General features: G+C 44.6%; 65 protein-coding genes and 2 pseudogenes (2 of these 67 cut by a window edge). 48 read left to right on the forward strand and 19 right to left on the reverse strand.

Annotation, left to right across the window (positions count from 1 at the left end; all coding sequences use genetic code 11):
• From NSU16_RS06535 to NSU16_RS06545, 3 genes are all read left to right on the forward strand, one after another.
• Window positions 1-494: the 3' portion of a DMT family transporter gene (locus NSU16_RS06535; protein ID WP_268505385.1), read on the forward strand. The gene continues 478 nt to the left of window position 1, outside the view; only the last 494 of its 972 coding nucleotides appear in the window; its start codon lies off the left edge, out of view; its stop codon occupies window positions 492-494.
• 17 nt (window positions 495-511) lie between these two features.
• Window positions 512-655: a YrzO family protein gene (locus NSU16_RS06540; RefSeq protein WP_268505387.1), complete on the forward strand. Its 144-nt coding sequence runs from the start codon at window positions 512-514 to the stop codon at window positions 653-655.
• Window positions 656-781: 126 nt separating this feature from the next.
• Window positions 782-1549 carry a MerR family transcriptional regulator gene (locus tag NSU16_RS06545; RefSeq protein ID WP_268505389.1) on the forward strand — a complete coding sequence of 256 codons (768 nt, stop codon included), beginning with the start codon at window positions 782-784 and terminating at the stop codon, window positions 1547-1549.
• Window positions 1550-1782: 233 nt separating this feature from the next.
• Here the strand turns inward: NSU16_RS06545 and NSU16_RS06550 are convergent, their stop codons facing one another.
• From NSU16_RS06550 to NSU16_RS06565, 4 genes are all read right to left on the reverse strand, one after another.
• On the reverse strand, window positions 1783-1977 hold the full coding sequence (locus NSU16_RS06550) for a DUF4177 domain-containing protein (RefSeq protein ID WP_229147881.1): 195 nt from the start codon (window positions 1975-1977) through the stop codon (window positions 1783-1785).
• A 325-nt stretch (window positions 1978-2302) separates the two neighbouring features.
• Window positions 2303-2611 carry a YjdJ family protein gene (locus NSU16_RS06555; protein ID WP_010333844.1) on the reverse strand — a complete coding sequence of 103 codons (309 nt, stop codon included), beginning with the start codon at window positions 2609-2611 and terminating at the stop codon, window positions 2303-2305.
• A gap of 493 nt (window positions 2612-3104) precedes the next feature.
• Window positions 3105-4094 carry a heme o synthase gene (cyoE, locus tag NSU16_RS06560; RefSeq protein WP_339192659.1) on the reverse strand — a complete coding sequence of 330 codons (990 nt, stop codon included), beginning with the start codon at window positions 4092-4094 and terminating at the stop codon, window positions 3105-3107.
• 124 nt (window positions 4095-4218) lie between these two features.
• On the reverse strand, window positions 4219-4443 hold the full coding sequence (locus tag NSU16_RS06565) for a spore coat protein (RefSeq protein WP_168747466.1): 225 nt from the start codon (window positions 4441-4443) through the stop codon (window positions 4219-4221).
• Between the two features lie 273 nt (window positions 4444-4716).
• Here NSU16_RS06565 and NSU16_RS06570 point away from each other — a divergent pair, with 273 nt between their 5' ends.
• A complete protein-coding gene (locus NSU16_RS06570) occupies window positions 4717-6117 on the forward strand; it encodes a polysaccharide deacetylase family protein (protein WP_168747467.1) in 1401 nt (466 codons plus the stop codon).
• A 50-nt stretch (window positions 6118-6167) separates the two neighbouring features.
• Here the strand turns inward: NSU16_RS06570 and NSU16_RS06575 are convergent, their stop codons facing one another.
• Complete coding sequence (locus tag NSU16_RS06575) at window positions 6168-6641, reverse strand: YjfA family protein (protein ID WP_168747468.1); 474 nt, start codon at window positions 6639-6641, stop codon at window positions 6168-6170.
• Between the two features lie 127 nt (window positions 6642-6768).
• Complete coding sequence (locus tag NSU16_RS06580) at window positions 6769-6936, reverse strand: YjfB family protein (protein ID WP_010333849.1); 168 nt, start codon at window positions 6934-6936, stop codon at window positions 6769-6771.
• A gap of 125 nt (window positions 6937-7061) precedes the next feature.
• On the opposite strand from NSU16_RS06580, the gene NSU16_RS06585 reads away from it, so the two are divergent.
• Window positions 7062-7961 carry a DUF2268 domain-containing protein gene (locus tag NSU16_RS06585; RefSeq protein ID WP_339192349.1) on the forward strand — a complete coding sequence of 300 codons (900 nt, stop codon included), beginning with the start codon at window positions 7062-7064 and terminating at the stop codon, window positions 7959-7961.
• Between the two features lie 14 nt (window positions 7962-7975).
• Here the strand turns inward: NSU16_RS06585 and NSU16_RS06590 are convergent, their stop codons facing one another.
• Together NSU16_RS06590 and NSU16_RS06595 are read right to left on the reverse strand one after the other, a co-directional pair.
• Window positions 7976-8368, reverse strand: coding sequence for a DUF2809 domain-containing protein (locus tag NSU16_RS06590; RefSeq protein ID WP_339192351.1), 393 nt, complete (start codon window positions 8366-8368; stop codon window positions 7976-7978).
• A gap of 100 nt (window positions 8369-8468) precedes the next feature.
• The gene (locus NSU16_RS06595; RefSeq protein WP_339192353.1) at window positions 8469-9035 is read right to left on the reverse strand and encodes a YjgB family protein; all 567 of its coding nucleotides are present in this window, start codon (window positions 9033-9035) and stop codon (window positions 8469-8471) included.
• Window positions 9036-9181: 146 nt separating this feature from the next.
• On the opposite strand from NSU16_RS06595, the gene fdhF reads away from it, so the two are divergent.
• From fdhF to NSU16_RS06615, 4 genes are all read left to right on the forward strand, one after another.
• On the forward strand, window positions 9182-12139 hold the full coding sequence (gene fdhF, locus NSU16_RS06600) for a formate dehydrogenase subunit alpha (RefSeq protein WP_339192355.1): 2958 nt from the start codon (window positions 9182-9184) through the stop codon (window positions 12137-12139).
• Window positions 12132-12692 carry a DUF1641 domain-containing protein gene (locus NSU16_RS06605; RefSeq protein ID WP_059292983.1) on the forward strand — a complete coding sequence of 187 codons (561 nt, stop codon included), beginning with the start codon at window positions 12132-12134 and terminating at the stop codon, window positions 12690-12692. Before fdhF ends, NSU16_RS06605 begins: the two co-directional genes overlap by 8 nt.
• A gap of 197 nt (window positions 12693-12889) precedes the next feature.
• A complete protein-coding gene (locus NSU16_RS06610) occupies window positions 12890-13531 on the forward strand; it encodes a DUF4352 domain-containing protein (RefSeq protein WP_326191945.1) in 642 nt (213 codons plus the stop codon).
• A gap of 76 nt (window positions 13532-13607) precedes the next feature.
• Window positions 13608-14234, forward strand: coding sequence for an NUDIX hydrolase (locus NSU16_RS06615; RefSeq protein ID WP_339192660.1), 627 nt, complete (start codon window positions 13608-13610; stop codon window positions 14232-14234).
• 30 nt (window positions 14235-14264) lie between these two features.
• On the opposite strand, the gene NSU16_RS06620 is transcribed toward NSU16_RS06615, so the two are convergent.
• Entirely contained in the window at window positions 14265-14543 is a 279-nt protein-coding gene (locus NSU16_RS06620; protein WP_010333857.1) for a hypothetical protein, read from the reverse strand.
• A 389-nt stretch (window positions 14544-14932) separates the two neighbouring features.
• Here NSU16_RS06620 and NSU16_RS06625 point away from each other — a divergent pair, with 389 nt between their 5' ends.
• Both NSU16_RS06625 and NSU16_RS06630 read left to right on the forward strand, forming a co-directional pair.
• Window positions 14933-16123, forward strand: coding sequence for a cytochrome P450 (locus NSU16_RS06625; RefSeq protein WP_339192358.1), 1191 nt, complete (start codon window positions 14933-14935; stop codon window positions 16121-16123).
• A gap of 22 nt (window positions 16124-16145) precedes the next feature.
• Entirely contained in the window at window positions 16146-17324 is a 1179-nt protein-coding gene (locus NSU16_RS06630) for a macrolide family glycosyltransferase (protein ID WP_339192360.1), read from the forward strand.
• Between the two features lie 37 nt (window positions 17325-17361).
• Here NSU16_RS06630 and NSU16_RS06635 read toward each other — a convergent pair whose 3' ends face one another.
• Window positions 17362-17547, reverse strand: a complete 186-nt coding sequence (locus NSU16_RS06635) for a hypothetical protein (RefSeq protein ID WP_326191942.1) — start codon at window positions 17545-17547, stop codon at window positions 17362-17364.
• 181 nt (window positions 17548-17728) lie between these two features.
• Between NSU16_RS06635 and NSU16_RS06640 the strand changes: the two genes are divergently transcribed.
• Window positions 17729-18541 carry a uroporphyrinogen-III synthase gene (locus tag NSU16_RS06640; RefSeq protein ID WP_268448546.1) on the forward strand — a complete coding sequence of 271 codons (813 nt, stop codon included), beginning with the start codon at window positions 17729-17731 and terminating at the stop codon, window positions 18539-18541.
• A 42-nt stretch (window positions 18542-18583) separates the two neighbouring features.
• On the opposite strand, the gene fetB is transcribed toward NSU16_RS06640, so the two are convergent.
• The 3 genes from fetB to NSU16_RS06655 form a co-directional block, all read right to left on the reverse strand.
• Window positions 18584-19336 carry an iron export ABC transporter permease subunit FetB gene (gene fetB, locus NSU16_RS06645; protein ID WP_339192362.1) on the reverse strand — a complete coding sequence of 251 codons (753 nt, stop codon included), beginning with the start codon at window positions 19334-19336 and terminating at the stop codon, window positions 18584-18586.
• Window positions 19336-20088, reverse strand: coding sequence for an ATP-binding cassette domain-containing protein (locus NSU16_RS06650; RefSeq protein ID WP_339192364.1), 753 nt, complete (start codon window positions 20086-20088; stop codon window positions 19336-19338). Before NSU16_RS06650 ends, fetB begins: the two co-directional genes overlap by 1 nt.
• A 122-nt stretch (window positions 20089-20210) precedes the next feature.
• On the reverse strand, window positions 20211-21182 hold the full coding sequence (locus tag NSU16_RS06655; protein ID WP_339192366.1) for a multidrug resistance efflux transporter family protein: 972 nt from the start codon (window positions 21180-21182) through the stop codon (window positions 20211-20213).
• 131 nt (window positions 21183-21313) lie between these two features.
• Between NSU16_RS06655 and NSU16_RS06660 the strand changes: the two genes are divergently transcribed.
• The 13 genes from NSU16_RS06660 (at window position 21314) to NSU16_RS06720 (ending at window position 36393) form a co-directional block, all read left to right on the forward strand.
• On the forward strand, window positions 21314-21841 hold the full coding sequence (locus tag NSU16_RS06660; protein ID WP_339192661.1) for a cupin domain-containing protein: 528 nt from the start codon (window positions 21314-21316) through the stop codon (window positions 21839-21841).
• Between the two features lie 356 nt (window positions 21842-22197).
• Complete coding sequence (locus NSU16_RS06665; protein WP_010333866.1) at window positions 22198-22614, forward strand: DUF1641 domain-containing protein; 417 nt, start codon at window positions 22198-22200, stop codon at window positions 22612-22614.
• Between the two features lie 39 nt (window positions 22615-22653).
• Window positions 22654-23832: an NAD(P)/FAD-dependent oxidoreductase gene (locus tag NSU16_RS06670; RefSeq protein ID WP_010333868.1), complete on the forward strand. Its 1179-nt coding sequence runs from the start codon at window positions 22654-22656 to the stop codon at window positions 23830-23832.
• 197 nt (window positions 23833-24029) lie between these two features.
• Entirely contained in the window at window positions 24030-25451 is a 1422-nt protein-coding gene (uxaC, locus tag NSU16_RS06675; protein WP_339192368.1) for a glucuronate isomerase, read from the forward strand.
• A 78-nt stretch (window positions 25452-25529) separates the two neighbouring features.
• Window positions 25530-26909 (forward strand): MFS transporter, encoded by a 1380-nt coding sequence (locus NSU16_RS06680; RefSeq protein ID WP_029441212.1) that lies wholly within the window; start codon window positions 25530-25532, stop codon window positions 26907-26909.
• Between the two features lie 99 nt (window positions 26910-27008).
• Entirely contained in the window at window positions 27009-28022 is a 1014-nt protein-coding gene (gene allD, locus NSU16_RS06685; RefSeq protein ID WP_339192370.1) for an ureidoglycolate dehydrogenase, read from the forward strand.
• A gap of 4 nt (window positions 28023-28026) precedes the next feature.
• Window positions 28027-29046: a zinc-binding alcohol dehydrogenase family protein gene (locus NSU16_RS06690; RefSeq protein ID WP_268448564.1), complete on the forward strand. Its 1020-nt coding sequence runs from the start codon at window positions 28027-28029 to the stop codon at window positions 29044-29046.
• A 23-nt stretch (window positions 29047-29069) separates the two neighbouring features.
• Window positions 29070-30149 (forward strand): mannonate dehydratase, encoded by a 1080-nt coding sequence (gene uxuA / locus NSU16_RS06695; RefSeq protein WP_339192374.1) that lies wholly within the window; start codon window positions 29070-29072, stop codon window positions 30147-30149.
• Window positions 30146-30982 carry an SDR family oxidoreductase gene (locus NSU16_RS06700; protein WP_339192376.1) on the forward strand — a complete coding sequence of 279 codons (837 nt, stop codon included), beginning with the start codon at window positions 30146-30148 and terminating at the stop codon, window positions 30980-30982. Before uxuA ends, NSU16_RS06700 begins: the two co-directional genes overlap by 4 nt.
• Window positions 30983-31027: 45 nt before the next feature.
• Window positions 31028-32296, forward strand: a complete 1269-nt coding sequence (locus NSU16_RS06705; RefSeq protein WP_010333874.1) for an MFS transporter — start codon at window positions 31028-31030, stop codon at window positions 32294-32296.
• Window positions 32297-32383: 87 nt separating this feature from the next.
• The gene (locus NSU16_RS06710) at window positions 32384-33385 is read left to right on the forward strand and encodes a LacI family DNA-binding transcriptional regulator (RefSeq protein WP_339192377.1); all 1002 of its coding nucleotides are present in this window, start codon (window positions 32384-32386) and stop codon (window positions 33383-33385) included.
• Between the two features lie 78 nt (window positions 33386-33463).
• On the forward strand, window positions 33464-34903 hold the full coding sequence (locus NSU16_RS06715; protein ID WP_168747488.1) for a tagaturonate reductase: 1440 nt from the start codon (window positions 33464-33466) through the stop codon (window positions 34901-34903).
• A complete protein-coding gene (locus NSU16_RS06720) occupies window positions 34900-36393 on the forward strand; it encodes an altronate dehydratase family protein (RefSeq protein WP_339192378.1) in 1494 nt (497 codons plus the stop codon). Before NSU16_RS06715 ends, NSU16_RS06720 begins: the two co-directional genes overlap by 4 nt.
• 37 nt (window positions 36394-36430) lie before the next feature.
• On the opposite strand, the gene NSU16_RS06725 is transcribed toward NSU16_RS06720, so the two are convergent.
• Window positions 36431-37195 carry a sulfite exporter TauE/SafE family protein gene (locus NSU16_RS06725; protein ID WP_044156273.1) on the reverse strand — a complete coding sequence of 255 codons (765 nt, stop codon included), beginning with the start codon at window positions 37193-37195 and terminating at the stop codon, window positions 36431-36433.
• Window positions 37196-37535: 340 nt separating this feature from the next.
• Window positions 37536-38000 carry a DinB family protein gene (locus NSU16_RS06730; protein ID WP_339192380.1) on the reverse strand — a complete coding sequence of 155 codons (465 nt, stop codon included), beginning with the start codon at window positions 37998-38000 and terminating at the stop codon, window positions 37536-37538.
• A 201-nt stretch (window positions 38001-38201) separates the two neighbouring features.
• Between NSU16_RS06730 and rapA the strand changes: the two genes are divergently transcribed.
• Together rapA and phrA are read left to right on the forward strand one after the other, a co-directional pair.
• Entirely contained in the window at window positions 38202-39338 is a 1137-nt protein-coding gene (gene rapA, locus NSU16_RS06735) for a response regulator aspartate phosphatase RapA (RefSeq protein WP_168747490.1), read from the forward strand.
• The gene (gene phrA, locus NSU16_RS06740) at window positions 39328-39462 is read left to right on the forward strand and encodes a phosphatase RapA inhibitor PhrA (RefSeq protein ID WP_010333880.1); all 135 of its coding nucleotides are present in this window, start codon (window positions 39328-39330) and stop codon (window positions 39460-39462) included. Before rapA ends, phrA begins: the two co-directional genes overlap by 11 nt.
• Before the next feature lie 41 nt (window positions 39463-39503).
• Here the strand turns inward: phrA and NSU16_RS06745 are convergent.
• Window positions 39504-39716: pseudogene (locus NSU16_RS06745) on the reverse strand (hypothetical protein).
• Between the two features lie 55 nt (window positions 39717-39771).
• On the opposite strand from NSU16_RS06745, the gene NSU16_RS06750 reads away from it, so the two are divergent.
• A complete protein-coding gene (locus NSU16_RS06750; RefSeq protein ID WP_339192383.1) occupies window positions 39772-40716 on the forward strand; it encodes an N-acetylmuramoyl-L-alanine amidase in 945 nt (314 codons plus the stop codon).
• Between the two features lie 263 nt (window positions 40717-40979).
• Here the strand turns inward: NSU16_RS06750 and NSU16_RS06755 are convergent, their stop codons facing one another.
• Window positions 40980-41207, reverse strand: coding sequence for a hypothetical protein (locus NSU16_RS06755; RefSeq protein WP_026014694.1), 228 nt, complete (start codon window positions 41205-41207; stop codon window positions 40980-40982).
• A gap of 501 nt (window positions 41208-41708) precedes the next feature.
• Here NSU16_RS06755 and NSU16_RS06760 point away from each other — a divergent pair.
• On the forward strand, window positions 41709-42320 hold the full coding sequence (locus tag NSU16_RS06760) for a poly-gamma-glutamate hydrolase family protein (protein ID WP_339192385.1): 612 nt from the start codon (window positions 41709-41711) through the stop codon (window positions 42318-42320).
• 67 nt (window positions 42321-42387) lie between these two features.
• Window positions 42388-43224 (forward strand): manganese catalase family protein, encoded by an 837-nt coding sequence (locus NSU16_RS06765; protein ID WP_010333883.1) that lies wholly within the window; start codon window positions 42388-42390, stop codon window positions 43222-43224.
• 44 nt (window positions 43225-43268) lie between these two features.
• Here the strand turns inward: NSU16_RS06765 and NSU16_RS06770 are convergent, their stop codons facing one another.
• Both NSU16_RS06770 and xre read right to left on the reverse strand, forming a co-directional pair.
• On the reverse strand, window positions 43269-43865 hold the full coding sequence (locus tag NSU16_RS06770; RefSeq protein WP_010333884.1) for an ImmA/IrrE family metallo-endopeptidase: 597 nt from the start codon (window positions 43863-43865) through the stop codon (window positions 43269-43271).
• A 162-nt stretch (window positions 43866-44027) separates the two neighbouring features.
• A complete protein-coding gene (gene xre, locus NSU16_RS06775; protein WP_268446454.1) occupies window positions 44028-44369 on the reverse strand; it encodes an HTH-type transcriptional regulator Xre in 342 nt (113 codons plus the stop codon).
• A 178-nt stretch (window positions 44370-44547) separates the two neighbouring features.
• On the opposite strand from xre, the gene NSU16_RS06780 reads away from it, so the two are divergent.
• The 18 genes and pseudogenes from NSU16_RS06780 to NSU16_RS06865 form a co-directional block, all read left to right on the forward strand.
• Window positions 44548-44727 (forward strand): hypothetical protein, encoded by a 180-nt coding sequence (locus NSU16_RS06780; RefSeq protein WP_229147937.1) that lies wholly within the window; start codon window positions 44548-44550, stop codon window positions 44725-44727.
• A complete protein-coding gene (locus tag NSU16_RS06785) occupies window positions 44714-45550 on the forward strand; it encodes a phage portal protein (RefSeq protein ID WP_339192387.1) in 837 nt (278 codons plus the stop codon). The genes NSU16_RS06780 and NSU16_RS06785 overlap by 14 nt, the downstream gene beginning before the upstream one ends.
• Entirely contained in the window at window positions 45450-46250 is an 801-nt protein-coding gene (locus NSU16_RS06790) for an ATP-binding protein (protein ID WP_168747495.1), read from the forward strand. The genes NSU16_RS06785 and NSU16_RS06790 overlap by 101 nt, the downstream gene beginning before the upstream one ends.
• Window positions 46250-46417 carry a hypothetical protein gene (locus NSU16_RS06795; RefSeq protein WP_168747496.1) on the forward strand — a complete coding sequence of 56 codons (168 nt, stop codon included), beginning with the start codon at window positions 46250-46252 and terminating at the stop codon, window positions 46415-46417. The genes NSU16_RS06790 and NSU16_RS06795 overlap by 1 nt, the downstream gene beginning before the upstream one ends.
• Before the next feature lie 84 nt (window positions 46418-46501).
• Window positions 46502-46861 (forward strand): phage portal protein, encoded by a 360-nt coding sequence (locus NSU16_RS06800; protein WP_339192389.1) that lies wholly within the window; start codon window positions 46502-46504, stop codon window positions 46859-46861.
• A complete protein-coding gene (locus NSU16_RS06805; RefSeq protein ID WP_168747498.1) occupies window positions 46848-47054 on the forward strand; it encodes an XtrA/YqaO family protein in 207 nt (68 codons plus the stop codon). Before NSU16_RS06800 ends, NSU16_RS06805 begins: the two co-directional genes overlap by 14 nt.
• 117 nt (window positions 47055-47171) lie before the next feature.
• Window positions 47172-47681, forward strand: a complete 510-nt coding sequence (locus NSU16_RS06810) for a sigma-70 family RNA polymerase sigma factor (protein ID WP_229147944.1) — start codon at window positions 47172-47174, stop codon at window positions 47679-47681.
• A 116-nt stretch (window positions 47682-47797) separates the two neighbouring features.
• On the forward strand, window positions 47798-48589 hold the full coding sequence (locus tag NSU16_RS06815; protein ID WP_339192392.1) for a terminase small subunit: 792 nt from the start codon (window positions 47798-47800) through the stop codon (window positions 48587-48589).
• Window positions 48586-49887 carry a PBSX family phage terminase large subunit gene (locus NSU16_RS06820; protein ID WP_339192394.1) on the forward strand — a complete coding sequence of 434 codons (1302 nt, stop codon included), beginning with the start codon at window positions 48586-48588 and terminating at the stop codon, window positions 49885-49887. Before NSU16_RS06815 ends, NSU16_RS06820 begins: the two co-directional genes overlap by 4 nt.
• Window positions 49888-51378, forward strand: a complete 1491-nt coding sequence (locus tag NSU16_RS06825; RefSeq protein ID WP_229147951.1) for a phage portal protein — start codon at window positions 49888-49890, stop codon at window positions 51376-51378. It begins immediately after the preceding gene.
• A 19-nt stretch (window positions 51379-51397) separates the two neighbouring features.
• On the forward strand, window positions 51398-52225 hold the full coding sequence (locus tag NSU16_RS06830) for an XkdF-like putative serine protease domain-containing protein (protein ID WP_010333898.1): 828 nt from the start codon (window positions 51398-51400) through the stop codon (window positions 52223-52225).
• Window positions 52226-52246: 21 nt separating this feature from the next.
• A pseudogene (locus tag NSU16_RS06835) lies at window positions 52247-53185 on the forward strand (phage major capsid protein); the annotation flags it as partial.
• A gap of 23 nt (window positions 53186-53208) precedes the next feature.
• A complete protein-coding gene (locus NSU16_RS06840) occupies window positions 53209-53592 on the forward strand; it encodes a DUF3199 family protein (RefSeq protein ID WP_339192396.1) in 384 nt (127 codons plus the stop codon).
• Window positions 53589-53945 (forward strand): DUF3599 family protein, encoded by a 357-nt coding sequence (locus NSU16_RS06845; protein ID WP_010333901.1) that lies wholly within the window; start codon window positions 53589-53591, stop codon window positions 53943-53945. Before NSU16_RS06840 ends, NSU16_RS06845 begins: the two co-directional genes overlap by 4 nt.
• Window positions 53942-54430, forward strand: a complete 489-nt coding sequence (locus NSU16_RS06850; protein ID WP_010333902.1) for an HK97 gp10 family phage protein — start codon at window positions 53942-53944, stop codon at window positions 54428-54430. The genes NSU16_RS06845 and NSU16_RS06850 overlap by 4 nt, the downstream gene beginning before the upstream one ends.
• 12 nt (window positions 54431-54442) lie before the next feature.
• On the forward strand, window positions 54443-54883 hold the full coding sequence (locus NSU16_RS06855) for a hypothetical protein (RefSeq protein WP_010333903.1): 441 nt from the start codon (window positions 54443-54445) through the stop codon (window positions 54881-54883).
• A 2-nt stretch (window positions 54884-54885) separates the two neighbouring features.
• Entirely contained in the window at window positions 54886-55098 is a 213-nt protein-coding gene (locus tag NSU16_RS06860) for a hypothetical protein (protein WP_268505440.1), read from the forward strand.
• On the forward strand, window positions 55098-55355 hold the 5' end (the start) of the coding sequence (locus NSU16_RS06865; protein WP_326191926.1) for a phage tail sheath family protein. It continues 1143 nt past the right edge of the window; the window shows 258 of its 1401 coding nt (coding positions 1-258); it begins with the start codon at window positions 55098-55100; its stop codon lies off the right edge, out of view. The genes NSU16_RS06860 and NSU16_RS06865 overlap by 1 nt, the downstream gene beginning before the upstream one ends.

A 55355-nucleotide genomic window follows, 5' to 3' on the forward strand; every position in this document is an offset into this window, starting at 1 on the left:
TGTTTTCGCTAACCTTTATTTTAATGGGTGTTGTGGGATGGGTCATTTATACAATGGGAGGACAGATGTTTCAAGAATGGTCTACACTGCGCTATTCAACATTGACATGTTTATTTGGTACAGCTATAACGGGTATTCTAACAGCTGCGCTCACCGCTCAAGGATACGTGTCCATACCTAGTATAAATGTGATTGCTGAAATTAAGTATGACTTATTATTTATGATTACTTTACCAGGTATCGTAGCTCTCCTTAGCTGGAACTATGGTGTTAAAATTTTATCACCCATTAACGGGATTTTATTTATTAACTTTGTTCCCATTACTACATTGTTGATCATGATGATACAAGGATTTAAAATCACCATTTTTGATATAGCAGGAACAATGCTTGTCATGACAGCACTTATTCTAAATAACATTTTTCAGCGTAGGGAAGATAAAAATGATAAGCAATCTTTAGAAAATAAACAAACACAGTTGACTATTTCTTAAACGTTGGAGGATGCTATATGTTTGAAGGTTTATTGTTTTTTATTTCGGCTGGAATTGTCTGCGAACTAGCAGCAATTAATCGAAATGGCCGCAAAAATATAAAACAACAGGAGGAGTTCAATCAACTTTTAAAAGAACTTCTTAATAAAGACACCAAATAATCCGGTATATGACGAGTTGTAGATACATCATCTCCTTGAAACATTCAAGGAGATCTTTTTTAAAAAAAAGCTTTGACATTCACGTTACGTTAAAGTGTACGGTTACTGTATAAGGAGGGAGAAGAAATGGAATATACCGTTCAGAAGTTAGCCAAATTAGCGGGAGTCAGCACAAGAACGCTTAGGTATTATGATGAAATTAACCTTTTACAGCCAGCACGTATTAATTCATCTGGATACAGAATTTATGGGGAAAAAGAAGTCAACCAATTACAGCACATTTTATTTTATCGAGAGTTAGGCTTCCAATTAGAGGAGATAAAAAAATTAATCTTTTCCCCATCTTTTGATCGTCAGAAAGCATTAAAGGATCATCATGCAGAGCTTTTAGAAGAAAGAGCCCGGATTGATAGCCTTATCCAAAATGTAGAGAAAACAATTCATGCAGAGGAGAGAAATGAAAAAATGAGAGATGAAGAGAAATTTACCGGATTTAAAAAAGAGCTTGTGGAAGAAAACGAGAGGAAATACGGAGCGGAAATACGCCAAAAGTACGGCAAAGAAGTGGTAGAAGAAGCTAACCAAAAAGTGTTGAATATGACAAAGGAGCAATATGAAGAGCTGACCGCTACAGAGAAAGAAATGTTCGAAAAACTTAAAAAAGCATTTGAAGAAGGAGATCCAAAAAGTGAAGATGCATTGAAAGCGGCGGAATTGCACAAAAAATGGCTTCTTTATCATTGGAGCGACTACAGCAAAGAAGCACATGCAGGTCTAGGGGAGATGTATGTATCAGATGAGCGCTTTAAACGATATTACGATCAACATGGTGAGGGATTAGCTGAATTTCTAAGACAGGTGATCTATGTATATACGGGGAAAGTAAATGATTAAGCGTGCAACTGATGCATGGACGTTATCAGGCGAAAACGATTGCGAAGTTTGAAGCACGATTGAAATAAACAAGAGTATTCCTTGGTAATGATGGGGAATCCTCTTGTTTACTTTCTTCAAAAAGTTTGAAATGTAAGGTAGCGTAGGACCTGTAAAATGTAAAAAGCTTACTAATTGTAAGCTTTTTTGAATGTGTCTTTATAAATGTATGTAAGTATACTTAGCCATAAAGACTAAGCATCCTCGACATCTCTTTCAAATATCATTTCAAAATAAGCAGCTGCTCCATACCCGTCTATACTAGGGGCGAAAATCTGAATAAACTTCCATCCTCTTTGAGCATAGTCACGAATAATTTGTTTGTAGTCTTCTTTGGGCCTTCTTCTCATGGTACTAAGTTCGACTCTAACGAATTCATACTCTTTCATCATGTGATACCTCCTCTAAGGTTATACGAAAGAGCGAGAGAAAAGTTTCCGAAAGATGGGAAAACAAAAGATGAACATACCGAAAATAACTAACGGTTCAAGAACATTCGAGTTCTGATCATATTCACACAGTTCTGATTGACCAGTACCTAATCGTGAGTTGCTGATTTTCAAAAAAAGCCAATGGTCGGAAGCAAGAACGCAGAGCGAGGTACGCCTTGTCCTATCATCTAGATGAACCGGCGATTTAGAAAAAAGGGGGAGAGGATCATAACGGTGCTCCTTTTATGATATTTCAATGGGGCATGTGGAAATGACATATTCTTTACCGAGCCGTGTGGCAATCGCGGATCAGCAAAACAAGTGATAATAACACATATAAAAACGAACAGATCATCAGTATACTCATGAGTGGATAGTGTTTCGCAGAGTATATGAAAAAGTCCAGCTGTGAAATTTGTTTGGGGCTGGTGATGGTGTCAATGCCGTTAAGGAGCTTTGTAAATTTGGCTGTGTAATTCCAATCGAATTGATCTGAAACAAGCTCGCTTCCTTGATACCAATTGACAGCGGCTAAAAACAGAAAAGCCATAAATGAAAATCCAAGCTGAACAACTAAAACAATCCCTTTCATCGTATGCCTCCAAATCAATGAACATGAGAAAAGCAAATCATATATTACCATAATGTAGGCAGTTCGACAATTTTTTCTTTATTTCCGGATTGGGACTATTAATGGAAAAGATCTTAGTCTGGTTTAGTTTCATATTTTAAAATGGATAGATATTATGTATTTTATTGGGATTTTAGTTCTGCCTGGGCGGGTGCTTTTTTACTCTTTCGTCTTTTGTCGCTCTCAGCTATGTGTTATTTTGGATATTGGTGATCATATCCAGAAAGTGATGGTGTCCATGAAAAAAGAATCTCTAAAATACATACTTATTATTTTTTCAATATGTGCAGCTCTTCAGGAAACCGATGACATGAGTATTGCCCATAGCTGGATTTTGACGGAAACCATACGATTTTTGATTTGCACGGCTGTGTTTTTTATCATGACATTTCTATTAGAGACTATTTTTCCAAACAAAAAAGAGTCACATTAATGTGTGGCTCTTTTTGCAACATCATCTGATTAAAAACATTACTAAGGAATCGATCATCATGACAAAAAACAGCAAGCAAAAATAAATGAGCGAGTAGACAAACATATCCTTTGCCCACTTTACGTCATCGTCTGTTTTGAATCCTTGCATGCTTTTTTTGATCCATATACCTCCGAGAACCAAGGCAGTTAAAAAATAAAATGGGCTGATATGGCCGGTGCCGAGAGAAAAAGGAAATAATAGCGTAACTGGCACCAGGACTGCAATATATTGAATCATTTTTACTTTCGTTACATGATTTCCTTTTACAACAGGCAAGAGCGGGACACCAGCCGCTCGATATTCCTCTTTGCGTCTTATCCCAATGGCCCAAAAATGCGGGGGCTGCCACAGAAACATAATGGCATATAACATAACGGCGGTTACACTGATTTCTCCTGTGATGGCACAATAACCGATTAGCGGCGGAGCAGCTCCCGGAAAGCTTCCGACAAATGTGCTCCATACCGAGGCCCGTTTCACCCATACTGTATAGATGATGGCATAAAAAATAAAGGCGGCCAGTCCGAGAATTGCAGGTAAAGGATTGAGGGAATACAGCATGGCAAGACCTGCTATTCCTAAAACAGAGCCATACGTTAAGATTAAAGCCGGCGGCATTTTTCCTGTGACTGAGGCCCTGCTGCGGGTGCGCTCCATTTTTGCGTCCATATGCCGATCAAAATAGTTGTTGTAGACAGTGCCGGAAGCCATGACAAACGCGGTCCCAAGCATTGCCGTCACCATTGTCATGAAAAAAGCGAGTCCCGTTAATGGTTTTTCTGAGCTCACAAATGCGATCCAAAATCCGCCGAAGGCTGCTATTGAGTTTGATATGATAATGCCGGGTTTTGCAAGCTTTATAAAATCGTAAACGGATACCCGGTTCGAGGCTTTTATGTATTTTGTTTCAGAAATCGGAGCAGAAACTCTTGAATTCTCCAAAAATAGACGCCTCCCCCAAAACTGCATGCTTTTGTTATCGTACCAAGAGGCCAGCCAGATCACAATTATTTCCTGTATTTGTCATGATATTGTCAATATTTATACAAAAAAAGGGGAGCTGGACTGCCCCCATTTTCGGTACATAAACCTGCTATCTGTTGTATCCTCCATATCCGCCGCCGTATCCGTACCAAGGGTAGTAAGGAGGGCGCGGGTAGTAGTAAGGCGGACGTGGATAAAACGGATAAAACGGTCTTGGGTAATAATAAGGCGGATAAAAGGGCGGTCTAGGGCGCGGACGCGGGTAGTAATATGGCTGTCTTTCATCAAAAGGGGAAACTTGCTCATACTGGTCGTAATTCACAGGAAATTCCAAGAGGGTTACCTCCCTAGCATTTTTTATTCTGTTTACCTTATTCCTGATATGAGAAATAGGTGTATGTCCATTGACCAGATTGTTTTTTTAATGAGTAAATCCTTAGAAAGGGATTGACAAGAACTTCTAAATCTCCTAATATTACAAATGTGAAATAAATGTTACTTTAATGTTACAAAAACATTTCTCATTGGGAAGAAAAAGCATAAAGAACATTATCTGAATCTATTGATGGAATATAAATCGAAGTGATTACGAAAGAAGGAATTTGTTTTGTTGGGGAAAAGAATCAAATGGTTTCAATTATTGCTAGCAGTAGTTTGTGTGGCAGGGGTCATAGGCTTTTGCCATAATACATCAAAAAAAGAAACGGTCATGAATCAAGTGAAAACCGATTCTCAGTATGGAGATGTAGAGATCGCAACGCTTGTGAATGACGGGAAAACATTTAATTACGCGGTCAACTATCCTGTTTTTAAAAATAAAAAAATGGATGCGGCATTAAAGCGTTTCGCAGAGAAAGAGGTTCGGCAATTTCAAAAGGAAACGAAAGATGCTGACCAGGAGCATACAAAAAAGCGCAATGAACTCAACATCGATTACGAAATCGTTCATTACGCCAAGCAGACAGCGGCAGTGGTCTTTACTGAATATAAATACATAGGCGGCGCTCATGGACAAACCGTGAAAAGAACGTTTAACTTTGATTTTAGTAAGGAAGCCTTTCTTTCTATTGATGATATTTTTAAAAAGGAATCGGATTATTTACAAAAGCTTTCTCTGATCGCTTATCATGAGCTTAAAAAGAATAAGGACATTGCAGCGGACGACGAACTGTTAAAAGAGGGAACTGCACCGGCAAAAGACAATTTCAGCCGTTTTGCCGTCAAGGAAGATTATATCGAGTTTTATTTTGATACATATCAAGTCGCTGCGGGCTATCTGGGAGAGCAGTCGATTGCGATTAAGAAACATCTTTTAAAAGATATATTGAAAGAACAATATATTGATAAAGCGAAAAACAAAAATAAAATCAAAGAACAAAAACCGAAGCACGAAGTCATTTCATTACCCAAAGAAGAAACAATTGATCCGAATAAAAAAGTCATTGCGCTTACTTTCGACGACGGCCCGAATCCTGCGACAACAAATCAGATTTTGGACTCCTTGAAGAAATATGAGGGACATGCAACGTTTTTTGTGCTGGGCAGCAGGGTTCAATATTATCCGGAAACGTTAAAAAGAATGCTGAAAGAAGGGAATGAAGTGGGGAACCACTCATGGAGCCATCCGCTTCTCACAAGGCTTTCAGTGAAAGAGGCATTAAAGCAGATCAATGACACGCAGGACATAATTGAAAAAATAAGCGGGTATCGTCCGGCGCTTGTGCGGCCTCCATATGGGGGCATTAATGATGAACTGCGAAGCAAGCTGAAAATGGATGTCGCGTTATGGGACATTGATCCGGAAGATTGGAAAGACCGAAATAAAAACACAATTGTCAACCGAGTCATGAGCCACGCGGCTGACGGTAAGACGATTTTAGTACACGATATTTACGGCACCTCTGCTGATGCGGCCGATGAGATTATTAAAAGACTGACCGATCAAGGCTACCAATTGGTGACGGTCACTCAGCTTGAAGAGGTAAAAAAACAAAGGGAAGCGAAATAAATGTGGAAAGGCTGTCGCGGGAAATGCCCGTTGGACAGCCTTTTTTCTTTTTAATAAGAGCCTGTGGTTGCCCATACATTCAGGTTGGGGCCTGAATATTTACCGAAAGCGTAGGAGGTTCTCGGGTCTAAGTCATAAACCATAGGCGTATAACAAGATTTTTGGCCTGCCACTGCTTTGCCATTGCCGCCTGCAGAGTCACAGTTATATCTCTTTTTATCTGTGTTCCGGGTAATTTCCGCATTTGCTTCATAGCCTGTTGTCAAGGTGTTGTTCATCGTGATTTTTGCCCATGCCGTTTTGCACGTACTGCTGAACTTGAGCTCGACGACTCCGATGACTTGATTGTTTGCGTTCACTAGGTTAGAAGATTTTTTTGTGGTGGCACTGGACGCACAATCATTGTAATAAGGGCTTTTTCCATCGTAGGCATGCGTTTCCGCATGAGCGGGTGCTCCCTTGACGGCAAAAATAAATACGAATGCGAACAACGCCAAAGACACCTTTTTAACCATTCTTTTCATTTTTTCCTAACCTCCTTAAAATGACAAACAATTAATCATACGGAGGAAAGAGCAAAACATGCATGCTTTTTTGTGAAAAATAAAGGCGGCCGGGAGATGGTGTTTCTTTGCCGCCTTTAGCGTGAAGCTAAGCTTTTAGGTCAATTTTTTGTCCAAGCGTCGGATGCTGAATCAGCTTAAGGGTTTGATCCGCATTTTGCTGGGCAGTGTCCAGCATCTTTTTCGTTAAAGCGATATCAACATTTTGGGCCAGATTTGCTTGATGCATGGCAACTGATAATGCAGGAATATCCATTGCTACACCTCCTATGCCTTTCCTATCGGCGGCCCGCTTTGATTTTATAGGGCAGAAAGGCTTAATTTTTTCTGTTGACCCTTACGCTGCGGCATACCGTATATTTTTCGTAAGGAGGGATTAGGATGAATATCGTAATAGAACAGACCTTTCAGCAATATGAAAAGCTGTTTTCCATGGAAGAACACGAAAGAGAGGACGAGTTTCGGTATACGATGATGGGACCGTTTGAAAAAATGTGGCGCGCCATACAGGTTCCGCTAAAAGCGAAGACACCGAATGGATATGATGTGATGATGGCGGTAAAGATGCTAGGTTATTTGGATGTGTGTGATGCTGAAACCGGACAGAAAGCATTGAGAAAACTGCAGCAATTGCATATTGCCGAGACTGCTGCATCTGCGCTGCAGCAGTGTATACATTTTGCCGAGCGTGAAAAGCTGCGCGTAAATGCGGAAGAAATGAGGTTCGGGCTTTACATTGCTGATCCAAACAAGCTGAAGCTGCAAAAAGGGTATTGCGGGTTTGGGGGAATTCCAGGCTTTATTCACGTTTGGATGTATCCGAACAGCTATAACCTCCTGAGGATTTCATCGATTATTGCCCATGAATTTCATCATAATCTGCGGTTTTCGTATTTTGATTTTCATCGAGGTTCTGTGTCAGTCGGGGATTATCTTGTCATTGAAGGGCTGGCTGAGTCATTTGCGCGGGAGCTCTTTGGCGAAGAACAATTAGGCCCTTGGGTTACTCGCTTTGATCGGGACGATTTGCAATATTCCATTGAAGTTATAAAAGAGGTGCTTGATGTAAAAGGCTTTTCAGAGGTGAGCCGTTACATGTTTGGAGATCAAATAGCGAAAGCGCAAGGCTTCGAGCCGGCGGGATTATCTGCTTTTGCCGGATATGCGGTTGGATATCACGCTGTTCAGTCTTTTATGCATAAACACCGGGTCGATATAAAGGAGGCCACGCTCTTGGATACAGAAACGATTCTGTCTCAGTGCGGACTGTTCGCGACATAAGAAAAAGCGTCACGTCAGCGGCGCTTTTTGATATTTTGATGGAGCAGCTCTATGAGTGTGCAGGTGACAATTCCCATCGTATAAGCTATGATATCGCTCCATAAAAATCCGTACCCCAGCACGAGGCCGCCGAGCGAAGTGTCCCTGATCCGGTCGATCCACTCAGCATGGTACAGCTGGCTGCATTCGATAATAACGCAAAATGAAAGGCTGATAATGCCTGTCGTGATGGTTTTCGTCGTCTGAAACAGAAAGCCGCAGCCCGTAAAAATCATTGCGGCCCACAGCGCATCTCCGAGATAGGCATTGACGCTAGCCGGAAGAAAACTGGAGAACGCTCTTGACCCCAGTCCCAACCCAATGATGAGGATTGTAAAGGCCACATATATGAACCGGTTCCTTCTCATTAATGATTGATACCTCTTCTCGTATTTATCCTCCCATGTATTGTAAGGAATCCATCTTCACTTTGTCCATAAAAAAAGCGGCTGAACAGCCGCAGGTACTTTATCTTGCTCTTAGATTGACATAGTTGGCTGTCTGGTCTTCTCCAATGACGAAATGAAGTTCATAGCGGCCTGTATCATAGATATAGTCGATTTCATCCGTGAATGGGACAGTTAAAATTCGATCGGCGGGGCCAATTTGATCGCTCAGTACATCCGGTGTAACCCCTCCAAGATTCAGCCGGCGTTCTACTCCGGTTCCAAAGTAACGGATTTCTGAAATGGTCATGTCTTTGTTATAGGAAAAGCCGTAGCCGGGATTTCCCATATTCCAGCTGTATAAATCAAACATATTGTTTCCTCCAGCCGGTCTTTCCGGTTCTCCCATCTTGGCATGGACATCCCCTTTTGTGCTTTTGTTCATCGTAAGGCCTTGTACCTGCTGCGGCATTTCACCTGTAAAAGCGGTGTTATAAAGACTTTTTACAAGCTCAGCGGATGATGAGGTTGTTTCTTCAGCAGGCGGATTTGTCTGAGCGGCAGCTTTCGACGGCAGTGCCGTCCCAAAGCCAAAAACAGTACATGACAGTGCTGCCGCCGCTGTTAATGCGGAAATGGTTTTCTTCATGGTTCTCCCTCCCTTTTTGTCTATCATGTCGTTTCCCGGTGTTCGTGCATTAAAACATTCCTATGCGCTCTGTATGTTTTAATCAGTACATGTAAGGGAACTGAAATGGGTAATTCGGTATATAAACGCAAGAAAGGGGAATGGAGATGGCGGACACAAAAAAAGTAACAATTAACGGCGTTGAGTTAGAGACAGCCGGAGACCAGACGGTGCTGCAGCTTTTGAATAACAGTTCAATCGAAGTGCCGCAAGTATGCTATCATCCGAGCCTTGGGCCGATTGAAACATGTGATACGTGTATCGTCAGCATCAATGGTGAGCTGAAGAGATCGTGCTCTGCTGAAATAAAGGATGGCGATGTCATTGATACGGTTTCGTCTAATGTGAAAAAAGCACAGGTCATCGGGATGGATAAAATCTTATATAATCATGAGCTTTACTGTACAGTTTGCGATTACAACAATGGAGGATGCGAAATACATAATACGGTGAAGGAAATGAAAATCAATCACCAAAGCATCCCGTTTGATCATAAGCCTTATCATAAGGATGAGTCCCATCCGTTTTACCGGTATGATCCTGATCAATGTATTTTGTGCGGCCGCTGTGTCGAAGCATGCCAAGATGTACAGGTGACAGAAACACTGACGATTGACTGGGAGCGGGAACGCCCGCGCGTCATTTGGGATCATGACGTGCCGATTAACGAGTCGTCATGTGTGTCGTGCGGCCATTGCTCAACCGTATGTCCGTGCAACGCGATGATGGAAAAAGGAATGGAAGGGGAAGCAGGATATTTAACAGGCATCAATAACAAGTCACTGCGCCCGATGATTGAGATCACGAAAGGCGTAGAGACAGGTTACGGCTCGATTCTCGCCATTTCTGACATGGAATCTGCCATGCGTGATGAACGAATCAAAAAAACCAAAACCGTCTGCACCTATTGCGGTGTCGGCTGCAGTTTTGATGTTTGGACAAAGGGCAGAGATATTCTGAAAGTGGAGCCGCAGGAGGAGGCGCCCGCCAATGGCATTTCCACTTGTGTAAAAGGCAAGTTCGGCTGGGATTTTGTAAACAGCGAGGAGCGTCTGACAAAACCGCTCATCCGCGAAGGCGACCATTTCCGGGAAGCAGAGTGGGAAGAAGCTTTAACACTGATCGCCGGCAAGTTCACTGAATTGAAAGAAGAATATGGCCCTGACTCACTTGCTTTTATCACGTCGTCTAAATGTACGAATGAGGAATCCTACCTGATGCAAAAGCTGGCCAGAGGGGTTATCGGCACAAATAATGTGGATAACTGCTCGCGCTATTGCCAGTCTCCGGCTACTGCCGGACTGTTCCGGACAGTTGGATATGGCGGTGACTCAGGATCGATTACAGATATCGCCCAGGCAGATCTAGTTTTGATTATCGGTTCGAACACGTCAGAGTCGCACCCGGTATTGTCTACCCGCATTAAACGGGCTCACAAGCTGAGAGGGCAGAAGGTCATCGTGGCCGATATCAGAAAACACGAAATGGCTGAGCGTTCTGATCTATTTGTCCAGCCGCGTGCCGGATCAGATATCGTCTGGCTGAATGCCATCGCCAAATATCTGATTGAAAGCGGCAAGGCCGATGAACGCTTTTTGCAGGAAAGGGTCAACGGTCGGGATGAATACGTGAAAAGCCTTGCGCCGTACACACTTGAATATGCAGAGGAGAAAACCGGAATTGATAGACAAACCCTGATCCAAATGGCTGAAATGATTCATGAGGCTGACAGTGTGTGCGCGTTGTGGGCCATGGGTGTGACCCAGCACATTGGAGGCAGCGATACAAGCACTGCGATTTCAAATTTGCTGCTTGTCACAGGTAACTACGGAAAACCGGGTGCGGGTTCTTATCCATTACGCGGCCATAACAACGTCCAGGGGGCAAGTGACTTCGGAAGCATGCCTGACAGCCTGCCGGGCTATGAAAAAGTGAAGGATGAACAAGTCCGCAAGAAATACGAACAAGCCTGGGGTGTGCAGCTGCCGAAGGAGCCGGGCATGACCAACCATGAAATGATTGAAAAAATCCATTCCGGACAGCTGAAAGCGATGTATGTAAAAGGGGAGGAAATGGGTCTTGTCGACTCAAATATCAATCATGTGCACGCCGCATATGAAAAGCTTGATTTCTTTGTTGTGCAGGACATTTTCCTATCTCGGACGGCAGAATTTGCAGATGTTGTTCTTCCTGCGAGCCCGAGCCTTGAAAAAGAAGGAACCTTTACAAATACTGAACGCCGTATTCAGCGTTTATACCAGGTATTTGAACCTCTGGGTGAATCAAAGCCGGACTGGCAGATTATTATGGAGATAGCGAATAAGCTTGGGGCCAATTGGAATTATGAGCATCCTTCCGACATAATGGAAGAAGCTGCAATGCTGTCACCAATTTATGCAGGAGTAACCTATGAACGTCTTGAGGGCTACAATTCCCTGCAATGGCCTGTTCGTGCTGATGGGAAGGATTCGCCTTTACTCTTTACAGAGCGTTTTCCTTTCCCGGACGGCAAAGCGATTCTTTATCCGGTTCAATGGACTGAGCCCGAGGAGTTCGGTGAAGAATATGATATCCATGTAAATAACGGCAGGCTCTTGGAGCATTTCCACGAAGGAAACCTGACGTATAAATCAAAAGGCATTTCTGAAAAAACGCCGCATGTATTCTTAGAAATTTCTCCAGAGCTTGCGGCAGAACGGGGGATTCAGGACGGGACCCTTGTCAGACTCACATCGCCTTTTGGAAATGTGAAGGTGAAATGCCTGATCACCGATCGTGTCAAAGGGAAGGAAGTGTATCTGCCAATGAACGATTCTGGGGAAGCGGCGATTAACCTGTTAACAGGCAGCCACGCGGACAAGGATACCGACACGCCTGCTTACAAAGAAACATCAGCGAAGATGGAAATCTTGAAGCAGGATGGAATCAATCCGCTGCCTAAAATCAATCACCGCAACGGAAACCCGCAGCCGCAAATTGGTGTGCAGGTTCATAAGAAATGGGCGCGGAAGGATTACATTTTCCCTGGCGACGCAGTGAAAAGGGGGCTTGGGCACAATGGCTAAAGCGATTAAACGCATTCAGAAAGTACAGGTGACCGAAGAAGATCAGCGCAAACGTGATTTAGAAGAAATCGAAGATGCCTTAGTCGACAACAAAGAAGCCATTCTGGAGACGCTGCAAATGCTTGGGCACATGAACGATCGGGGCGTACTGCCCTTGCTCCGCGGTCTTTTTGGCCAAGGTGATAAAGTCCTTGACATCCTAGTGAAAAAGGCAGATACAGAGGAAACGGCCAATATGCTTAAAAACCTGCTTCTCCTGTTTGGAACGCTTGGCATGCTGGATGTCAAACAGCTGGAGCCGCTCATTTTGAAAGTGAATGCCGGTGTGGCGAACGCGGTAGAACAGAAGAACAGTGAAGAGAAAACAGGTTATTTTGATATCATCCGGTCGCTTAAAGACCCGGAAATCAACAAAGCGGTTACGCTGCTGTTCTCCTTTTTAAAAGGAATGGGACAAGATACAAAGGAGCTGGAACGCACAACTCAGCCTCCGGAGCATCAAAAACATCATCAGGAACCCCGAGAGAAAAGGGGAATGGATAAGCGAGATTGACCACCCACCCGAGCCGGCTGCTGCCAGCTCGGGTTTTTTGATGAAAAGGTCTAATGGACTAGTGAAAAATGTTCAAATACTAGAAAGAAGTGACTTTGTAATGAATGATGTAGATAAATTTGCTACTTTCTTACCTGTTAAGAAAAGGAAAAATATGATTATAATAGAAAACGATTACTTTAGATGGGGGAACAGTCATGAGAAAAGTCTTATTACTATTATTTGTACTGACGATCGGGTTTGCGCTTTCAGCGTGCAGCCAATCAAGCGATGCGTCTGAAAAGGAAAAGCCGAAAGAAAAAAAATCGCAAGAAGAGCTTGAAAAGGAACTTGATAAGGAACTGAAAAAAGGCGGTGAGCCGAAGATTAAAAAAGATGATCAAATACATAAAATAGGAGAAACGTTTAAAGCGGGACATACGAATTTTACAGTGAATAAAGTTGATAGAGTGCAAAAAGGTGAATATTCGAAATTTGGAGGAGCTGTAGGCTCGAAGCCAAAAACAATAAAAGATGATGAGGAACGGCTCATTATAGAAGTTACGATAGAAAACATAGGGAAAGATTCAGTGCAATACAATTTTCTCGGGTTAGACTTAAAAGACAAGAAAAATCAATCAGTCCAGCCGGTTTTTTCAATAGAAGAGAAGGGCAGGATCCTGATGACAGGAACACTGACACCAGGGAAAAAGGTTACAGGTGTACTCAGTTATGTCATCCCTAAAGGAGAACAGAAACATTACACACTGGTATATAATCCGTTTTTAGCTGATACAAATAGCAGTAATACTGAAGAGAGAGTAAAGGACGATATTGATTATTTGGTGAAATTAGATTAGAACTTGATTTAAAGTTGCACGTTTTTCATTAGTGAAACGTGCATTTTTTATAGAGAAAAATAACTTGAAAGGACGAGTGATAAACGTGCAAACCAAGTGGCTTGAACGGGCCCAGCGGATTCAGGCGATCGCACAGTCGGGGCTTGCTTTTTCCAAGGATGTGTATGACAGGGAAAGGTACGAAGAGCTGATGAAGCTCAGCTCAGAGATGATGGCGGATTACTCGAAGAAGGACATTGAAGTCATCACTGATTTATGGAAAGGCGAGAAAGGCTACCCGACACCGAAGGCGGATGTTCGCGGCGCGGTATTTCGAGAGAATTGCATATTGCTTGTCCGGGAGAAGCATGACGAGCTGTGGTCACTTCCGGGCGGGTTTTGCGAAATTGGTTTATCGCCCGCTGAAAATGTGATCAAGGAAATCAAAGAAGAGTCGGGGTACGATACAGTGCCTTCTCAATTACTGGCCGTGCTGGACAGTCATAAGCATCCTCACCCCCCTCAGCCTTATCATTACTATAAGATCTTCATTGAATGCAGCATAACGGGCGGGCAGCAGAAAACCGGGATCGAGACGAACCATGCCGCTTTTTTTCCGGAAGACAGGCTCCCGCCGCTTTCTCCGAAACGAAACACTCAGTCACAGCTCAGCATGCTTTTTGACTTTCAGCGTCATCCGGATAAGAAAACCGTATTTGATTAAACAAAAAAGAGCCGGAGGCTCTTTTTTGTTTTACAAGACAATATGTTTTTGGCTGGCAAGCTTCAGAAGGGTTAGTACCGAATCAGCTTGTTTATGGCCGAGCCTTTGTTTTAGTTTGCTTTCTTCAACTAAACGGCTTCCATATATGTCGACAGAGGCTTTGTCAACGACAGTATGCCAGTTTTCCTGTTTTGATCCCTCAACGAGCGGCTTTGAATGTCTCTCAGAAAAAGAGAACACAAACAATACAAATGCAAGTGAAAGTACGATGCCGACAACGAGTTTCTTGCGGTTGATCTGTGCTGTCATTTGTTCTCTCCTTCACCATTTTACTTTCTATTTAATCATATCTTTCGCTTGGATTACATAATGGAAAAGTCATCTTTTAAAGTAGTGCTTATGTTGCGAATGAGGATGGCATGTGAGATTTTCATAAGCTATTGATTGCGGTTCTTATATGGATGGGCATGCCTAAGGTCACATTGTGAATCAAATCGGGTGTGCGTAATAGAAAAAAATTGAAAGATTATGGTAAGATGAACAACATTCGAGGGGGATTATATGATGCCTGCACCGGCATCTTGAAAACCTGCCTGCTGTTTCAGACGACAAAATGGATATCCCTCTTTTTTTCGATAGCAGGAGGTGGTGAAGTTCGTCAATTGCTGAATCTTTTCTTTCATGGGGAGGGGAAACGCATGAATGTGGTAAATCGGCGACAAGCTTTGCAGCGTGCATTGATGAACGGAAAAAATAACCAGGATGCTTATCATCCGTTTCCGTGGTACGAATCGATGAGAAAGGAAGCGCCTGTTTCCTTTGATGAAGAAAATGAAGTGTGGAGCGTTTTTCTTTATGATGATGTCAAAAAAGTCATTGGGGATAAAGAGCTTTTCTCCAGTTATATGCCGGAGCAGACAAGTTCTATCGGAAATTCGATCATTAATATGGACCCGCCAAGGCATACGCAAATCCGTTCTGTTGTGAATAAAGCGTTCACACCGCGCGTGATGAAGCAATGGGAACCGAGAATTCAGGAAATCACAGATGAACTGATCCAAAAATTTCAGGGACGAAGCGAGTTTGATTTGGTTCAAGATTTCTCATATCCGCTTCCTGTCATTGTGATATCCGAGCTTTTAGGCGTGCCTTCAGAGCATATGGATGCGTTTAAGACATGGTCTGATATATTGGTGAGCACACCAAGGGATGGAAGTGAGGAGGCGGAGAAAGTCTTTCTGGAAGAGCGAAACAAGTGCGAGGAAGAACTGGCCGCGTTTTTTGCCGGCATCATAGAAGAAAAACGGAAGAAACCGGAACAAGACATCATCTCCATTTTAATTAAAGCGGAAGAAACCGGCGAAAAGCTTTCTGGAGAAGATCTGATTCCGTTTTGTACATTGCTGCTGGTGGCGGGAAACGAAACGACAACGAACTTGATTTCAAACGCGATGTACAGCATTTTAGACACGCCGGGTGCCTATGACGAATTGCGGCGGCATCCAGAGCTGGTGCCTCAGGCGGTGGAGGAAGCTCTGCGTTTCAGAGCGCCCGCACCTCTTTTGAGGCGCATTGCCAAGCGGGATACGGAGATCGGAGGGCATCAGATGAAAAAAGGTGATATGGTTCTGGCTTTTGTGGCATCAGCAAATCGTGATGAAGCGAAGTTTGACAGGGCGCACATGTTTGATATTCACCGCCATCCCAATCCGCATATTGCGTTTGGCCACGGCATTCATTTTTGTCTCGGGGCTCCGCTTGCACGGCTTGAAGCAAAGATCGCGTTAACATCCTTGATTTCTGCTTTTCCTCATATGGAATGCGTCAGTATCACTCCGATTAAAAACAGTGTGATATACGGATTAAAAAGCTTCCGTGTGAAAATTTAATAGATAAGGAGACTGGAGATTCATGAAAAAGCACCATATTTCGATTATCAACATCCCGGCGTACGGGCATGTCAATCCTACGCTTGCATTAGTGGAGAAGCTTTGTGAGAAAGGGCATCGTGTCACATATGCGACGACTGAGGAGTTCGCCGCCAGTGTTCAGCAAGCCGGTGCAGAAGCATTGATCTATCATACATCCTTGAATATTGATCCTAAGCAAATCAGGGAGATGATAGAAAAAAATGAGACGCCGATCAGTATCTTAAAAGAATCACTTAGCATTCTTCCGCAGCTTGAGGATTTATATCAGAATGATCATCCTGATCTGATTATCTATGATTTTATTGCGCTAGCGGGAAAATTGTTTGCTGACAAGCTTCATATACCGGTCATCAAGCTTTGTTCCTCATATGCCCAAAATGAATCCTTTCAGCTCGGAAGTGAAGACATGCTGTTAAAAATGAAAGAAGCAGAGGCTGAATTTAAAGCCTATTTGGAGCAAGAGCAATTGCCGGCTGTTTCATTTGAACAGTTAGCTGTGCCGGAAGCATTAAATATTGTCTTTATGCCGAAGTCTTTTCAGATTCAGCATGAGACGTTCGATGACCGTTTCTGTTTTGTCGGCCCATCTCTTGGGAAACGGACGGAACAAGAAAGTTTAGAAATTGAAAAGGGTGATGGCCCGCTTATGCTGATTTCATTGGGAACGGCGTTTAACGCATGGCCGGAATTTTACAAGATGTGCATCGAGGCATTTCGGAATTCTTCATGGCAAGTGATTATGTCTGTCGGGAAAACGATTGATCCTGAAAGCCTGGATGAGATCCCTGCTAACTTTACCATTCGCCAAAGCGTGCCGCAGCTTGAGGTATTGGCGAAAGCCGATTTGTTTATTTCTCATGGCGGGATGAACAGTACGATGGAGGCGATGAATGCCGGTGTGCCGCTCGTCGTCATTCCGCAAATGTATGAGCAGGAGCTCACTGCAAAGCGTGTCGATGAATTAGGCCTTGGCGTTTATTTGCAGAAAGAAGAAGTGACTGTTTCCAGGCTTCAGGAAGCGGTTCAGGCGGTATCCGGTGATCAAGAGGTGCTCAGCCGCGTCAAGAATATGCAAAAGGATGTAAAAGAAGCAGGCGGAGCGGAGCGTGCGGCAGCTGAGATTGAAGCGTTTATAAAAAAATCCGCTGTACCGCAGTAACATAAAAACCGAAATCAATTTGATTTCGGTTTTCTGTTTAAATGTTTTTTTTCATCCCGCATCTACGGCATTCTCTCAAAAACTTTCCGCCTTTTACGGAGCTTTTGAACAGTGTGTAGTCACAATTGTCGCAGCGCCCGCTGTGGACGTCCGGATATTCGTTGAATTCGTAAATTACCGATGTGTCGTAGCCTTTTGTTTCGTATTCTTCTTTTATTTCCATGATCGATCCTCCGTTAAAAAAACGTGTCTATTGTTTATATTATAGCATGCACCCGGTGTATTCAACGGGTAATGAGAGGCATTTGGTTCATCTTGATTTCTCCTTTGATTTGCGACACAATAGCTTTATTAAAGGTTATATACATATAAAGCCTAAGCTGGCAAAGAGGAGAGGAACGGATATGGGGAAAGGTTTACATGGAAAACGCGTTGCGATCGGCGGTTCTCGGAAAACCGAAGAAATCAGCACAATCATTGAAAAACAGGGTGGAATTCCTGTCGTCCGTTCTCTCCAAGGAACGGTATATTTGGCAGAGGAACAGGTGGAGCCGGAGCTGCGCAAATTTGCGGAAGAAAAAGCCGATTGGGTGATCTTTACGACAGGCATCGGTACGGAGACGCTTGTGAAGATGGCAGAGAAAATCGGCGTAAAGGACGAGTTCCTGCTGGCGATTCGCCAGGCTAAAGCGGCATGCCGAGGGTACAAAACATTGTCTGCGTTAAAAAAGCTCGGAATCACAGCAGAGGCTTCTGATGAAGATGGGACAACCAGCGGATTGATCCGGTCCTTGGAGCCTTACGATTTTTCAGGAAAAAAAGTAATGGTGCAGCTCCACGGAGAAAATGCACCCGCCCTTATAGCATTTTTGAAAGAAAAAGGAGCTTCAGTTTTGCCGATCCTTCCATATCAGCATATCCCGCCAGAGAAGGAAACGGTGGAACAGTTATGCCGAGAACTGCTGAATGGTGAATTGGATGCTGTTTGTTTTACCACGGCGATTCAGGTTCGTTCTCTGTTTGATTTTGCCAAGGAGCGCGGCTTTATCAATGAAGTGAAGGCTGTATTCGAAGAGCGTGTCATCGCAGCGGCTGTCGGAAAAGTGACTGCTGAAGCGCTGCGGGAAGAAGGTATTACAAGGCTGCTTGCACCGGAGATTGAGCGGATGGGCGCGATGATTATTGAGCTGTCCAAGTATTATGAAGAAAAGGAATAACCAGTACAAAAGCCGCTTTCCAAATGGGAAGCGGCTTTGTCGTTATCCATTTTCCTTTAATTGCTGATGCGCGGTGAATAATGACGGGTATGTCAGTACGCTGAGTATGACACATGTCAGCGCAGCGGACGCCATCGTTGTAAAAACAATCAAAAGCTGAAAGCGAACCGCCTGAATCGGATCGGCGCCCGCTAAGATTTGGCCGGTCATCATGCCGGGAAGCTGGACAAGCCCAAGTGTTTTCTGGCTTTCCAGCGTTGGGATCATACTCATTTTCATAGCGGAAGTCAGGATATGCTGTATGGATTGTTTTGGTGTGCCGCCAAGCGACAAAATCAATTGAATTTCTTCTTTGCGCACCCCGACCTCGGAGCTGAGCCGGTTTAAAAAAAGGCTCGCGAGCACCATTGAATTTCCAATGACCATTCCGCTGATCGGGATGACATACCGTGCGGTAAGCGGGATGATGTGAAGCGCCAGAAGAATACCTTGGGTGACGATTTCTACAATCGCTAAGGCCAGAAACACCCTCCAAAAAGAACCGATTTTCATTTTCTTTCTTTTGACGACGTTTTGGGCTGCCACCCCCAGCATTAACAGCACCATCAGCAGGATAAACACAGGGTGGTCTCCATGAAATATCAGCGATAGCACATAACCGATCACAAGCAGCTGTACCGCCGCCCGGATCGTTGCGATTATCATATCTTTTTCAACGTCGGCTTTAAAGGATTTTGATAAAAACAAGGCAATCAGCACAAAGATCATGGTTAATGAGAGAGAAAGGTAATCCATTACCGTGTGCCTCCCTTCAAAAATTCACGGGCTGCTTCATGCTGAGGACGCGAGAAAAATGTGTCTGTCTCCGCGATTTCCAACAGCCGGCCATCAGCCATAAACCAAATGGTATCGGCTACTCGTTTCGCCTGTTCCATGTTATGGGTCACCCACATCACCGTCAGTTTTTTCTCTTGATGCTGCTTTTTGATTAGCTCTTCAATCTCCAGAGCAGAAACAGGGTCCAGGGCAGATGTAATTTCGTCCAATAATAGGATGGAGGAAGGGTTTGCGAGTGTTCTGGCAAGTGAGAGCCTTTGCCGCTGTCCGCCGGATAAATCCTTGGCGCTCCTGTCTAACAGCTCTGGAGACAGGCCTGTCAATGAAGCGAGCTCTTCAGGAGAGTAAAGCTGGGTTTGATGCAGCTTCTGTACCAGACTCAAATTGTCACGCACCGTTCCGTCAAGGACGGGAGCGGATTGAAAGGCGAGTGCGGCCGTCCGCCTTAGTTTATTCACATTCCAGTCTCTGACTTCCTTTCCGTAAATCTTCACTTCACCGTGATCCGGTGTTTTCATCAAATTACACATGGACAGCAGTGTGCTTTTACCTGAACCGGAAGGGCCCAAAACGGTCACGATTGCTCCCTGTTGAATGTCTCCGGTGACAGCCTTCAATACGTCATAGGTTTGTCCCTCTTGTTCATAGCTTTTTCGCACAGATGTGAATGAGATCGCTGGTATATCGTCTTTTTGATTGTTTGCTTCCATTAAAATATCACCTTTCAGTTAAGTGGGCTTAGACTCTACATAAATATAACGTGAAACAGGTCTCTTTTGGAAGGAGTTAAAAAAGAAAGGAGAACGGGTTTTCGCCCATTCTCCAGCCGCTGCTATACAGTCAGATTTGACTGCGTTTTCTTTTTGGGTTTTTGTTGGGAAGCGAAGGTATGTAGCACCATTCCGGCAATAATGATCATTAAGCCGGTAAACGATAAAATGGAAGGGAAAACTCCTGACAGCAGGATTATTTCACCAAGCAAAGCGAATATCACTTCCCCGGATTGTGTTGCTTCAACAGCAGCGAGCTTTTGCGGGTTATCCCTTACCATATCCGTTGCCCAGAAAAATAAAACGGTCGCAATGATGCCTGAGCTGACGGCAACGATAAAGGATTGAACGGTTTGCCCCGCTGTCGGAAGGCCATCTGACCACCAGCCGTAAGCTGCCAATACAAGCCAGAATGGAAGGCTTGCAAGGGTCATTCCCAGCACGCGCTGAAATGTATCAAGCCTGCCTCCGTATTGCTCAAGCATTCTCCGGTTTCCCAGCGGGTAGGCGAAAGCCGCGATGACAACCGGCAGCACGCTGAAGAGCAGCATTTTTCCGGAAAGCGATTCTGCATGCTGGAGCTGTATCAGTGCCGCTCCGATCAGAATGACGACGGAAGTGCCCAGTGAAACAAGGGGAATCTTTTGCCGAACGAGCAAAGTGCCTCCAGGCGTGTCTTTTTTCTCATAGAAAAATGGAGACAGCAGCACACCGGCTACAATGGTAATTTGCCATGTTCCGGCTACGAGCCAGCCCGGTCCGAATGCGGCGGCAAACGTGATTGGCGCATAAAAAAGCACAAAGCCGACAAAGCTCCACTTTATCCAAAATAACGGCTTTTTCCGCATTTCTTGTAAAAGAGGAACGAACTTCCCTTTCATTATGACAATCAGACATAAAAACGGAACCATAAATATAAAGCGTAACGAGGCGCTCCAAAGCCAGCTGCCTCCGGATAATTCCATCGCCCTGTTTAAAATAAAGGTAACGGCGAAAAAGAGAGAAGCCAATATTCCGATTACAATTGCTTTCATCAAATCCCTCATTCTGGCATTATTTTTTTATACTATACTACCCGGGATGATACAGATCAACGGAATTGTGAGAAAATAATGATGTTTTACAGATCAATAGATGTGGAAGACAGAAATAGGGAGGCGAGATGATGGAAACAGAAACGTACTTTTTTCAGGATGACGGAAGGATTCCAAATCACCCTGATTTTCCGCTCGTTATCTATAAAAATGTTTTTATGGGACGTGCTGAACTGGCAGAGCGGATCGTCAACCGGCATGGCTGGCTAAACAGCTGGTCGGGCAGTGTTTTTCCATACCATCATTATCATAGCAACACGCATGAAGTCCTAATCGCAGTCCGAGGGGAGGCTGTTATTCAATTTGGGGGAGAAAAAGGAGCTGCTATTCCTATCAAAACGGGCGACGCAGCGGTCATTCCAGCCGGCGTCGGGCATAAAAAGCTAAGCGCGAGCCCGGATTTTACCGTGATCGGCGCTTATCCAGAAGGTTCTCGGTATGATATAAAGACGGGAAAGCCGGATGAAAGAGCGGCTGCAATAGAGAATATAGAGCAAGCAGTACTTCCGGCATTGGATCCAGTTACAGGAAAAAGAGAACCTCTATTGGACATATGGGTAAGTCGCAGGGGAGAAAATTGTTGGATTGTCAATAACTAGTGCTGAAGAAATGTTATGACACGGGCACCATATAAATTAATTTCATAATCGAAGCAATTCACGTTCAAATTTTGTTCAAAAAGTGTTATCATATAGAAGGTAATCAAATTGGAGTTTTTTATGTTTGCTATTTTCAGAGAGAGTAAAGGATTTTGACTTATTCAATGGTTTATTTTTGAGATAAAAATAATACTGAATATGGCAAGATGAAAAACTGGGTAGTAAACATTTATTTTTGCGAATGATTGTGCACGAATTCACAATCCTTCTTCTCATGCTTTCAAACATGAGATCAGGGAGAGGCACTACCCTTTCCAAAAAATCAGCATACTGCTTATAGTAAAGGAGAATTGGATATGCCAGAAACAATCGATCAAACAAATGCGTCTGTCAGCCAAAGCCAGCAAGATCTTATTGATCAGCTGTTAAAGCCAGAAGTTCAAGAATCACTGACTGTTTTAGTTGACCAGCTTCCAAAGCTGACTGAGTTAGTGAATATTTTAACGAAGTCTTATGATTTCGCTCAGTCTGTTGCGACTGACGAAGTATTGAAAAGCGATACAGTCGGTGCGATCACTGAAATTCTTGAGCCTGTAAAAGAAACAGCAAAAGAAGTGGCTGCGACTGCAATCGAAGCGAAAGACCGCGCGGATGCTAGCAACGAAACGATTGGACTTTTCGGCCTGTTGCGCATGCTGAAAGATCCTCAAGCTCAAAAGCTGTTCCGTTTTGCTAACAGCTACCTTGAAATCATGAACGAAAAACAAAAATAATCTCAGATTCAAATTGATATAAAGGACGGAGGATATACGATGTCAAAACATATTGTCATTTTAGGCGCTGGTTATGGCGGTGTTCTTTCTGCTTTAACAGTTCGCAAACACTACACAAAAGAACAAGCACGCGTGACAGTGGTAAACAAATACCCAACTCACCAAATCATTACGGAATTACACCGTCTTGCAGCAGGCAACGTGTCTGAAAAAGCGGTTGCAATGCCGTTAGAAAAACTTTTCAAAGGCAAAGACATTGATCTTAAAATCGCCGAAGTCAGCTCTTTCTCTGTTGATAAAAAAGAGGTTGCGCTTGCTGACGGTTCTACATTAACTTACGATGCGCTAGTAGTAGGCCTTGGTTCTGTCACTGCTTACTTCGGCATCCCAGGACTTGAAGAAAACAGCATGGTTCTTAAATCTGCTGCTGATGCGAACAAAGTCTTCAAACATGTTGAAGACCGTGTGCGTGAGTACTCTAAAACGAAAAACGAAGCAGATGCAACAATCCTTATCGGCGGAGGCGGCTTAACAGGCGTTGAGCTTGTCGGTGAGCTTGCTGACATCATGCCGAACCTTGCGAAAAAATACGGCGTAGATCATAAAGAAATCAAATTGAAACTGGTTGAAGCAGGTCCGAAAATCCTTCCTGTTCTTCCGGATGATCTTATCGAACGTGCTACTGCAAGTCTTGAAAAACGCGGCGTTGAGTTCTTAACAGGCCTTCCTGTTACAAATGTAGAAGGAAACGTAATTGATCTGAAAGACGGATCAAAAGTGGTTGCCAACACATTTGTTTGGACTGGCGGCGTACAAGGTAACCCATTAGTAGGTGAATCAGGCCTTGAAGTGAACCGCGGACGTGCGACAGTAAATGACTTCCTGCAATCTACATCACATGAGGATGTATTCGTTGCTGGAGACAGCGCAGTTTACTTTGGTCCAGACGGCCGTCCATATCCGCCAACTGCACAAATCGCATGGCAAATGGGTGAGCTGATCGGTTACAACCTATTCGCTTACTTAGAAGGAAAAACACTTGAAACATTCCAGCCAGTAAACTCTGGTACACTTGCAAGTCTTGGACGCAAAGATGCGGTTGCCATCATTGGTGCTAATTCTACACCGCTTAAAGGTCTTCCTGCTTCCTTGATGAAAGAAGCAAGTAACGTTCGCTACTTAACACACATTAAAGGACTATTCAGCCTGGCTTACTAATCCTTTGTTGTGGTTCAGACATTGCCAAAGCGTTCCGTTCGGGATGCTTTCCGGCAATGTCTTTTTTATTTAGTTTGCTAACGTTAACATTTCATTTTCAAAAAAGAGATTGATCCCAGAGGAATATAAAGGTAAAATAAAACCATATCAAAATGTTAACGTTAACATTTTGAAATAGAATGAAAGACGGTGAGGACATGGAACCCTTTATGGGCGAAAATTTTTTGCTGAAAAATGAAACCGCTGTCAAACTTTATCATCATTATGCGAAAGACATGCCGATTATTGATTACCACTGCCACTTAAGCCCGAATGAAATCTATGAAAATAAGAGATTTCAAAACATCGCAGAAGCCTGGCTGTATGGAGACCATTACAAATGGCGCATCATGAGAGCCAATGGGATTGATGAGACATACATTACAGGCGATGCGACTGATGAGGAGAAATTTATGGCTTGGGCGAAAACCGTGCCGATGGCGATCGGCAATCCGCTCTACAATTGGACTCATTTAGAGCTGCAGCGTTTTTTTGGAATTTATGAGATTTTAAATGAGAAATCCGCGCCGGCTATATGGAAACGGACGAATGAACTGCTCCAAGGAGAAGGCTTCGGGGCAAGGGATTTTATTGTGAAATCCAATGTGAAAGTAGTATGCACAACCGATGACCCTGTCGATTCTCTCAAATACCACCTCTTATTAAAAGAGGAAAAAGATTTTCCTGTCAGTGTGCTGCCGGGATTTCGGCCGGATAAAGGGCTGGAAATCAATCGCGAAGGCTTCCCGGATTGGGTGCAGGCGCTTGAAAGGGCTGCGTCACTGTCGATTACAACCTATGATGAGTTTTTGAAGGCTCTTGAAGAACGAGTGCGTTTCTTCCATTCAGTCGGCGGCAGAGTATCTGATCATGCGATTGATTCAATGGTGTATGCCGAAACAGACAAAGAGGAAGCGGGCCTCATTTTTACCGCAAGATTAGACGGGGAACAGGTTTCTTGCGAAGATGAGAAGAAATTCAAGACATATACGCTTCAATTTCTTTGCGGATTGTATGCTGAGCTTGACTGGGCGATGCAGTTTCATATCAATGCACTCAGAAATACGAATACGAAAATGATGAAGAAATTGGGACCGGATACAGGCTATGATTCTATGAATGACGAAGAAATTGCGAAGCCTTTGTACAGGCTGCTGAACTCCGTCGAAATGAAAAACCAGCTGCCGAAAACGATTTTATATTCGCTCAATCCAAATGATAACTATGTCATTGCCAGCATGATCAATAGCTTTCAAGACGGCATCACGCCTGGGAAAATACAATTCGGCACAGCATGGTGGTTTAACGATTCCAAGGATGGGATGCTCGACCAAATGAAAGCGTTATCAAACGTCGGGCTTTTCAGCCGTTTTATCGGCATGCTGACTGATTCCAGAAGCTTTTTGTCGTATACACGCCATGAGTACTTCAGACGGATTGTCTGCAATCTGATCAGCGAATGGGCTGAAAACGGTGAAGTGCCGAAAGATATGGAGCTTCTTGGCGGTATCGTTCAAGGCATTTGCTATCACAATGCGAAACAATATTTTCAATTTCAAGAAGAAAAGGCAAACGTATAAAAGAGGTTCCGCTCAGAATAGTCTGGGTCATACTGAGCGGATATCTCACCGAAAATTCTTAAGACACAGAGGTGGAAGATGCGAGCAGAACTGGAAAATAAGGTTGTGTCGATTGAAACGGAGAAGAGGCTACCGCTGAAGGAGAAAATTTCCTATGGTTTTGGTGATTTTGGCAACGGTTTTATGTTTGATCTCGGTCAGATTTATTTATTGAAGTATTTCACTGATGTAGCGGGAATTCCGGCTGCAATGGCTGGGGGCATTTTTTTAGTCAGCAAGCTGTTTGCGGCGATTACAGATCCGATTGTCGGCTCATCAATTGATTATCGCAAAAATATCGGCAGGCGGGGGAAATTCAGGCCTTATTTATTAATCGGCAGTATTGTTCTTGCTGTGCTTACTGTTCTTATTTTTCTGTCCCCGAATGTATCAACGACAGGCAAGCTGATTTATGCGTATGCATCCTATATGCTGTGGGGCGTGGGCTATTCATTTGTAAACATTCCCTACGGCTCATTAGGAGCAGCGATGACTCAAAATACGGAAGATCGGACATCTATCTCTACTTTTCGCCAAATCGGCTCACTCGGGGCTTTGTTTATCACAAGCGTGGCCGTCATGCCGCTGCTCGTCAAGTTTGATAACCCGAAGGTAGGCTACCCGGTGGTCATGGGATTGTTTGCTGTTCTCGGTGTGCTTTGGTTTTATATTTGCTATCGCAACTGCAAGGAACGTATTGTTATTGCGGAAGCGCCAAAAGAGAAATTAACATTTTCATCTGTCGTCAAAACGTTTATAACGAACAAACCGCTGTTAACCCTTGTCCTGATGACCATTTTTTCGATTTCCGCATACAACATTAAATCCGCAATGCTCGTATACTTCGCACAATATAACCTAGGCAATGTCGAACTGATGGCTTATATGAACTTTATCATTATTGGTTCTTCCTTTTTGGGCGTTGTGTTTCTGCCAAAGCTCGTCAAGATGTTTGGAAAGAAACAAACCGCAATGATTGGTTTCGGCATCAGTGTTGCCGCTGACCTGATCAACTTTATGCTTCCTTCAAATGTATATGTGTTTACCATCCTTGCAAGCATCGCGTTTATCGGAATCAGTATTCCCAATGGCATTACGTGGGCGCTTGTCTCAGATATCATTGACTATGGCGAGTGGAAATCCGGTGAGCGGAAAGAAGCAACAACGTATTCCCTCTTTAACTTCTCCCGGAAGCTTGCCCAGTCATTGTCTGGATTTCTCTCCGGGATCGGATTGGGACTTGTCGGGTATATGCCGAACGTAGCCCAGACGGCACAGGCGCTGATCGGCATTAAAGCGCTTCTTCTTCTGTATCCCGCCATTGCTTTGGCATTAGCTATGATTATTATCGGTTTTCTTTATAAACTAACAGATCAGCAGCATGCCCAGATTGTCGAGGAGCTTCAGCATAGAAACTGATCAAACAATCCTATATAGAATATTTTGAATAGTTTGCAAGTAAAATAATTTGTAAGGGTTTTCGCTAAGTGATGAAACTGAAAGAAAGGAGGCTCTTTATTGAATACGGTAACGATTTCCGCTGAAGAAGCGAAGGAACTGGTTCAGCAAAAGCTGATCGGCGCCAATTTGAATGAACGAGATGCCGAAAAAGTAGCAGACGTGCTCGTACACGCTGATTTACGCAATGTAAATTCTCATGGTGTTTTGCGAACAGAACATTATGTGAACAGGCTCAGGGCTGGAGGCATCAATCCAAAAGCGCGTCCCATTTTTAAAGAAACGGGTCCGGTGACAGGAGTGCTGGACGGTGATGACGGGTTCGGCCATGTGATTGCCGATAAGGCGATGGCTCATGCCATTAAAATGGCAATGGAAAATGGTGTTGGCATGGTCACTGCGACAAACAGCAGCCATTGCGGAGCGTTAAGTTATTTTGTGCAAAAAGCGGCTGAGAAAAAACTGATCGGTATCGCTATGTCTCATACTGACAGTATTGTAGTTCCGTTTGGCGGGAGGTCTCCTTTTTTAGGCACGAATCCAATTGCTTATGGGGTGCCGGCAAAGCATAAAAAACCGTTTATCCTAGATATGGCGACGTCAAAAGTGGCATTTGGAAAGATTCTGCAGGCGCGTGAAGAGGGCACAGAAATACCAGAAGGGTGGGGAGTCGATGAAAGCGGAGAGACGGTAACAGACCCTCACAAGGTCGTCTCACTTTCAACCTTCGGGGGTCCTAAAGGCTACGGGCTATCTGTTGTGGTGGATGTGTTTTCAGGCTTGCTGGCTGGGGCGGCTTTTGGGCCGCATATCGCTAAAATGTATGGCGATCTTGATCAAAATAGGAAGCTTGGACATTATGTTTGCGCGATCCATCCGTCCTATTTTACCGGACAAGATATGTTTTTAGAGCAGATGGACGCCATGCTTGATGAACTGCAGCAATCACCTCCGGCTAGAGGAGTCGAGCGCGTCTATGTGCCTGGCGAATTGGAGCAGCTGCATGAGGAAAGAAACAGGAAGCACGGGATTTCAATTGCTCGGAGCGTGTATGAATTTTTAAAAAGCAGGTGAGAAAATGAAAGCGGTTCAAGTGCGAAAAGCGTATGATTTGGTGACAGCAGACATGAAAAAGCCTGTTCTTTCAATGGCTGATGAGGTGCTCGTCAAAGTAAAACGAGTCGGAATTTGCGGTTCTGACATGCATATTTATCATGGCACGAATCCGCTTGCGACCCTTCCGAGAGTAATCGGACACGAGGTAACGGGAGAGGTGGAGGAGGTTGGTGCGAATGTTAAAGGCCTGAAAGCCGGCGACCATGTTGTAATTGAACCGATTTCTTATTGCGGAAACTGTTATGCCTGCCGTAAAGGCCGGCCGAATGTTTGCGCGAAGCTTTCTGTGTTTGGCGTTCATGAAGATGGCGGGATGCGGGAATATGTTGTGCTTCCTGAAAAGCAGCTTCACGTCGTTTCAAAAGAGCTGCCCTGGGAGGAGGCAGTGATGGCCGAGCCTTATTCGATAGGTGCCCAAGCCGTTTGGCGTGGACAGGTAGAAAAGGGCGATCGCGTTCTGATTCAGGGAGCGGGGCCTATCGGCATTTGTGTGTTAAAAATGGCAAAGCTTGCGGGTGCTTCCGTCATGATAACCGACTTAAATAATGAGCGGCTGGCATTTGCCACTGAGAACGGTGCGGACGCTGTTGTGAATGTTCAAACAGAACATGCGGCTGAGCGGGTTCGGGAATGGACGGGAGGTGAAGGAGCCAATGTAGTCATTGATGCAGTCTGTCTCCCTGCGACTTTTGAGCTTTCTGTTGATGTCGTTTCTCCGGCAGGGCGTGTGGTGGTGCTTGGATTTGATGAGAGAGTGTCACATATTCCTCAGCTCCCCATTACAAAAAAAGAAGTCACGATTACCGGCTCAAGACTCCAGACAAATCAGTTTCCGAAGGTTGTAAAGCTGCTGAATGAAGGCCGGTTAGCGCATAACGGGCTCGTCACCCATACATTTTCAGTTGATGATGTCCATCACGCGTTTCAATTTATCAAGGAGCATCCCGACCAGGTGCGGAAGGCAGTGATCACATTTGATTAAAAGGCTCAATTCGGAGGTGCAGGATGAATTTTACATTTCGATGGTATGGACGAGGCAATGATATAGTCACACTTGAACATGTGAAACAAATTCCCGGGGTGAAAGGCATCGTCTGGGCCCTCCATCACAAACCTGTTGGGGAAGTGTGGGAAATAGAAGAAATTAAAGCCGAGACGGAATATATACAATCCCATGGTTTTCATGCGGAGGTTGTCGAAAGCGTAAACGTTCATGAAGCGATTAAACTGGGCAGCGAAGAACGCGGTCGGTACATTGAACATTATAAGCAGACCATCCGCAATCTGTCTGCTTTTGGCGTGAAAGTGATTTGCTACAATTTTATGCCGATTTTCGACTGGACGCGCACCGACATGTTCCGTCCGCTGGAGGACGGCTCAACCGCTCTGTTTTTTGAGAAAGCCAAAGTGGAGAGCTTGGAGCCTGAAGAGCTGATCCGGACGGTGGAAGAAGCGTCTGACCTGACACTCCCGGGGTGGGAGCCTGAAAAAATGGCTCAGATCAAAGAACTGTTTGAGGCCTACAGGGCGGTCGATGAAGAACAGCTCTGGAACAATTTATCGTTCTTTTTGAAGGAAATTCTGCCGGTTGCTGAAGCGCACGGCATTCAAATGGCCATTCATCCGGATGACCCGCCTTGGCCGATTTTTGGATTGCCGCGTATTATCACAGGAGAGGCAAGCTATGAGAAGCTGCGGGCCATATCAGATTCACCTTCTAACTGCATCACCTTATGTACCGGTTCAATGGGAGCCAATCCCGCCAATGATATGGTGGAAATTGCTAAAACATATGCCGGACTCGCTCCATTTTCACACATCCGCAATGTGAAGATCTTTGAAAATGGCGATTTTATTGAAACATCTCATCTGACAAAGGACGGTTCGATTAATATTCAAAGTGTTATGGCAGAACTGCACAAGCAGGGTTACAACGGATATGTCAGGCCGGATCACGGTCGCCATATTTGGGGAGAGCAATGCCGTCCAGGCTACGGTTTATATGATCGCGCTTTAGGCATCATGTATTTGAACGGACTGTGGGACGCGTACGAATCAATGGCGAAAAAAGAGGTGGAATTATGATTCCTCTTCATCATCGGCTGGCAGGTAAAGTTGCTGTTATCACAGGCGGTAGCGGTGTGCTCTGCTCGGCAATGGCACGGGAGCTTGCCCGCCATGGTATGAAGGTGGCGATACTGAACCGGTCAGCTGAAACAGGCCAAGAGGTTGTGCAGGACATTACAGAAGCTGGCGGTACGGCATATTCCGTTTCTGCTGATGTGCTGGACAGGACGTCGCTTGAGAAGGCGAAGACTGAAATTCTTGGCCGATTTGGCGCTGTCAATTTGTTAATTAACGGAGCAGGAGGAAATCATCCCGCTGCGATTACTGATGTGGAGACATATGATGACGAGGGAGAAGGGCAATCATTCTTTGACATGGATGAAAATGGTTTTTCAACTGTTTTCTCAACCAACTTCACTGGGGCATTTCTGGCTACCCAAGTGTTTGGAAAGGAACTGCTGAAGGCAGACTCACCGGCCATTGTAAATATCTCATCAATGAGCGCTTATTCACCTATGACGAAGGTCCCGGCGTATAGTGCGGCCAAGGCATCAATCAATAACTTTACAATGTGGCTGGCTGTTCATTTTGCGGAAACCGGACTGCGGGTTAACGCAATCGCACCAGGCTTTTTTCTGACAAAACAAAATCACGATCTGCTGATCAATAAGGATGGAAGCTTTACAGACCGCTCTAAAAAGATTATTGCGGGAACACCGATGAAGCGCTTTGGAAAACCAGAGGACCTGCTCGGCACGCTTCTTTGGCTGGCGGATGATTCCTATTCAGGCTTTGTCACCGGCATCACCGTTCCTGTCGATGGAGGATTTATGGCTTATTCAGGAGTGTGACGAAAGCAGCTACAGATACTGAACCAACATAGGGGTGAGGTTGAGATGTTTTCAAAAGATAAGCTTCCAGTCATCCTTTTTTTGTTCCTGGCTGGTGTAATTAACTATCTGGACCGTTCGGCATTATCCATTGCAGCTCCATTCATCCAGGATGATCTCACACTGTCCGCTACACAAATGGGCTTGATTTTCAGCAGTTTTTCGATTGGATATGCCGTTTTCAATTTTCTTGGCGGTGTGGCATCTGACCGCTATGGAGCAAAACTGACCTTATTTGTGGCCATGGTCGTTTGGTCGCTGTTCAGCGGAGCAGTTGCTTTGGCTTTTGGCTTTGTCAGCCTGCTGATCATACGAATTTTGTTTGGAATGGGGGAAGGGCCGCTTTCGGCGACCATCAATAAAATGGTCAATAACTGGTTCCCGCCGACTCAGCGGGCGTCTGTTGTCGGAGTCACAAATAGCGGAACGCCCCTTGGCGGTGCCATTTCCGGCCCAATTGTCGGCATGATCGCCGTTGCATTCAGCTGGAAGGTTTCCTTCGTCCTGATCATGATCATCGGATTGATTTGGGCATTGCTCTGGTTAAAATTCGTAAAAGAAAAGCCGGCTGAGCCAATGGGCAATGCACCTGCGATGAAAGTAGAAGCCGCTTCCGAGGAAAAAATTCCGCTGACCTTTTATCTGAAACAAAAAACAGTTCTGTTCACGGCGTTTGCTTTTTTCGCTTACAACTACATCCTTTTCTTCTTTTTGACGTGGTTTCCGAGCTATCTTGTCGAGGAGCGGGGATTAAGTGTTGGGTCAATGAGTGTCATTACAGTCATTCCGTGGATTTTAGGATTTATCGGCCTGGCAGCCGGGGGATTTGTTTCTGATTATGTATACAAAAAAACAGTCCGGAAAGGCGTGCTGTTTTCGCGTAAAGTCGTGCTTGTCACGTGTTTGTTTTCTTCCGCGGTATTGATTGGTTTGGCTGGGCTTGTCACCACAACTGTAAGCGCTGTTACGCTCGTGGCTCTGTCCGTCTTCTTTTTATATTTGACGGGTGCGATCTACTGGGCTGTTATTCAGGATGTAGTCGATCAAAAGAATGTCGGTTCTGTTGGCGGATTCATGCATTTTCTCGCCAACACCGCAGGCATCATCGGTCCCGCTTTGACTGGCTTTATTGTTGACCGGACAGGGACTTTTTCTGGCGCATTTTTACTTGCCGGAGGGCTGGCCGTATTCGCTTCGCTGGCTGTCATCCGTTTTGTGCGGCCGATCATCAGCAGCACTGCCGGAACGCATGCTGATGATACGGTTTCTTATTAATCTGGAAATATGGTGGGAGAGGCGGTGTGTTTGATGATACAATATGTAATAACTAATCGCAGCCGGTATGATAAGGAAGGGAAATAGATGGTAACCATTAAAGATATCGCAAAACTTGCAAACGTATCCCATACAACCGTTTCCAGAGCACTCAATAACAGCCCTTATATTAAAGAACACACGAAGAAAAAAATATTGGAGCTTGCATCCCAGCTCAACTATACACCGAATGTGAATGCGAAAAGCCTTGCAATGCAAAAATCCCATACGATCGGGCTTTTCTTTACAAGCATCACAAACGGAACCTCACACAGTTTTTTCGCTGATACCATAAAAGGCGTAAACCAGGCGATCAGCGAGGAGTACAACCTGTATGTGCGCGGCATTGATGATCTAAAAAGCTATGATTCTGTAACACCAATGAGATATGACGGCATTATTTTAATGAGTCAAAGTGATATTGATAATTCTTTTATTTATCATATTCAGGAAAAAAAGATCCCGCTCGTCGTGCTGAACCGGGATATCGATGACAGGAGCATTACCAACATATTGTCCAATGACAAGGAAGGTTCTCAGGAAGCTGTAGAATACTTGATTAAAAACGGACATCAGGACATCGCAATCATTGAGGGAATCGAAGGATTTAAATCCTCTCAGCAACGAAAGGAAGGCTACTTAGCGGCGCTGATTCGCCATCATATCCCAATTAAACATGAATACAGTGTAAAAGGGCAATACGATATGGAGAGCGGCTTTCAGGCGATGGAACGTTTGCTGGCGCTTCCGAACACGCCAACCGCTGTCTTTTGTTCGAATGATGACATGGCGATCGGAGCAATGAATGCCATATTTGCCAAGGGGATGCGCGTGCCTGATGATATATCTGTCATCGGATTTGATGATATTGGTTTTTCGCAATATATTACGCCAAGGCTTTCTACAGTGAAACGTCCTGTCGAGAAAATCAGCGTGCTCGGTGCAAAAAAATTATTGGCGCTGATCAGCACACCTGATACAAAAGCAGAAAAAATCTTTGAAAACACAGAGTTTATGGTGCGTGACTCTGTAAAAAATGTCACGACATGATGCCCCGTTTTTCCAGCGGGCATTCTTTATACAGAAAAATGTTAACGTGTGCATAAATCTGAAAGGGAGGCAATGACGGTGCAAAAGCTGAATAAAAAATTGTACGAAGGCTATACACAGTATCCAGAAAGAATTCTCCAATTTGGGGAAGGGAATTTTCTGCGGGCGTTTGTCGATTGGCAAATTGAACAATTGAATCGGCATACTGATTTCAATGGAAGTGTCGCAGTTGTACAGCCGAGAGGCTCAGAGAAAATCAATAGATTAAATGACCAGGATGGCTTATATACTCTTTTTTTACAGGGAATGAAGGATGGGGAAGCGGTAAACGAAAAGACGATTATCAATTCAATCAGCCGCGGGATTGATCTGTTTTCCGACTATGACGAGTTCAAAAAGCTGGCTTCAAGCGAAGAGCTGCGTTTTATCATTTCTAATACGACCGAAGCTGGTATTGTTTGTGAGAAAGAAGACCGCTTAGAGGATAGGCCGCAAAAAACATTTCCAGGGAAATTAACAGCTTTTCTGTACTTTCGCTACCAGGCTTTTGCCGGAGACGAGACAAAAGGGTGTGTCTTGATTCCATGTGAGCTGATTGAAAATAACGGACAAAAGCTAAAGGAAGCGGTTCTGCATTATGCTGATCTATGGGAGCTGGAAGAGGGGTTTACGCAATGGATTCAGAACGCCAACACGTTTTGTCATAGTTTAGTAGACCGCATTGTTCCCGGTTATCCTGTAGACAGCATTGATGAGATCACTGGGGAATTAGGCTATCAAGATGAATTGGTTGTTGTGGGAGAACAGTATTATTTATGGGTGATTGAAGGGCCGAATTGGATTGAAGAAGAATTGCCCTTTGCGGCAGCCGGTCTCCATACAAAGATTGTCAGTGATCTGACCCCATATCGGACGAAAAAAGTGAGAATTTTAAATGGCGCGCATACGGCAATGACGCCAGTGGCTTCTTTATACGGTTTGAAAACGGTGCGTGATTCAGTTGAACATCCGGCAGTGGGGCGCTTTGTTGAGGAACTGATTCATGATGAAATACTTCCTGTTTTGAAAATGGAAGGGCTTACTCAATATGCGGAGGATGTGCTGAATCGCTTTAAAAACCCGTACATCAAACATTATGTAGAAAGCATCGCACTGAATTCAGTGTCGAAATTCAAAACGAGAAACCTGCCGACCCTTCAGGAATATGTTGAACAGAAGGGACAGCTTCCTGCACGTTTAGTGTTTTCATTCAGCGCGCTTCTGTATAGTTATCGAAATAGGGAAATGCAGGATGACCCGGCTGTTCTTCGATTTTTCCAAGAGGTTTGGAATCAGGAGACCGGAGATATGCTCCGTATCGCTTCAGCCTTATTAGGAGAACAATGGCTGTGGGGAGCAAATCTGAATGAGATTCCGAAGCTGACTGAGAGAGTCGCTGAGTACTTGAATCATATTCATGAACTGGGAATGGAGCGGGCTCTTGAACAATGCTGTCTGCAAAGGGGGAAAGTGCTGTGAAATCATTTATAAAGATTCATAGACAGGATAATGTTTTGCTTGCTCTGCGTGATATTCAGAAGGGAGAGCGGCTGAATGCGGGCGGCGTGATGATTGAAGTAAAAGATGATATTAAAAGAGGCCATAAGATTGCATTGCAGCATATAAAGGAAAATGACAGCATCATCAAATACGGGTTTCCGATCGGGCATGCGTTAAAAGATATTTTTATTGGAGAGCATATTCATGTTCATAATACAAAAACAAATTTATCTGATATTCAAACGTACAGTTATACACCGAGATTTGAAAAAAATCCATACACGCATGAGAACCGGACATTTAAAGGATATAGAAGAGAAAACGGAAATGCCGGTGTCCGCAATGAATTGTGGATCGTGCCAACCGTCGGCTGTGTCAATGGAATTGCCGAAAAAATGCTTCAGCGGTTTGTCAGAGAAACGGGAGATATTGCCCCGTTTGACAATGTGTTAGTGTTAAAACATCAATACGGATGCTCACAGCTTGGCGATGATCATGAAAATACTAGGCAAATCCTGCTGAACGCCATTCGCCATCCAAATGCCGGCGGTGTCTTGGTGCTGGGGCTCGGCTGTGAAAATAACGAGCTGGCATCAATGAAAAAAGCGCTTCAGGATGTCAACAAGGATCGGGTGAAGTTTCTCGAATCCCAGTCGGTGACAGACGAAATGGAGGCAGGTGTCGCATTGCTGAAGGACATTCATGAAGCCGCCAAAGGGGATAAACGGGAAGACATCCCGCTTTCTGAACTGAAAATAGGGTTGAAATGCGGGGGATCTGACGGTTTTTCCGGCATCACAGCGAACCCATTGCTCGGACGGTTTTCTGATTATATCATCGCGCAAGGGGGCAGCACGGTTCTGACGGAGGTACCGGAGATGTTCGGTGCGGAAACGCTGCTGATGCAGCGGGCTGCCAATGAAGAGGTATTCCATAAGATTGTCGATTTAATCAATGATTTTAAACAATATTTTATTCAGCATGATCAGCCGGTGTACGAAAACCCTTCGCCAGGCAACAAAGCAGGCGGCATTTCCACCCTTGAGGATAAATCGCTGGGCTGCACGCAAAAAGCGGGGATTTCTCCTGTCTCAGATGTATTAAAATACGGAGAAGTGCTTAAGACAAACGGACTGACGCTTTTGAGCGCGCCTGGCAATGATTTAATCGCTTCCTCCGCATTGGCTGCGGCGGGCTGCCACATTGTCCTGTTTACAACTGGGCGAGGTACGCCGTTCGGCACTTTTGTTCCAACGGTAAAGGTGGCGACGAATACACAGCTGTACGAGACGAAGCCGCACTGGATTGATTTTAACGCAGGTCTCTTAGCAGAGGATGATGTTCATGAAGAATTTGTGCTTCGAGAGTTTATCGATTACATCACGAAGGTTGCAAGCGGAGAGCTTGTGAATCACGAAAAAAATGACTTCAGAGAGCTTGCTATTTTTAAATCGGGTGTGACGCTATAACAAGAAAGGCTATCCTGTAAAGGATAGCCTTTCTTGATTAAATCAGCTTTAATCCGCTGATTAAGATAATGGATGCCATAATAAATTGCAGCGGACGGGGTGAAAATCTAGGTGAGAGATGACTGCCAACCAGCACCCCCGGAATGGAACCGATAAGCAAATTGGCCGCTAACAAATAATCAACGCTCCCGAAGCTTGCGTTTAAAATACCTGCCGCAGTAACGAGCAGAAAAGCATGCGCAATATCGGTTCCGACAATGTCGGATGTTTTCATTTTAAATAAGTACAGCATAGCAATCGCAAACAACGAGCCGGAACCGATCGATGTTAAGCCGACGATAAATCCAAACACGACACCGATTAGAATCGTAAGCATTCGCTTATCTTCTAGCGGCATCAGCTGCCAGCGGTTCGGGCGAAGTTTTTTGTCCAGAAACAGGCGGACGATGATCGAAATGGCAACTAGGGTCAGAACATAACCAAGAGCGTGTTTAATAATCTCTTCCTGATGCTGGTGGAAGGCGGGAAACAAATGAAGTATGCCAATGGCTATAGAAGCACTCGGAATACTGCCGATGGCTAAGTATTTTACCAATTTAAAATTGATTGTTTTCTGCCGCCAATGGGACGCAACGCCAAACAGCTTGGTGATTGAGTTATAGACAAGGTCCGTGCCGACCGCTATGGAAGGATTGATTCCAAGCACTATTAAAAGAGGAGTTAAAAGCGCAGCTCCGCCTACACCTGTCAATCCGACTAAGACACCGACTAACAAACCCATCAAAATGATGCTAACACTCATGATAAAGGCCTCCTGAAAACCCGACTATTTTTATCAGATTATATATGATTAGGTCGCTTTAATCAATTAAATTTTTTGAATATTTGTACGGATGCTTCTATGATTTTTGTATGCTCAATATCTTTATTCATTTGCCCCATAATGAGTGTCAGGACGAGATGGGAGTAAGTTTGACCGGTTAAAACAGGTCATTCGGGTCGGTATTTGGTTGAATTAGGTCAACCATTCAGCCATCTTTGTGCCAATACCTGCTGTCACTGGGAATCGAGGTGTGAATTGGATGCGGTAGGAAACGAAGGCAATAAAAAAGATACCTTTAGGTCAGGTATCTTTTTTTAGGTTACATACGCTGCTGATAAAACGGCAGCTCCGTATGGCCCATTTCTCTTACATAAACAAACAGGTTGCCTTTATGGTGAATTTCATGCTCTAGCGCAAGCTGAAGCAATGCGCTGCCAGTGAATTTTCTTCCGAAAGCAGCTGTCAAATCAATTTCTCTGTTAAGGTGTTCCTCAGTCAGCTGTTCAAGGATGGCAGCCGTTTTTTCTGTATACGTTTTAGCCAAAACATTGAGATCCGTTTCCGTTTCTTCCTGCTGGTTTTGAAAAGGTGAGGCATTGCCTTCTTTAATGACATTTGCGAACAGATAGAAAGACGTCAGGATGTGCTTGACAAGCTCTTCTGCTGACATTGATGTTTCCGTCGGTTTGTAGCTGTAATGGTCTTTGCTGATTTTTTCTGTCAGCTCAATCGTCACATTGCGATGTGACAAAAAGTGACTCACAATTTGAGTGGATTGGGTCAATAGAATCTCCTCCATATTCAAAATAAATGTTGCAATGAAATCCTATATCAATGGGCATAAATTAACAAGCAATATGCTAAGAATTGATTGTTATTCTTGCGGTTAGCCGAAATTCGACAATTGCGGTCTTTTTGCGTTCTTCTTTTTCTTGTAAATATGATAAAATATGACATATCTCGGGTATATAAAAGGGGGGATTAATTGAGGATGAAGCAGACTATTCCGTCCTCTTATGTCGGGCTTAAAATTAATGAATGGTATACCCATATCCGGCAGTTTCACGTAGCTGAAGCAGAACGGGTCAAGCTCGAAGTAGAAAGAGAAATCGAGGATATGGAAGAAGATCAAGATTTACTGCTGTATTATTCTCTAATGGAATTTAGGCACCGTGTTATGCTGGATTACATTAAGCCTTTTGGAGAGGACACCTCACAGCTAGAGTTTTCAGAATTATTAGAAGACATCGAAGGGAATCAGTACAAGCTGACAGGACTGCTCGAGTACTACTTTAACTTTTTTCGCGGGATGTATGAATTTAAGCAGAAAATGTTTGTCAGTGCCATGATGTACTATAAGAGGGCAGAAAAGAACCTTGCCCTTGTGTCAGACGACATTGAAAAAGCTGAATTTGCTTTTAAAATGGCTGAGATCTTTTACAATTTAAAGCAGACGTATGTCTCTATGAGCTATGCCGTTCAGGCGTTAGAAACGTATCAGATGTATGAAACGTACACTGTCCGCAGAATCCAATGTGAATTCGTTATTGCAGGTAATTATGATGATATGCAGTATCCAGAAAGAGCATTGCCCCATTTAGAACTGGCTTTAGATCTTGCAAAGAAAGAAGGCAATCCCCGCCTGATCAGTTCGGCCCTTTACAATCTCGGAAACTGTTACGAGAAAATGGGTGAACTGCAAAAGGCAGCCGTATACTTTGAGAAATCTGTTTCTATTTGCAAGTCGGAAAAGTTCGATAATCTTCCGCATTCTATCTACTCATTAACACAAGTTCTGTATAAACAAAAAAATGATGCCGAGGCGCAAAAGCAATATCGTGAAGGATTGGAAATCGCCCGTCAGTATAGTGATGAATTATTCGTGGAGCTTTTTCAATTTTTACATGCGTTATACGGAAAAAACATTGACACAGAATCAGTCTCACACACCTTTCAATTTCTCGAAGAACATATGCTGTATCCTTATATTGAAGAGCTGGCGCATGATGCTGCCCAATTCTATATAGAAAACGGACAGCCTGAAAAAGCACTTTCCTTTTATGAGAAAATGGTGCACGCACAAAAACAAATCCAGAGAGGAGATTGTTTATATGAAATCTAAATGGATGTCAGGTTTGTTAATCGTTGCGGTCGTGTTCAGCTTTACTCAGGAGATGGTCCATGCAGGAGAAACAGCGGATACAGAGGGAAAAACATTTCATATTGCGGCACGTAATCAAACATGATGATAACGAAAAAAACCCCTCCGGTTGCGGAAGGGTCTTTTTTATTTTAGCTTCCATTCCTTAATGGCCAGCTTTAGAGGACCCGCTGGACACCAATGGATTAGCTTGTCCGATTTCGCGCGCCTCAGCCCGCTTTGATGACGTAGGCTCTGCAAGGCGTCGCTGAATGGCCCGAACATTATTAAGCGTTTTTGAGCTTGTAAGCGGTTTAAAAACTCGTAGTGTCCGGCTGCGAAGGTGACGGAAGACACAATATTTTCGTCCTACGAATGCCACCTATTAATGAAAAAAGAAAAAGGAGAGATGATAGTGAGCATTCAAGTGAAGAAAAATTTGGTTTCTGAGGCGAAGTACGCGCTGAAATGCCCGAATGCGATGTCCGCTGAATATATTACCATTCACAACACGGCCAACGACGCGTCCGCTGCCAATGAAATCAGCTACATGATCGGCAACACCAGCTCGACAAGCTTTCATTTCGCGGTTGACGATAAAGAGGTGATTCAAGGACTGCCGCTTAACCGTAACGCTTGGCATACTGGTGACGGGACAAACGGTACAGGCAACCGCAAGTCGATCGGCGTTGAAATTTGCTACAGCAAATCGGGAGGCCCAAAGTACGAGGCAGCCGAGGCATTGGCGATCTCTTTTGTGGCACAGCTTTTGAAGGAGCGGGGCTGGGGAATTGACCGTGTCAGAAAGCACCAAGACTGGAACCGTAAATACTGTCCGCACCGCATTTTATCAGAGGGGCGCTGGGAGCAAGTCAAGGCGGCAATTGAAAAGGAATTAAACGGTGGCGTATCAGCGAAAAAAGCTTCATCTTCTGCGCAAGTGTATTATGTGAAAAAAGGAGATACGCTGTCCGGCATTGCAGCATCACATGGTGTGAGTGTGAAAACACTGCAAAGCTTCAATCACATTACTGATCCAAATCTCATTAAAGTCGGACAAGAGATCAAGCTTTCCGGGACCGCTTCTTCTAAAAGCCATGCCCCATCCTCATACCCGCTGCCATCCGGGGTTATCAAAGTAACGAGCCCGCTGACAAAAGGCACAAAAGTAAAGCAGGTGCAAACTGCACTGGCAGCTCTATATTTTTATCCTGATAAAGGGGCGAAGAATCATGGGGTGGACGGTGTATATGGGCCAAAAACAGCAAATGCTGTGAAACGCTTTCAATCTGTCAGCGGTTTAACGGCAGACGGCATTTACGGGCCGAAAACGAAAGCCAAAATGGAACAAAAACTATAATGAAAAAAGGAAGCTTCACCTGAATGGAGCTTCCTTTTTCATCTTACATAAACGCAGTGAGAACCTCTTGAATATCAGATATACTTTTAGACTGATTTGGCACAGCAGGGGAGTGCCGCGCCACAAAAGGATTTAAGTGTTATTGACAATTTCCTAGGCTTAAAGCTGCCAAGGAAATCTAGAGAAGCAACAATCTTTGAGCATTAACACAGAAAAAAAAAGACCCGGTAATTACCGGGGAAAATAAATAGAAAGTTAAAGGTTTAGTGATATTTTTTATATTCTACTTTGTAATCATAGTCATGCTTGTCATGATCATAACACTTTTTGCCATGGTCATAATATTTTTTATCATGGTCATAGCACTTTTTGTCGCAATCGTAATCTTTCTCATGATCATCATAATACTTTTTATCATGGTCATAATACTTCTTATAATATTTCTTTTTGTAAGTGTAATACTCTTCTTTATATTTTTTATAATAACCCATGCTTACTCCTCCTTTAATGTTTGATCAGTTTTATTATATGAATTCAAAAAGAGATGGTATGGTCATATGTATTCGTCATTAAAAAAAGGCTGTTTTAAATAGATAGCGTGCCAGCTTACATCAGTTTGTTAAAAGGTTTGGCAAGCATGAAGACATAAAATAGAAAGTCTGCTGAATAAACGTAATAATAGTTTAGCCTCGTTTGAGTAAACATGTTTTCCGCCTTGTAACTTGATATGCTTGTGTACGATTGTTTTTTGCCGAGTAATCCACCTGTTGATCGACCGTATAAGACGTGTGTCAGAATCACACTCCAATGTAAACGCCGCATTTTTTCTTCTCTAGTAAAAGAAGAGCTAACTTTTCTTTCGCCTCAGCTGTAGAGTCAATCTGCCAATAAATCCCTTCATCTATCTCCTGAAATGTAAATACGATAAAAAGGTTTTCATTCATAGATGAGTAGCGTAAACTGGTGCTGACTGATAAAGGAGAGCGCTTAGCATGAAAGATATGTATGACAGTTTTTTATCCCTTTCTGCGTCTGAATCGGAGTACCGGATTATTTATGAAGAGAACAGCGGGAGCGAGCATATTGTTCTTGGTCCTCACGGCGGAAGAATTGAGCCGGGCGTCAGCGAACTGGTGCGGGCATTTGCTGATCAATGTTCCATTTATATTTTTGAAGGATTGAAGCAGCGCAATAACCGTTCGCTTCACCTGACAAGCACTCGTTTTGATGAACCGCTTGCTTTAGAAAAAGTAAACGCCCACCGATTCGCACTGGCCTTTCACGGCTACCGTGATCTGAAAAAGCCGCATACATTGGTCGGAGGCGCGGATCGGAGAAAAGCAGCAGCCATTTGTGAGTTGCTGAATGAGGCGGGGTTCAGTGCGGAACTGGTCAATGAAAAAGGCCGGCTGGCAGGTGTCCATCCGCAAAATATCGTCAATCGGACAAAAAGGGAGATGGGGCTGCAGCTGGAACTAAGTACGGCGCAGCGAAGCGCGCTGTTTCACAATTTTGGCTGCCGTAAGGGACGGTACATAGAAAACAAGCTTTTTTCTCAATATGTGAATGCTGTTAAGCTTGGTTTTTATGGAAAAATCAAGTAGGACCTGCAATAACTGCCTATTTCTTCATACGCTGTGAATGTGTGAATGCGTAGGGAGGAATGAACTCATGTTTTATCATATTAAAGAGCTTCAATATCAGGCAAAGCCTTCCCGTCCGGATCCTGTTTATGCGAAAAAGCTGCAAGAGGTGCTGGGCGGCCAATTTGGTGAAATTAGCGTGATGATGCAATATTTGTTTCAGGGTTTTAACTGCAGGGCAGATGCCAAGTATAAAGATTTGCTATGTGATGTGGGGACGGAAGAGATCGGACATGTGGAAATGTTGGCTACAATGATTTCCAGGCTTCTGGATGGTGCTCCCGCTGATGTACAGGAAAATGCTTATAAAAGCAACCCCGCTATTGCAGCAGTGATGTCAGGGATGAACCCTCAGCATGCTATTGTGTCCGGCTTAGGTGCGATGGCATCAGATAGTGAGGGTTATCCGTGGAATGCAAAATACATTATCTCAAGCGGAAATCTGCTGGCGGATTTCCGCGCAAACTTAAATGCGGAAGCCCAGGGGCGCCTTCAGGTGACGCGACTCTATGCCATGACTGATGATCCCGGGGTAAGAGATATGCTGTCATTTTTGATTGCAAGGGATACTTATCATCAAAATATGTGGTATGCAGCGATTAAAGAGCTGGAAGAAAGAGAACGGGATATTGTCGTTCCCACGACATTTCCGCGTGAGCTAGAAAAGCAGGAAGTATCCTATGATCTGTTTAACTTTTCCAGAGGGGATGAAAGCTCACAGGGAAGGTGGGCTCATGGCGAAGCCTTTGATGGCCGGGGCGAATTCAGGTATATCCCGGCTCCGATTGCGTTCGCATCTGCGCCTCATCTTAAACCGGCGCCAATGTGGCTGCAGAATACCATGCCTCCGATGTCGAAATATTAATATCTATGCCGGGCTGAGGGCAAATGTCCCCAGCCCGTTTTTGATTAGCTGTATTTGCCGATTTGATACAACGCTTTTTCTTCAGCGACCTGCAAGTGCTGCTGATCGCCTTCCTCGTACGCATTTGGCCGCTTATGTGATAATAAATAAGCAAGCCTCTTCTGAAATTGAATACCTGCTTTACGCCGTTCAAACATTTCAAGTCTTTTCTCAGCAAAGTCCTTTGTCACCCGGAATACCGTCGCAATGGTTGCAAGAGCCTGACTTCTCCATTGCGGCAGTTCCATCTGCAACAGCATAAAGGTTGGCACACAGAAGTGGTACATAAATTGGTTCGCCTGGAATTCCTGCAGCTCCCTGAAGAGCTTGTTCATCTGAAAATGATTGCCTGCATGCTTTAATACGTGGCACAGTTCATGGCCAAAATCCTCCCATTGCTCTTCCTGGGACTTTTTTTGGTTCAATATGATACTGTACATGCCGTCGTATTTTACCATCATGCTTCCCATCTCCTCGAAATGAACCCATATATCAAGGTCGTTTGCGATTTTCAGCATGTCAATGTGATGGGGAGAGGTGATGCCCAGCCGACTGTATAAATTTTTTACGTATTCCTCCAGATGTGATAAGTAATCGCCCAATTGAATACTCCCTTTCGAACGTATGTTCTGTTTGTAGCGAGAAAGAAAAGCCCGTTTAGGACTAAAAAAGTGTGTTGAAATCTTTCCCTTTTCTTTAAAAAATAAACACTTTTTCTTTATATCGGTCTATTTTTTATATGTTTTAGAGAACAGAAAAAATATTTATTTGTTTTTCGGTTTCCGGTTCTTTTCTTTTTCTTTTAAATAGTTGATAAATTCAATGGCCTGCTGCTTGCTTTCCGGGGAAAAATCCTGCATATCCCGGTATGCGAGCTGCAAGTCCGGATCAGAAAACATATCATCATCAGATTTTTTTTCTTTTCCTGTTAATAAGTAATCCGTTGTCACTTGGAAGTAATCAGCCAGCTTTTGCAGTGTGTCGTAATCAGGTTCGCTTCGCCCATTTTCATAATGAGAATAGCGTGCGCGCGATACACCGATGTGAGATGCGATTTCTTCCTGTGTCCTTTTCCCTCTGAGACTCTTCAATCTGCTGCCTATCATACTATGACCTCTCTTTTTTTAACTCCCTAAGTTACTTACGATTATAGATACAATCTGTATCAAAATAAAGTTATGATAAAAAAAGTATCAAAAATAACTTGATGATACAGAATGTATCGTTTATACTTGGTAACAGTTGATACGAATTGTATCAAAAACAAATCGGGAGAGTGATCACATGCATCCGATTCAAATCGTTTTTAGTGAAAATCCGATAGATCAGCGCCATCTCGGACAATCCGGCGGCTCCATTTCTTTTACGGCATGCGGCCTTCCGGTATTCCATTTTGAAAATCGAGAACAATTTCAAGCGTACTTGCTGTTAAAAGAAGAGGTGAAACGCAATGAAAGGGGATAAAAGCTATCCTTTTCCGATGTATTCAGGACTGTTGAATTCAGAACATTATGACAAAATAGGGTCGGCTCTGTGGCTGTTTCTCTGGTTTATCAGCTCAACGACAAAAGAAATTGAAATGGACGGCGTGAACTGGGGAATTGTGCTCGGCCATAAGCCATTAAAAGCAAGAGAGATGGCAGCCGTATTCGGTGTTAGTGAAAAAACAGTCAGAAGATGGCTGGAGCTTCTTGAAAGCCATGGATACATAAAGGCTGCCCGCGCGCCATACGGACTCATGATTTCTGTGAAGCATTCCAAAAAATTCAGCTTCAGATCGGACAAAACGGAGCAACGCAGCGATAAAGAGCGGTCATTTTCGCCGCTGGCACTGGACAAAGAAGACCGCTCTAATATAGATAAAACAAAAACATATACTGCTGCTGATGATGCAGTGGATCACATTGCGAAGCGGTTTACACAATTACGGTCGGCTCAAGAAGGACGCACCGTGTATCCTTCCTCCAGAGATTATCAAGCCATCGCTCGTATTGTCGCCATCGGCGTTCCTGTAACGCAAACAATCAAATGGCTTGAGGAATGTTTTCAAGCTTTTGAAAACCGGCGAACCGCTGCTTCTGAAACGATAAAGGCCTTTCGCTACTGTTCGAAATTCATCGAAGACCGATTTTTCGCGCAGCAAGCCAAAAAGACCGCCGCAAAACAACATGAGAGGAATGAAAGTAATGACAAAACATACAATCGAGCAGATTTTAGACGAGCTGAGAAAAGGGAGACGTCCATTACTGGCGGACAAACCGGCCGAATCAGACGCAAGCCGGTATGATTGCCAGAGATGCAAGGATCAGGGGGGATATCTCAGCCGGCAAGACGGTCTGGAAGTATGGACAATGTGCAGCTGTATGGCAGAACGAAAAGTGAAACGGTTGCTGGGCGCCAGTGAAATTACCCCTGCCTTCAGACAGCTTGGCTTTCATGAATTCCGCACCCAAGGGAAGCCACAGGCCGTCAAGGACGCGTTTGAATGCGCCAAAGAGTTTGTGGCGGATTATGAACACATCAAGGACAGCCGGAAAAACAGCATCGCCCTTTTGGGTCAGCCCGGTTCCGGGAAAACACACCTTCTTACTGCTGCGGCTAATGACTTGATGAGAAAGCGCCATGTGCCGGTCATTTATTTTCCATTCGTCGAAGGCTTTACTGATTTAAAAAATGATTTTGACCTTTTAGAAGCTAAGCTGAACCGAATAAAGCAGGCAGACGTGCTGTTCATTGATGATCTCTTTAAACCGGTAAACGGCAAACCGCGCGCCACTGATTGGCAGCTGGAACAAATGTATTCCGTTTTGAACTACCGCTACTTAAATCATAAACCGATTCTGCTTTCAAGCGAGCTTACGATTGAAACGCTTGTCCGGGTTGATGAAGCGATCGGCACGAGAATCTATGAAATGTGCAGTGATTATTTAGTGATTATTAAAGGAACAGCGTATGACCTGAATCATAGATTGGAGGGCATCAGATAATGTGCAAGCTCTGTCATGCAAAGAAAGTAATTGTTGAACATACCGGGATCGGAGCGGTTTTTCATCCATGTCCGAACTGCCGGTCCGGCAATGATTTAACGCCGGTTATTCAAAGGCTGGAACAAATGCTGACAGCCGGAAAAGCGGGGCTGAATGCCCGTGATTAAACAGCTGGCTGCTCTTTTCGCTTTGCTGTTTCGGGCGAAGCGAACAGAAAAAAACATCGAACAATGGTACAAGGATGACGGGAAGTGAAGCAGATGCAAGAAACAAAACAATTTGAAATGAGTCCTGCGCCGTGGCGTGCTGTCGCATGCGGAGATACGAAGCCTATTTATATCTATTCTGCTTACAGTGAAGAAGAAAAAGAGAGATTCCCTTATTCAAATGGCCGGCTGATCGCCGCTGTATTTGACCTCAGCTCTTTTTCGCAAATAAGCAATGCCAACTTGATGGCAGCCGCACCTGAGCTGAAGGAAGCGGCTAAAGCGGCGCTGGATTTTCTGAACGGGAACTCCGCCCATTCCAAGGAGCACATCATAAAGGTATTAGAAAAAGCTAACAAAAGCGTTGAACCCGAAAGGAAGGAAAAGACATATGATCAACCCTAAAAAACTCGTAAATATTGATTCCATCACGCTCGACAGCCAGCTTGAGGATGGAAAAATCCGCGTTATTATAGTCGACGGCATAAAGAATGAAGCCTGGATCACAGAAGCTCCAGAGCACGGGAAAACGCTTGTTGAAACGAGAAAGGGAGACCTTGCCCGAGTAGAATTTGAAATCGGCTACAAATTAAACTAAAGCGAAAAAAGAATACGTCCAAGACGGAAAGCCTGCGGACACTGATCAACATGCACAGCATTTGTGCGTTGATTGGTGTCCGCTTTTTTTATTGCACAAATGAGGAGGAATCATAGAATGCAAGACTTATTATTTGAATATAAACGCACATTAAAACAAACAAGAACACTTTATAAACCGCTCGCTGAAGCAGATGAATCAGTGCTCTCAGCTGAAGACATGAAGGATAAAAAGATTATCAGAAACATCATCACAGACCTCGAATATGTAACAGAATGGCTTGAAAAAGGAAGACAGCCCGGCATCAGACGGGCGATTGACCGGCGTGATGCGTATCAGCGGCTGATGATCAAAGATCCAAGAATCATAGAATCATTTTCTGGCAATATGATGTTTGAGCCGGACGGACAGGTATCTGAGGAAGACAAGGACAGAATCCGAGAAGCTTTATCCCTTTTAACGGACAGGGAGAAAGAAATGTTTTTGCTGCATAAGGTAGAATGCTTTTCTTATGAACGCATTGCTGATCTTCTTGGCGTCAAAAAATCAACTGTGCAGACGACAATCAAACGGGCTCTATTAAAGATGCAGAGACAGCAGGAGGAAATGAACCGATCACTTGCCTGAAGCTTGTCATACGTTTGCCACCTATAAGTGAAAAGAGCATGACACATAAGCGGCCGGCATTACCGGCCGCTTTTATGAATAGAAATCTATGCTGGAGGTGGCGGTGATGCCGTAGCATGAAAACACAACAGAGAGCAAAAGCATTAGCAATCTATCAGCACCATCAGGGAAATATCACAAACCGGGCCATTGCAGACACAATCGGCGTTTCGGCGAAAACAATCAGCATTTGGAAAAAACAGGACAGGTGGAAAGAAGCCTTGTTTTCTGAAAACGGACATAAGCAGCGCCGCATAGAAAACGATGAATTAAATGAACGGCAGCGGCTGTTCTGCCTGTACTACGTAAAAAGCTTCAATGCGACACAATCAGCGATCAAGGCGGGCTATTCTCCGGACAGCGCCCATGTGACGGGCTGCCGACTGTTAAAGAATGAAAAGGTTGCCGCTGAAATCAGGCGGATAAAAAAAGAAATGGTGAATGAAGTGTTTATTGAAGCGATGGACGTTTTGCAGGTATATGTCAAAATCGCGTTCGCCGATATCACGGATTATGTGACCTTTGGCAAAAAAGAGGTGCAGGCCGTCGGGAAGGCAGGACCGCTGTTTGATGAAGATGATAACCCGATCATGAAGGAAGTCAGCTTTGTCGATGTCAAAGACTCCGGTCTTGTTGACGGCACCATTGTCACGGAGGCAAAGCTCGGCAAGGAAGGCATCGCCATTAAGCTTGCCGATAAAATGAAAGCACTTGAAAAGCTGTCATTATACTTTGATTTGTTTCCGGATCAATTTAAGCAAAAAATAGAAAATGAGAAGTTAAAGCTCGCGAAACAAAAAGCGGATAAAACTGATGACGGCCGCGAGCCAATTGAAATCATGATCAAACGAAAAGAGGACAAGGCATGATTGTAAAAGAAATCAATCCTCATTTTGAAGATTACGTGTTCAATTGGGAGCAGACGTACCAGTTTCTCGTCGGCGGCTACGGCTCATCTAAAAGCTATCATACCGCATTGAAAATCGTATTAAAGCTGCTGAAGGAAAAGCGGACGGCGCTCGTCGTCCGCGAGGTGTTCGATACCCACCGGGATTCGACCTTCGCTTTATTTGAAGAGGTGATTGAAGAGCTTGGTCTCACGAAGGCAGCCGCAGCACTTTCTTCCCCGCTTCAGCTGCGGTTTCAAAACGGCAGCCGGATCATGTTCAAAGGAATGGACAACCCGGCGAAGCTGAAATCTGTTCACAACATTTCATTAATATGGATTGAAGAGTGTTCTGAGGTGAAGTATGAAGGCTACAAGGAATTAATCGGCCGTCTGCGCCACCCTGAGCTGAAGCTGCACATGATTTGCACCACCAATCCCGTCGGCACCTCCAATTGGACATACCGGCATTTTTTTCGGGATGAACGCAATCAGCGGTTTGTGCTGGATGACAGCGAGCTTTACGAAAAGCGGACACTTGTCAGGGGAGATACGTATTATCATCATTCCACGGCAAACGACAACCTCTTTCTTCCGGAAAGCTATATCAGGCAGCTTGACGGACTGAGGGAGTATGATCCTGACCTTTACCGAATTGCCCGAAAAGGCAGGTTCGGCGTTAATGGAATCAGGGTGCTGCCGCAGTTTGAGGTGCTCCCGCACGACCTTATCGAAAAGCATATTGCGGCCATCAGCCAGCCGATCCTTCGCACGGGCATGGATTTTGGTTTTGAAGAATCATACAATGCTGTTGTCCGTCTCGCCGTCGATCCCGATAAGAAATATCTCTACATTTATTGGGAGTATTATAAAAACAAAATGACAGATGACAGGACGGCTGAGGAGCTGCGGGAATTGCTTGAAACACAGGAAATGATCAAAGCCGACTCCGCTGAGCCGAAAAGCATTCAATATTTCCGCCAGCAGGGGTTTCGGATGGTCGGAGCCAGAAAGTTTCCCGGCTCCAGGCTTCAATATACCAAAAAGGTCAAACGCTTCAAAAAAATTTTCTGTTCGGACCGCTGTGAAAATGTCATCTATGAGCTCAAGACACTGACGTATGCCAAAGATAAAAACGGTGCGCTGATTGAGGATGAATTCACGATCGATTCGCATACGCTTTCTGCCATTTGGTATGCGCTTGATGATTATGAGGTCGCAGATGTGAAGGAGACAGCGCAAAAACGAATCCGTCCGAACCGAGAAAGGAGAAGGTCATAAATGCCGCACAATCAAACAGTCAGAGCAACCGTTTTAAAAGCCAATGCATCTGCTCCTCAGACAAAGCAAATTTATGAAGACGACTTTTCTGATTTGTACGGAGAGGATATCATCGCTCCGCCCTACAATATCACCGAGCTCAAAACAATTGCTGAATACTCAACCATTCTTCAGCAATGCATTGATGCGTACAGAGTGAATATTACTGGTTTTGGTTTTGATGTGGAGTACACGTTTGATGTCAATGCCACGGATGTCGACCAGGAGAAAAAGAAGAAAGCGGAAAAAGACTGGGCCAGACTTGAAGCCTTTTACAAATGCCTTCACTTTGATGAATCTGCTGAAATGATTTTAGGCTATGCCATTGAAGACAGGGAAAAAACCGGAAACGGCTTTATGGAAGTGCTTCGCGACGGAATGGGAAAGCCGGCCGGCATTGAATATTTGGATGTGAAATATATGCGCGTATGCGGAGCCGGCGAGCCTGTCGAAGTATCTTTTATGTATGAAGAAAACGGAAAAGTGAAGAGAATCAAAAGGCAAAAACGGTTTCGGAAATTTGTCCAGATGATCAATGGAAAGAAAGTATTTTTCAAAGAATACGGCGATCCTCGAAAGATGGACATGCGCACGGGCGAATATGTCAGCACACTGGCTGAAAAGCACCAAGCAAATGAAGTGATCCATCTTAAAATCGGAAGCGGCGTATACGGCGTGCCCCGCTGGGTAGGCAATATCGTCAATTTATACGGCGCCCGGAAAGCGGAAGAGCTCAATTTTATGTACTTTAAGCAGGGGCGTCACGTACCCGCTGCGATTACAGTGGAAAACGGGATGCTGTCTGAAGCGTCTTACCGGGAGCTGCAGGCGTACATGAATGACCTTGAAGGTGTGGAAAACGCCCATAAATTTCTTCTGATTGAGGCGGAAGGCATCGCGAAGGAGAAGGATCTACACGGCGGTGAAGATATCACGCCTGTTTCTGTGGAGATCAAATCTCTTGCGGAAATCCTGCAAAACGACGCCTTGTTTCTTGAATATGATGAAAAAAGCAGAAATAAGCTGCGCTCTGCTTTCCGTCTGCCCCCGCTTTATACGGGAGAAGCTCAGGAATACAACCGGGCTACGGCTGATACAGCGAGAAAAATTACGGAGGAGCAGGTGTTTCAGCCAGAGCGGAAAACGCTTGTTAACAAATTGAACACACTGCTTTTGCCGGAGCTGAATCTTCATGATGTGAGGCTGACGTTAAAAGGACCGGACTTTCGTGATCCGCTTGAGATTGCGAAAGTGCTCGGTCCTTTTATTACGGCTGGAGCCGTTTCGCCAAATGATTTACGTGACCTTGCCGGACGGGTGCTCGGCAAAACGCTTGAGGAGTGGCCGGAGGACGTTTACAAACGCCCTGCCGGACAAGATGCTGAAAAGACGAATCTGACAGCACTTATGCAGGAGCTGAAGGACAGCATCGAAGATATCAAAACGTCCTGAAGGGAGGTGAATCAAGCAGGTGGCGCGGGAATTGAAAAATGCCAAAATCAGCTTTGTCAGCTATGTGGACAAGGCGGCAAACCAGACAGAATTTTTCTTTACGAAGTCAGCCGAACCTCCGTCATTTGAAAAAAAGGTTCGGCTGTTTACGAAAAGCGAGCAGGATGAACAAAAGCTTGTATACGGAATTGTGTATGAGCCTGATGTTCCAGATGCCCACGGCGACTATATGACCGCAGAAGAAATTGAAAAAGCGGCGCATGGCTTTCTTGCAGACGCGCGGGAGATTGATATCAATCACAGCTTTGAAGGCGGCACAGGCGTGGTCGTTGAATCCTATGTGGCGCCCGATGATTTTATCATCGGAACAAAACGGATTACAAAGGGCTCGTGGGTGCTTGTGACAAGAGCGTCAGATGAGGTGTGGGAACAGATCAAAGCCGGCATCATCACCGGCTACAGCATGGCGGGCACTGCGGATGTACATGAAGAAGAACCGGTTGAAAAAGCCGGATTCTTAAGCGTGTTCAAGCAGCTGCTGGCCGACAAAACAGGAAAGGAGACTGAAGACATGAGGAAAGAAGACATGAGGGAATCAATCGAGCATGCGCTGTATCCGTTGCTCAAACGGCTGGAGACCATTGAAAAAAACACAGAAACAGAGGAAAAACCGGAGCAGACGGGAGATGACGAGCGCCTGAAGAAGCTCGTTGAGGACATGATTGCCCCGCTGATCGAACGCATTGAAGCCCTGGAAAAAGCTCGGGGAGCCTCTAAACAGACGGCGGACGATGCGGCCGGCAATACAGAGCAAGTCAAAAAAACAATCTGGAGCGGACTGCTGTAAACCAGTCAAAGAGGAGGAAATCAATTGAGAAATCAAGAGATCATTCGGAAAGCGGAAATGTCGCTTTCTGCTTTAAAAAGCGGCGGGCTCATGAACCCTGCACAAGCATCAGCTTTTATCCGCATGGTGCAAAACACGCCGACCATTTTCAGTGAATCCCGCGTGATTCAAATGGAAAACGATTCACAAAAATTTGAGAAAATCGGCTTCGGCCAGCGTATCTTACGTGCAGCTCAAGAAGGAAAGGCGCTGACAACAGACGAGCTGACGGTTCCGACGACCAGCACTGTCCAGCTGAACACAAAGGAAGTCATTGCGGAAATTAACATTACGTACGACACGCTCGAAAACAATATCGAAAAAGGCGGACTGCAGCAAACGATCATGCAAATTTTAGCAGAGCGGGCGGCAGTTGATATTGAAGAGCTGATCGTAAACGGAGATACCGCATCAAAAGATCCATACCTGGCGCAGCTTGACGGGATCCGTAAACAAGCAGTGTCCCACATCGTCGATATGAACGGTGAAGAACTGTCCAGAGCGACATTTAAAAAAGGCTTAAAGGCTGTTCCGCCAAAATATTTGCGCATCCCTCAGGAATTCAGATTCTATACCTCTCACGGCTTAGAAATTGAATGGAAGGACCGCGTGGCGGACCGTCAGACAAATCTTGGGGACCAGGCTGTTCAAGGCGGCTTGTCCACAGCATTCGGCGTACCGGTAAAAGGGGTATCCAATATCCAGCCGTACGCAGTCGGAGAGGGAGACGCGCAATATGATGCGTCTGATATCATTCTGACACATCCGAAAAATATCATTCTCGGCTTCTCGCGCAATATTCGAATCGAAGTCGACAAGGATATCCGCTCCCGTAAGTTCATCATTGTCTTAACAGCCAAGCTCGACAGCAAATTCGAGGAAGAGGATGCCTGCGCTAAATTAATTAACGTAAAAGAATAATAGAAATGGGGTGGCCAGCTTATATGCTCATCGAACCGACTGACATCGTTTCTTATTCGGTCTATGACCAGGTGAAAAACAGGCCGGAAGAACTGCTGGCGCAGGATATCATCGAGGCGGAATCGGAAGCTGCCCTCATTACAGGGCACAGCTTTACAGACAGCGTCTACGATCCGCTTCCTGAAAAGGCAAAATTAGCTTTGCTGAAGCTCGCCCAATACTTTGCGCTAGTAAACTGCGACGAATCAGCGGCATCAAGCTATCAGTCTGAGAAAATGGGGGATTACTCCTACACGGTTTCCGGTGAAGCCGGTATTCAAAAGCCCGATGTGTATCATTTGCTGGAAGAGTTTATCCAACCGGATTATGTTCCGGAGTCCGCCAGATTGAAGGTGCGGTCGTTATGAGCTATCAGCAGATGCTGATCCATCGCTGTGATATTTATCATGAAACAGCGCAGTCGCCGCTGGCGGGACGATTCGGGATTCCGGCGGACAAGCTTCAGCCCGTATTTTCATATCCGGATACACCCGATGAAGAAAATGTCCCCTGCTACTTTACAGAAAAAACGCAGCAGCTGATTCAGGAAGAGCCTGATCAAACCGTGTACCACAGCTTTCTTGTCCATTTTCCAGGGTCTTCGGATATCCGTATGAACGACAAAATCATTTGGCAACACAACAGCTATATTCTGAAGCTGCCAAAAAAGATCAGACACCATCATTGGGAAGTCATCGCTGTCAGGGATGAAAGTCTATGAAGATAGCGGGACTTAAACAGCTGAACGCATCGTTAAAAGAAGCGGCATCCGGCGGTTTTTCCCGCGAGGCGTCCCGGTGGCTTGAAGAGTGCGGGCAAGATTTTCTGGAGATCGTACAATCTGAACTCATCAGCACGCAAACGATAGATACAGAAAAACTGCTCAGCTCCTTTCAGAAAGGCTCAGAGGACAACCTCTGGATGGTACAAAGCGGCGGACTCTCACTTGAGGTCGGGACCCAGCTTGAATATGCCTCTTTTCTCAATGACGGCCACTGGACGTCAAAAGGAGACGATGTGAGATGGGTGCCGGGGCATTTTCAAGGCTCGCGGTTTATCTATGATCCGGCTTCTTCCACAGGCATGGCACTTAAGAAAAAATGGATACCCGGTACGGGCTATTGGGAGCATGCACTGCTTCTATATGAAAAGCTGTTTGCAACATCAATGGAACATAAATTGCGCCAGTGGCTGAAAAAGATGTAAAGGAGGAGCGGGATGAACAGCGAAACAGGATCGATCATGGCTTTTTTGTACAGCCAGTGGTCTGTTCCCATTTATGAAAGCCAGCTGCCTGATCAGTTTCAAGTGCCGTCTTTATATGTCCCTGCGCCATCTGTTTTTGAAGAAACAGATACGGTCTCCACATTTAAAAAAACCTACAGTCTCAATGTGAAGCTGTTTCATCTTGACTCCGTGCAGGCGCTGGATGAAGCGGACAGGCTCGCGGATGCCATCAGAGAAGCGAGAAATATGGTTCCGCTGCTCAGTGAATCCGGTGAGAAGACGGGGGATATGGTTCGCATCACCCGTATCGAGACGAGGGTAGGAGACAGGGGCGAGGCGGTCATGGTGATCAGGTGGAGCAGCCGATATTATTATCACAAAACAGAACAGCCTGTCTTACAGGATATCGACATGAACAGCGGGGTGAAGTAGCGGTGGCAAAGCAGAAACAAGTGAAGGCTGTACATACAGAGAGCCGGGAAGCTCTTTTTGATACAGCGGATTTGATCAAGCACGCAAAGGAGTTGTTCGGCGTTAAGCCGGAGATCCTTCAGGGGGCTTTATTTGGCGTGGACAAAACACGTCTGGCGAAATCAGAGGCCAGTCAATTGATACAAACATTTTTAACTAAGGAGGTCATGCAATAATGAATGGCGGAACATTTACAGCAGGAACAGAAAAGGAACGTGCAGGCATTTATTTCAATTTTAAAACGACGGCACAGGAACGGGTGTCACTTGGTGAACGGGGGACGGTCGCACTTCCGGTTGCATCAAGCTGGGGCGAAGCGAAAACATTCGTCTCCATTTCAAGCGTGGAGGATTTAAACAAAAAAGTGGGTCTTAGCATCGACGACCCATCTTTATTGCTGTTGCGTGAAGCGAAGAAAAACGCGAAAACGGTA

The sequence above is a fragment of the Bacillus sp. FSL K6-1003 genome (assembly GCF_037964945.1).
Lineage (GTDB): Bacteria > Bacillota > Bacilli > Bacillales > Bacillaceae > Bacillus > Bacillus mojavensis.

Excerpts from the sequence above, each read along its gene's own strand:
- NSU16_RS06710 (WP_339192377.1), top strand. The coding sequence starts at position 32,384 with ATGGTAACCATTAAAGATATCGCAAAACTTGCAAACGTATCCCATACA.
- NSU16_RS06760 (WP_339192385.1), top strand. The coding sequence starts at position 41,709 with ATGAAAGATATGTATGACAGTTTTTTATCCCTTTCTGCGTCTGAATCG.
- NSU16_RS06625 (WP_339192358.1), top strand. The coding sequence starts at position 14,933 with ATGAATGTGGTAAATCGGCGACAAGCTTTGCAGCGTGCATTGATGAAC.
- NSU16_RS06585 (WP_339192349.1), top strand. The coding sequence starts at position 7,062 with ATGAATATCGTAATAGAACAGACCTTTCAGCAATATGAAAAGCTGTTT.
- NSU16_RS06590 (WP_339192351.1), bottom strand. The coding sequence starts at position 8,368 with ATGAGAAGGAACCGGTTCATATATGTGGCCTTTACAATCCTCATCATT.
- NSU16_RS06765 (WP_010333883.1), top strand. The coding sequence starts at position 42,388 with ATGTTTTATCATATTAAAGAGCTTCAATATCAGGCAAAGCCTTCCCGT.
- NSU16_RS06660 (WP_339192661.1), top strand. The coding sequence starts at position 21,314 with ATGGAAACAGAAACGTACTTTTTTCAGGATGACGGAAGGATTCCAAAT.
- uxuA (WP_339192374.1), top strand. The coding sequence starts at position 29,070 with ATGAATTTTACATTTCGATGGTATGGACGAGGCAATGATATAGTCACA.
- NSU16_RS06820 (WP_339192394.1), top strand. The coding sequence starts at position 48,586 with ATGATTGTAAAAGAAATCAATCCTCATTTTGAAGATTACGTGTTCAAT.
- NSU16_RS06705 (WP_010333874.1), top strand. The coding sequence starts at position 31,028 with ATGTTTTCAAAAGATAAGCTTCCAGTCATCCTTTTTTTGTTCCTGGCT.
- NSU16_RS06670 (WP_010333868.1), top strand. The coding sequence starts at position 22,654 with ATGTCAAAACATATTGTCATTTTAGGCGCTGGTTATGGCGGTGTTCTT.
- NSU16_RS06840 (WP_339192396.1), top strand. The coding sequence starts at position 53,209 with ATGCTCATCGAACCGACTGACATCGTTTCTTATTCGGTCTATGACCAG.
- NSU16_RS06825 (WP_229147951.1), top strand. The coding sequence starts at position 49,888 with ATGCCGCACAATCAAACAGTCAGAGCAACCGTTTTAAAAGCCAATGCA.
- NSU16_RS06805 (WP_168747498.1), top strand. The coding sequence starts at position 46,848 with ATGATCAACCCTAAAAAACTCGTAAATATTGATTCCATCACGCTCGAC.
- fetB (WP_339192362.1), bottom strand. The coding sequence starts at position 19,336 with ATGGATTACCTTTCTCTCTCATTAACCATGATCTTTGTGCTGATTGCC.
- NSU16_RS06555 (WP_010333844.1), bottom strand. The coding sequence starts at position 2,611 with ATGAAAGGGATTGTTTTAGTTGTTCAGCTTGGATTTTCATTTATGGCT.
- NSU16_RS06815 (WP_339192392.1), top strand. The coding sequence starts at position 47,798 with ATGAAAACACAACAGAGAGCAAAAGCATTAGCAATCTATCAGCACCAT.
- NSU16_RS06610 (WP_326191945.1), top strand. The coding sequence starts at position 12,890 with ATGAGAAAAGTCTTATTACTATTATTTGTACTGACGATCGGGTTTGCG.
- NSU16_RS06580 (WP_010333849.1), bottom strand. The coding sequence starts at position 6,936 with ATGGATATTCCTGCATTATCAGTTGCCATGCATCAAGCAAATCTGGCC.
- NSU16_RS06605 (WP_059292983.1), top strand. The coding sequence starts at position 12,132 with ATGGCTAAAGCGATTAAACGCATTCAGAAAGTACAGGTGACCGAAGAA.
- fdhF (WP_339192355.1), top strand. The coding sequence starts at position 9,182 with ATGGCGGACACAAAAAAAGTAACAATTAACGGCGTTGAGTTAGAGACA.
- NSU16_RS06845 (WP_010333901.1), top strand. The coding sequence starts at position 53,589 with ATGAGCTATCAGCAGATGCTGATCCATCGCTGTGATATTTATCATGAA.
- NSU16_RS06545 (WP_268505389.1), top strand. The coding sequence starts at position 782 with ATGGAATATACCGTTCAGAAGTTAGCCAAATTAGCGGGAGTCAGCACA.
- NSU16_RS06790 (WP_168747495.1), top strand. The coding sequence starts at position 45,450 with ATGACAAAACATACAATCGAGCAGATTTTAGACGAGCTGAGAAAAGGG.
- NSU16_RS06550 (WP_229147881.1), bottom strand. The coding sequence starts at position 1,977 with ATGAAAGAGTATGAATTCGTTAGAGTCGAACTTAGTACCATGAGAAGA.
- NSU16_RS06540 (WP_268505387.1), top strand. The coding sequence starts at position 512 with ATGTTTGAAGGTTTATTGTTTTTTATTTCGGCTGGAATTGTCTGCGAA.
- NSU16_RS06635 (WP_326191942.1), bottom strand. The coding sequence starts at position 17,547 with ATGGAAATAAAAGAAGAATACGAAACAAAAGGCTACGACACATCGGTA.
- NSU16_RS06665 (WP_010333866.1), top strand. The coding sequence starts at position 22,198 with ATGCCAGAAACAATCGATCAAACAAATGCGTCTGTCAGCCAAAGCCAG.
- NSU16_RS06725 (WP_044156273.1), bottom strand. The coding sequence starts at position 37,195 with ATGAGTGTTAGCATCATTTTGATGGGTTTGTTAGTCGGTGTCTTAGTC.
- phrA (WP_010333880.1), top strand. The coding sequence starts at position 39,328 with ATGAAATCTAAATGGATGTCAGGTTTGTTAATCGTTGCGGTCGTGTTC.
- uxaC (WP_339192368.1), top strand. The coding sequence starts at position 24,030 with ATGGAACCCTTTATGGGCGAAAATTTTTTGCTGAAAAATGAAACCGCT.
- NSU16_RS06690 (WP_268448564.1), top strand. The coding sequence starts at position 28,027 with ATGAAAGCGGTTCAAGTGCGAAAAGCGTATGATTTGGTGACAGCAGAC.
- NSU16_RS06700 (WP_339192376.1), top strand. The coding sequence starts at position 30,146 with ATGATTCCTCTTCATCATCGGCTGGCAGGTAAAGTTGCTGTTATCACA.
- xre (WP_268446454.1), bottom strand. The coding sequence starts at position 44,369 with ATGATAGGCAGCAGATTGAAGAGTCTCAGAGGGAAAAGGACACAGGAA.
- NSU16_RS06680 (WP_029441212.1), top strand. The coding sequence starts at position 25,530 with ATGCGAGCAGAACTGGAAAATAAGGTTGTGTCGATTGAAACGGAGAAG.
- NSU16_RS06630 (WP_339192360.1), top strand. The coding sequence starts at position 16,146 with ATGAAAAAGCACCATATTTCGATTATCAACATCCCGGCGTACGGGCAT.
- NSU16_RS06595 (WP_339192353.1), bottom strand. The coding sequence starts at position 9,035 with ATGAAGAAAACCATTTCCGCATTAACAGCGGCGGCAGCACTGTCATGT.
- NSU16_RS06650 (WP_339192364.1), bottom strand. The coding sequence starts at position 20,088 with ATGGAAGCAAACAATCAAAAAGACGATATACCAGCGATCTCATTCACA.
- NSU16_RS06780 (WP_229147937.1), top strand. The coding sequence starts at position 44,548 with ATGCATCCGATTCAAATCGTTTTTAGTGAAAATCCGATAGATCAGCGC.
- NSU16_RS06755 (WP_026014694.1), bottom strand. The coding sequence starts at position 41,207 with ATGGGTTATTATAAAAAATATAAAGAAGAGTATTACACTTACAAAAAG.
- NSU16_RS06640 (WP_268448546.1), top strand. The coding sequence starts at position 17,729 with ATGGGGAAAGGTTTACATGGAAAACGCGTTGCGATCGGCGGTTCTCGG.
- NSU16_RS06795 (WP_168747496.1), top strand. The coding sequence starts at position 46,250 with ATGTGCAAGCTCTGTCATGCAAAGAAAGTAATTGTTGAACATACCGGG.
- NSU16_RS06785 (WP_339192387.1), top strand. The coding sequence starts at position 44,714 with ATGAAAGGGGATAAAAGCTATCCTTTTCCGATGTATTCAGGACTGTTG.
- NSU16_RS06575 (WP_168747468.1), bottom strand. The coding sequence starts at position 6,641 with ATGAAAAGAATGGTTAAAAAGGTGTCTTTGGCGTTGTTCGCATTCGTA.
- NSU16_RS06655 (WP_339192366.1), bottom strand. The coding sequence starts at position 21,182 with ATGAAAGCAATTGTAATCGGAATATTGGCTTCTCTCTTTTTCGCCGTT.
- NSU16_RS06855 (WP_010333903.1), top strand. The coding sequence starts at position 54,443 with ATGAACAGCGAAACAGGATCGATCATGGCTTTTTTGTACAGCCAGTGG.
- cyoE (WP_339192659.1), bottom strand. The coding sequence starts at position 4,094 with ATGCAGTTTTGGGGGAGGCGTCTATTTTTGGAGAATTCAAGAGTTTCT.
- NSU16_RS06810 (WP_229147944.1), top strand. The coding sequence starts at position 47,172 with ATGCAAGACTTATTATTTGAATATAAACGCACATTAAAACAAACAAGA.
- NSU16_RS06850 (WP_010333902.1), top strand. The coding sequence starts at position 53,942 with ATGAAGATAGCGGGACTTAAACAGCTGAACGCATCGTTAAAAGAAGCG.
- NSU16_RS06620 (WP_010333857.1), bottom strand. The coding sequence starts at position 14,543 with ATGACAGCACAGATCAACCGCAAGAAACTCGTTGTCGGCATCGTACTT.